This window comes from Bradyrhizobium sp. MI1.7 (genome assembly GCF_055811795.1).
In genome coordinates this window covers 1-46,966 of sequence record NZ_JBVVPO010000015.1, presented here as the reverse complement: position 1 = coordinate 46,966, position 46,966 = coordinate 1, and the positions used below count along the sequence as shown (strand labels likewise).

The window sequence follows — 46,966 nt, the reverse complement described above, 5'->3', positions numbered from 1 at the left end:
GTCCTCTACCCCCCCTCCCCCCACCCGCAGGTTTTGGTGGTTTTGTATGCCCCCGCCCCCCTCCCCCGCCCCCCCCCCCCCCCAAACACCCCCCCCCCCCCCCCGGCCCCCCCCCCCGACCCAGTATTCCAGAGGCGGTTATTGTTAAGCCGAGAAGCCGCAGCGTACTGGATTCCCCGCTTTCGCGGGGAATGACAGCGGAGGACGGGGCGACATCAGTGCGTCTCGTGCCACGCTTTCCGATTTCCCCGAACGACCGACCCATCGGACTATCTAAGGCGAGCAGCTCTCGTCGCGCGACATCGCGGACGCTGAACGCCGGCGATAGCTGCTCGTTGTTCGGCGTCAGCCGGGATGATCTTGCTTGATGTGCTTTGACTCGTCGCCCGGATGCCGGGCGTCCTCAGACCATCTCTCAGGTCAGGCGCTGATATCTGCGCTTGTCCCCGGCTGCGCGCGCGAGGCGAGATAGGACGATTGCAGTTGCACGGCGGCCTTCGGGCCCTCGGCCAGCATCGCCTGGAAGGCCGCGTCGAGCTGATCGCGACTATAGGTGGCAGAATTGCTTTGACGCGGTGTCCATTGCGATTGCGTGATCGCGGTGGACGCTTTTTCGACGGTGCCGCCAAGCAGCTTGGCGTAATTGTCGGCTCGCCATTGCGCCAGATCAGGTCCACTCAGGCCGGGAGGATCCTCGAGCTTGCCGATCTTTGCGGCCGCCGCGTTGGTCATCGTCGAGGACCCGCCATTGTACAGAGTGGCCACCACCTTGCCGTCAACCTTCACCTGGGCATAGGTGTTCTCAGGTGCATCGTCCGAGGCGGCCGGTTGAGTCGCGTTCGCGCCGTGGGTCATCAGCCAATTCGTTGCCATCAGGTCGCGCAGGACCGGGTTATCAGCCACCGAGATCGGCTTGGCGCCTTGCAGCGGCTTGAGTTGCGACACGCTGATTCCGGGGCTGCTGGTCGCAGCGTCAGTTGCAGTCGACGCCTCCGGCTGGAGATCTGATGTCGTTGTCACATTGGAACCGGACGTTGATGCAGGACGCAGATGGGGCAACGCCGCGCTGGATAGACCTGTAATCATGGAACGCTCCTTCCCACTAAACCCGAGTCTTCGGAACTCAACCTAAGAGAGCAATTCCTGGGCCGATGTCGGAGCCTTGAAGAGACTGGTGTTTTGGCGTTCAGGGATATTTCGGCATCGGTAAATCTTGCCGTCTTGGGCAGGACTTGTTGGGCAGGACTTGTTGGGCAGGACTTGCCGAAGCCGTGGCGCGATGTCAGCCGGAGCAAAACGCTGCTGGCCGCATCCAGTACGCCGCGGCAGCTGTTTTGAATCTCGACGTCTCGGAATACTGGATTCCCCGCTGGAGCCCGTCATTGGGCTAGCCGAAGGCGAGACCCGGTGGCGGGGAATGACAGTTGAGAGTGGGGCGACGTCAGCGCGCTTTGCGCGATCCCCGCCATACTTCGCGACGATTGCGCGGCACGCTCGATTTGTCCCGCCGGATCAAACGTTTCCTACAATCCACCGCGCGGCGCGCCTGAAGTCACCGGCTACTGTGCATGGGGTAGTTTTCGCGTTTTTTGTCTTGAGGCCCTGGGGACCTCAGCTCGAAGCTACCGATTTCCGCCGAACAGCCGGTCCATCAGCCAGCCGTCGAGGCCTGCTGCGGCTTCCGGCCGCACATTGGCGCGCGTCGGAGGCGGGCGATAGCCGCCACTGCTCGCCGGTGCCGGTCCAGGCGCCACCGCCGTCGGCGGCGACACCTGCGATGCCGCCTGCGCGAGGTTCGAGAGGCCCCAGGTCGCTTGCGAGTTCGGCAAGGCGGCCACCGGCACGCCCTCGTGCGCCGTGCGCATGAAGCGCGACCAGACTTCGACGGGCAGGCCGCCGCCGGTCGCCTTCTTGGTCGGCGAGTTGTCGTCATTGCCGAGCCAGACGCCGGTGACGAGGTTGGCGGTGTAGCCGATGAACCAGGCGTCGCGATAATCCTGGCTGGTACCGGTCTTGCCGGCCGCCGGCCAGCCGGGGATCTCCGCCTTCTTGGCGGTGCCTGATATCAGCGTCTCCCGCATCATCGTGTTCATCATGCCGACATAGCGCGGGTCGATCACCTGATTGCGCTCTTCCGCTTGCCGCATGTAGAGCAGCTTGCCACTGAGCGTCCTGATCCGTGTGACGACATGCGGCGCCACGGCGAAGCCGCCATTGGCGAAGGGGGCGTAGGCGCCGACCAGCTCGACGACCGAGACTTCGGAGGTGCCGAGCGCGATCGAGGCATTGGGCTCGAGCTTCGAGGAGATGCCGAGCCGGTGCGCGGTGCGCACAACGTTCTTCGGCCCGACCTCGAGACCGAGGCGGATGGCGACGGTGTTGAGCGACATCGCCAGCGCCTGCGTCAGCGTCACCGCGCCGAAATATTCATGGGTGTAGTTCTCGGGCTTCCAGCCCTTGACCTCGATCGGCGCGTCCTGGCGCACCGTGTCCGGCGTCAGCCCCTGCTCGAGCGCGGTCAGGTACACGAACGGCTTGAACGAGGAGCCCGGCTGGCGCTTCGCAGTGACCGCGCGGTTGTACTGGCTGTCGGAATAGTTCCGTCCGCCGACCAAGGCGCGCACCGCGCCGTCGGGCGTCATCGCCACCAGCGCGCCCTGGCTGACATTGAACTTGACGCTCTTGGCCGCGAGCTCGTCGATGATGGCGGCTTCCGCCACGCTCTGCAGCTTCGGATCGATCGTGGTCTCGACCTTGATGCTCTCGTCGATCTGGCCGACCAGATCGTCCAGCACCTCGCCGATCCAGTCGGCGACGTAGTTGAGCGTGCCGGCGCCGGCCGGCTTCACGTTGTAGGAGGGGTGGCCGATCGAGGCCTGCGCCTGTGCTTCGGTGATGAACTTGGCATCCGCCATCGCCGCGAGCACGATCTGCGCGCGCGCTTCCGCGCCTTCCGGATTGCGGTTCGGCGCCAGCCGCGACGGCGATTTGACGAGGCCCGCCAGCATCGCGGCCTCGGCGACGGTGACGTCCTTCGCCGACTTGCCGAAATATTTCTGCGCCGCGGCCTCGACGCCATAGGCGCCCGAGCCGAAATAGACGCGGTTGAGATAGAGCTCCAGAATCTCGTTCTTGGAATGCTTGCGCTCCAGCCAGATCGCGAGCTCCGCCTCCTGCAGCTTGCGCGCCATGGTCCGCTCCTGGGTCAGGAACAGGTTTTTCGCGAGCTGCTGCGTCAAGGTCGAGCCGCCCTGCGAGACGCCGCGATGGAGTACGTTGGTGACGAGGGCCCGCAGGATGCCAATCGGGTCGATGCCGAAATGCGAGTAGAAGCGGCGATCCTCGATGGCGATGAAGGCCTTCGGCAGATAGGGGGGCAGGTCCTTCAGCGAGACGTTGGCGCCCGCCATCTCGCCGCGCTGCGCCAGCATACTGCCGTCGATGCCGACGATCTGGATCGTCGGCGGGCGCTTGGGAATCTCCAGCGACTGGATCGGCGGCAGATGGGCGCCGACATAGATCACGACGCCGATCACGGCGATCATGCCCCACAGGCCGAGCACCGCACCCCAATAGACGAGGCGGCCGAGGCTGAAGCCTCCGCCCGATTTCGACCGGCGCTTGGCGCCGCTGCGGCCGGCTTGTGCCTTCCGCTCGCGCGGCGGCTCGTCGCCGGCATCCTCGCTCTTGCGCTTGGCGGATGATTTCGTTGATTTCTTCGGCTTGTCCTCGCCGCCGGGGACGCGGTCGGCCGCGGTCAGGCGCAGATCGGCGAGCGCAGCAGGCAAGCCGAACAACGGCTCCTTCCGCCCACCCTTTTTCTTTCCCCACGCCATACGCAAAACGCCCGGTCAGCCCGCCCCGCCGCACGCTACCGGTCGCTGTTTAAGGCCCGGTTACCCAGAGCTTAACGCGCGATTAGGAGGTGCGGCATTCGCCTGCCGCAGTTCCGCTCGCCGGGCGGCAGGGCTAGGATCGCCCGCATAAAACAAGAGGGAACCGGCATGGGCCATATCGATCCGAGCAAGGAGATTTTCGCGCAGTTCCGGGACAACGACCGCCCCGGCCCGATCCACATGCTCAATCTGGTGCGTTTGCGCAAAGAGGCGGCCTATCCTGACGGCCGCAAGGCGAGCGGCGCGGAAGCCTACGCTGCCTATGGCCGCAACAGCGGCCCGGTGTTCGAGCGCCTCGGCGGCCGCATCGTCTGGCAGGGCAAATTCGAGCTGATGCTGATTGGCCCGCAAGAGGAGCGCTGGGACCATTGCTTCATCGCCGAATATCCAAGCGTTGCCGCCTTCGTCGAGATGATCCGCGATCCCGTCTATCGCGAAGCGGTGAAGCATCGGCAGGCCGCGGTGGAGGATTCACGGCTGATACGGCACGCGGTGCTGCCGGTGGGGAAGAATTTTGGGGAGATACCGGAGTAGATGTCTCTGCGCGCATCTCCCTCCGCCGTCATGGCCGGGCTTGACCCGGCCATCCACGCCCTTGCCTTGCCGCTCCAAGAACGTGGATGCCCGGGCCTTCGCCGCGCCGAAGCGGCTTCGGCCGCGCAGGCGGGACAAGCCCGGGCATGACGTCGTTGAGGCAGTTGTTTCCGAGAACTAATCGATCGGGCCGGCATCCTCCAGGATCGGGCCGAACAGCTCCCAGCGCTCACCGTTGAACTTCATCATCTGAAGCTGCTTGTTGACGCGGTAGTCGGTCGGCGAGGTGTTGGCCTTGATGCCGGGCAGCGCGGTGTCACTGACGACGTCCTTCAGCGACGCGGCCTGCTTCATGACGTTCTCGCGCGTCAGGTCGTCGCCGCACTGCTTCAGCACATGGACCAGCAGCTGCGCCGTGCTGTAGCCGTAGGTGTTGAAGTTCGAGTCCTTGTCGCCGTCCGGATAGTACTTCGCCATGAAGTCGAAATACCTCTTCAGGCCGGCATCGTCCTTCCAGGTCGGATCGAGCGGTTCCTTGCCGTAGTTGACGCTGATCAAACCCTTGGCGGCATCGAGGCCGGCCGGCTTCAGCACCGCGCCGACCGAGGTGGCGTTGATGTCGACGATCTGCACCGGATGCCAGCCCATCTCGGCGATCTTCTTGATCGCTTGTGCGGCCTGCTTCGGCGTGGTGGCGCTGAAGAACAGATCGGCGCCGGCGTCCTTGATCTTGAGGACCTGCGAATCGACGGTCGGATCGGAGACTTCGTAGGAGGCTTCGGTCACGATCATCTTGGCGGCCTTGTCGCCGAGGCCGGCCTTGATGCCGTTCAGATAGTCCTTGCCGAGGTCGTCGTTCTGATAGAGCACGCCGATCTTGGCGTTGGGATGCTCCTTCAGAATGTACTGGCCGTAGATGCGGCCTTCGACGAAGTAGTTGGGATTGAAGCCCATGGTCCACGGGAAGTTCTTCGGATCGGTGAACCTCGATGCGCCGGTGGCCGCGAACAACTGCGGCACCTTCTTGGAGTTGAGATATTTCTGCACCGCCGCGTTCACGGGCGTGCCGATGATCTGGAAGGTCAGCAACACCTCGTCGCTCTCGACGAGCTTGCGGATCTGCTCCACGGCCTTCGGCGGCGAATAGGCGTCGTCATACTGGATCAGGTTGATTTTGCGACCGTTGACGCCGCCCTGGTCGTTGATCATCTTGAAATAGGCGGCCTGGGTCTTGCCGATCGACGAATAGACCGATGCAGGTCCCGAGAACGGCATGGTCTGTCCGACCTTGATCTCGGTGTCGCTGGCGCCCGGATCATATTTTTTCTGGGCACTGGCCGTGGTGACCGACAGCGCCAGGGTCAGCGCCGTTGTCGCGGCCAGATGCAGCATTCCATTCCTCATTCGCAATTTCCTCAGTTTGTTATTGCCGATGATCTGCCCGGATGCTCTTGCGCACAGGACGTCACCGCTGAGGGCGATTGTGGATGAGGCGTTGCTGCAACGCAAGGTGGGTGGAGACGCGCAGTTCGTAGGGTGGGTCAGCCTTGCGGCTGCGCGAAGCGCAGTCCGCCAGGCGTAACCCACCACTTCTGTTGCCGCGGATGTCGAAGAGGTGGATTACGCCGAGCAGATGCGCTTTGCGCATCTGCAGGGCTAATCCACCCTGCGCAGTTACTAACCCGCCGGGCCGTTGTCCTCGATGATCGGGCCGAACAGCTCCCAACGCTCGCCGTTGAACTTCATCATCTGCATCTGCTTGTTGACGCGATAATCGTTCGGTCCGGTGTTGATCTTGATGCCGGGCAGCGCGAAGCTCGGGGTGAAGTCCTTGATGTTGGCGACCTGCTTCATCACGTTCTCACGCGACAGGTCGTCGCCGCACTGTTTCAGCACCTGCGTCAGCAACTCGGCGACCGAATAAGCATAGGTGTTGACCGTGTTGAGCTTGTCGCCTTCGGGGAAATACTTGTCCATGAAGGCGAAGAACGCTTTCACGCCCGGATCGTCCTTCCACTGCGGGTCACTCGGCTCCTTGCCGTATTGGGTCGAGATGATGCCCTTGGAGATGTCGAGGCCGGCCGGCTTTAGCGTCGCCGAGATCGGGCTCGCGTTGATGTCGAGGATGTGCACCGGCGTCCAGCCGAGCTCGGCCACCTTCTTGATGGCCTGCGCCGCGAACTTCGGCGTCGAGGCATCGTAGAAAAGATCGGCACCGAGCGACTTCAGCTTGACCACCTGCGAGTCGACGGTCGGGTCGGTGACCTCGTAGGACACTTCGCCGACGATCATCTTGGCGGCCTTGTCGCCGAGGCCGCTCTTGAGGCCGGCGAGATAGTCGCGGCCCATGTCGTCGTTCTGGTAGAGCACGCCGATCTTGGCATTGGGGTGATTGGCGAGAATGTACTTGGCGTAGATGCGTCCCTCGGACACGTAGTTGGGATTGTAGGCGATGGTCCAGGGATAGTTCTGCGGATCGTTGAAGCGTGCGGCGCCGGTGGAGGCCAGCAGCTGCGGGATCTTCTTGCCGTTGAGATATTTCTGCACGGCGGCGTTCGCGGCCGTGCCGATGATCTGGAAGGTGAACAGCACCTCGTCGCCTTCGACGAGCTTGCGCACCTGCTCGACCGTCTTCGGCGGCGAATAGGCATCGTCATACTGGATCAGATTGATCTTGCGGCCGTTGATGCCGCCCTGATCGTTGATCATCTTGAAGTAGGCGGCCTGGGTCTTGCCGATATTGGCGTAGACGGAATAGGCACCGGAGAACGGCACGGTCTGGCCGATCTTGATCTCGGTGTCGCTCGCGCCGGTGTCGTATTTCTTCTGGGCGAGGGCTTGGCTGGCGGAGAACGCGAAGGCGAGCGCCGCCGTGGCAGCTATGAAGGCTCTGCGATTGTTCATCTTGGTTGTTCCTCCTGACGGAATTTCCGGTCGACGGTCTTTTCCCGTTGATTGCAACGGTCGCCATCGCTGCCGGAGAGTGTGGAGGAAGGTCCGGCGCCGCGCAAGGATCGCGACGCTGCGCCGTAGCGTCTCAGGTCACGAGAATCAGGTCAGAAACAGCGCAACCAGCGCGATCGCCGCCGGCAGCGCCTGCACGAGCAGGATGCGGGTGCTAACGGTCGCCGCACCATAGGCGCCGGCCACGATCACGCAGAGCAGGAAGAATGCCTTGATCTGGAATGCGAAGGCCGGGTTGCCGTGGACGAGGCCCCAGATCAGGCCGGCGGCGAGGAAGCCGTTATAGAGCCCTTGGTTGGCCGCCAGCACCTTCGTGATCTCGGCCTTTTCAGGCGTATTGCGGAATGTCTTCAAGCCAAGCGGCTTGTCCCAGAGAAACATCTCCAGGATCAGGAAGTAGGCGTGCAGTGCGGCGACCAGCGCCACCAGGACATTGGTGATCAGAATCAAGTTGAGCCCCCCAAAGCGTCAGCTTTCGGGTGGACGTTAGCACGGCCGGCATGGCAAGTGCGATGGCGTGTTTCGATGCAATGGTGCCGCAATGCCCGCTCGATCAACCAAACCGCCTGAACGATTCGGCCTCGATCGCCTGACGACGCCGATCGGGATCGCGCTGCTCGTCACCGATGCCGAGGGTGCGCTGCGCGCGCTCGACTGGGAAGACTACGAGCCCCGCATGCGCGAGCTGTTGCGCCTGCACTACGGCGCCGTGGATCTGAGCGATCAGCCTGCGCCGACGGAGATGCGGACGGCGCTGTCGGGCTATTTCGAAGGCGATCTCGGCCAGCTCTCGGGCGTCGCATGGCGCATCGCCGGCACGCCGTTCCAGCAGAAGGTCTGGACCGCGTTGGCAAAGATCCCTGCCGGCACCACGATGAGCTATGGCGCGCTGGCCGCAAGGATCGATATGCCCAAAGCCATTCGTGCCGTCGGCCATGCCAACGGCTCAAACCCGATCAGCGTGGTGCTGCCCTGTCACCGCCTGATCGGCGCGGATGGCTCGCTGGTGAAATATGGCGGCGGGCTCGAGCGGAAGCGCTGGCTGCTGCGGCATGAGGGGGTAGAGATTTAGCTCTCTCCTCACGCCGCCGGCTGCACCGCCTTGTCGCCGGCCATCACGTGGGTCAGCGCGCTCTTGATTGCGGACTGGCGCGTCGGCGCGTTGATCTGCGCGCCCAGGAGGTCGGTGACGTAGAACACGTCGCGGGCACGCTCGCCGAAGGTCGCGACATGGGCCGAGGCGATGTTCAGATTGAGCTTCGAGATCGCGGTGGTCAGCTCGTAGAGCAGGCCGGGGCGGTCGAGGCCGGACATCTCGATCACGGTGTAGCGGTCGGACCATTGGTTGTTGATGGTCACTTCCGGCTCGATCGTGAAAGGCCGCGCCTTGCTGCGCACGGTGCGCCGCGCCACCACTTCGGGCAGCCGCAGCTTGCCTTCCAGCACGTCCTCGATCATCTCGCCGATGCGCGTGGCGCGCCGGCCCTCGTCCTCGTCGCGGTCGTATTCCCTGGAGATCGAGATCGTGTCGAGCGCGCGGCCGTCGGTCGTGGTGTAGATCTGCGCGTCGACGATGTTGGCGCCGGCCGAGGCGCAGGCGCCGGCGATGATCGAGAGCAGCCAGGGATGGTCGGCGGCGAAGATCGTCAGCTCGGTGACGCCGCGCACCTCGTCGAAGCCGACATTGATCGCGAGCTTGTGGCCGGCCTGCTCGCTGGAGCGGACGAAGCGGGCATGGCGGATCTTCCGCGGCAGCTCGACCTTGAGCCAATAGGCGGGATAGTGCCGGCCGATATAGGCATCGAGCTCGTCCGCCGGCCACTCGGCGAAGGCCATGCGGAATTCGGCGTAGGCGGCCGTGAGGCGCTTGCCGCGGTCGACTTCCGAGAAGCCGCCGGTCAGCACCGGTTCGGTTTCATAATAGAGCGAGCGCAGCAGCTGCGCCTTCCAGCCGTTCCACACGCCCGGGCCGACGCCGCGGATGTCGGCGGTGGTCAGGATCGTGAGCAATTTCATCTGCTCGACCGATTGCACCACGGCGGCGAAATTCTCGATGGTCTTGCGGTCGGAGAGGTCGCGCGACTGCGCGACCGTGGACATCGTCAGATGCTCCTCGATCAGCCAGGCCACGAGCTCGGTGTCGGCCGCGCTGAAGCCGAGCCGCGGGCACAGCCGGCGCGCCACCTTGGCGCCCGCGATCGAGTGATCCTCCGGCCGTCCCTTGGCGATGTCGTGCAGCAGCGTCGTGATGTAGATCACCGCACGGTGCTCGGGCCGGATCTTGCGGAAGAGATCGCTGGCGACCGTGAACTCCTCGATGCCGCCGCGCTCGATGTCCTGCAGGAAGCCGACGCAGCGGATCAGATGCTCGTCGACGGTGTAGTGATGATACATGTTGAACTGCATCATCGAGACGATCTTGCCGAAGGCGCGGATGAAATGGCCGAGCACGCCGGTCTCGTTCATCCGACGCAGCACGATCTCGGCGTTGTCGGAGGTCAGGATCTCCATGAACAGCCGGTTGGCTTCCGGGTTCTCGCGCAGCTGCGCGTTGATCAGTCCGAGCGAGCGCGTCACGTCGCGCATCGCGTCCGGATGGAAGGCGAGGTTGTTCTTCTGCGCCAGGCGGAAGATCCGGATCAAATTGACCGGATCGTGCTTGAACACGTCGGGCGCGGCGACGTTGATGCGGTTGTTGTCGACGAGGAAGTCGTCGCTGTCGGGGACGCGGCGCTTCGCGGGGGCGGGGCGCAGCCGCGCCATCATCCGGCTCAGCACCGGCGCGGGCTTGGCCTGCTGGTCCTCGAGCTTGGCGCAGAGGATGGCGGTGAGGTTGCCCACTTCCTTGGCGACCAGGAAGTAGTGCTTCATGAAGCGCTCGACGTCCTGCATGCCGGGATGCGAGGTGTAGCCGAGCCGGACCGCGATCTCGCGCTGGAGATCGAAGGAGAGGCGCTCCTCCGCGCGGCCGGAGTAGAAGTGCAGATTGCAGCGCACCGACCAGAGGAAGTCGGCGCAGCGGCGAAACGTGCGGTATTCCTGCGCGTCAAACACGCCGCGCTCGACCAGCTCGTCGGTATCACGGACGCGGTAGACGTATTTGGCGATCCAGAACAGCGTGTGCAGGTCGCGCAGGGCGCCCTTGCCGTCCTTGACGTTGGGCTCGACCAGGTAGCGCGACTGCCCGCCGCGGCGGTGGCGCTCCTCGCGCTCGGCGAGCTTTGCGGTGACGAATTCGGACGCCGTGCCCTGCACCACGTCCTTGTCGAAGCGCGCGACCAGTTCGTCATAGAGCGGCTGGTCGCCGGTCAGGAAGCGCGTTTCCAGGATTGCGGTGCGGATGGTCATGTCGCCGCGCGCCTGCCGGATCGATTCATCGACCGAGCGCGTGGCGTGTCCGACCTTCAGTCCCATGTCCCAGAGACAGTAGAGAATGGCCTCAGCCACCTGCTCACCCCAGGCGGTCTGCTTGTAGGGCAGGATGAACAGGAGATCGATGTCGGATTCCGGGGCCATCAGGCCGCGGCCATACCCGCCGGTCGCGACCACCGCCATGCGCTCCGCGCCGCTCGGGATCGGCGAGCGGTAGAGATGCCGGGTCGCTGCCGAATACAGGATGCGGATGATCTCGTCCTGCACGTGGCACAGCCGCTCGGCGCAGCGCCTTCCGTGACGGTCCTTCAGCAGGATCGCCTGCGCCGCAGCGCGCGCCGCGATCAGCTCGGCCTTGAGCAATTGCGCCATGGCCGTGCGGAACGTGTCCTCACGTCCCTGATGCTTCTCGGCAAGCGCATCGACCGCGGCGGTGATCCGCGCGGTGTCGAAGCGATCGTCCACCTCGGCCTTGTGCTCAGTCGCGACGCTGTCCATGTCTCACCGGATATAAGAGGTGACAGGCGCTGTCACCCGCCATTCTCTGGCAATAGTCGTTCCATGCTGGAAAAGCCCCGCTTTGAGCAAATCTGTTCTCAGCAGACGGGCTTTCGGGATAGCGATTTTCTCGTTGACCTCTAGAAATAACTCATTGAAAAACAATGAAGTTTTTGAGGAGGCTGGGCATGACCGGGATTACACGACGCATTCTGTTGGCGGGGGCTGTTGCGCTCGCCATGACCCCTGCGGCACGGGCGGCGGATCCGCTCAAGGAAATCCGCATCGACTGGGCGACCTACAATCCGGTGTCGATGGTCCTGAAGCAGAAGGGCCTGCTGGAGAAGGAATTCGCCAAGGACGGCATCAGCATCATTTGGGTGCAGTCGGCCGGCTCCAACAAGGCGCTCGAATTCCTCAACGCCGGCTCGATCGATTTCGGCTCGACCGCGGGCTCGGCGGCGCTGGTGGCGAAGATCAACGGAAACCCCATCAAGTCGATCTATGTCTATTCGCGTCCCGAATGGACGGCGCTGGTGACATCAAAGGATTCCAAGATCGCGAGCGTTGCTGATCTCAAGGGCAAGCGCGTCGCGGTGACGCGCGGCACCGATCCGCACATCTTCCTTGTGCGCGCGCTGCTCGGTGCAGGCCTCACCGAAAAGGACATCACGCCGGTGCTGCTCCAGCACGCCGACGGCAAGACCGCGCTGATCCGCGGCGATGTCGATGCCTGGGCTGGCCTCGATCCGATGATGGCGCAGGCCGAGGTCGAGGAAGGTGCAAAACTGTTCTATCGCAAGGCGGATGCCAACACCTGGGGCATCCTCAATGTGCGCGAGCAGTTCTTGAAGGACTATCCGGACGCCGCCCGCCGCGTACTCGCGGTGTATGAAGAGGCCCGCAAATATTCGCTGGCGAATTACGATGACCTGAAGAAGACCTTCATCGCCGTGACCAAGCTGCCGGAGGCCGTCGTCGACAAGCAGCTCAAGGAGCGCACCGAGCTCACCCACAGCCGCATCGGCGCACCCCAGCGCGAGTCGATCCTCGCTGCCGGCCTTGCCCTGCAGCAGGCCGGCGTCGTCGACGCCAAGGTCGACGTGAAGGCGACGCTGGATGCCCTGATCGACGACCAGGTCCCGCTGCCGACGAACTAGTTCTGCGCAAGAGGCAGGCGCGCGCAACAAACTCCGCTGTCGTCCCGGGGCGCGAAGCGAGCCCGGGACCCATAACCCCAGGGAGTAGTTTGACGCGAAGGCGGTCACTCCGAGTCCCCGTAGCCATGTCTGCCTGTGGCTATGGGTCCCGGGCTCGCGCTTCGCGCGCCCCGGGACGACGGGCTGAGGGCGCGGCAAGAGTCATGTTGCATTCCGGCGTGAGACGCGCTTCCTACCGGCCATGATCACCGACGCGCCAGTCCTGCAACAGACCTCGGAACCGGCCGAAAGTGCCGCCGCGCCCTCGCGGCTGTCGCGTTATGCGCGGCCGTTGCTTGGAATCTTGCTGCCGCTCATCCTCGCGCTCGGCTGGGAGCTGGTGGTCTGGTCCGGCTGGTCCAACGGCCGTCTGGTGCCGTCGCCCTCGCGCGTCTTTGCGACCATCACCGAACTCGCCCGCTCCGGCGAGCTGGTCCGCCACATCGCCGCGACGCTGTGGCGGGTCGGTCTCGGCTTCGCCTTCGGCGTGATCGCGGGCACCGTGCTCGGTGCCATCTCCGGCTATTGGTCGCTGGCGCGGCGGCTGCTCGATCCGACCGTGCAGGCGCTGCGTGCGATCCCTTCGCTGGCCTGGGTGCCGTTATTCATCCTCTGGCTCGGCATCTTCGAGACCTCCAAGATCGCGCTGATCGCGGTCGGCGTGTTCTTCCCGGTCTATCTCGGCGTGATGGGCGCGATCCTTTCCGTCGATCGCAAGATCGTCGAGGTCGGTCGCACCTTCCGCCTCTCCGGGTTCGCCATGATCCGCCGCATCCTGCTGCCCGCGGTGCTGCCGGCCTATGTGGTGTCCTTGCGTGTCGGCCTTGGTCTGGGCTGGATGTTCGTGGTGGCGGCCGAGCTGATCGGCGCTTCCGAAGGCCTCGGCTATCTCCTGCTCGACGGCCAGCAGCTCGGCAAGCCTGCGCAGATTTTGGCCGCGATCGTGATCTTCGCCATCCTCGGCAAGCTTACCGACTGGCTGATCGAGGTCGGGGCTGCGCCGTTCCTGCGCTGGCAGGACGCCTTCGGGCGCGCGAAGGGAACGTAACACGATGCTGGCGCTCGACCGGGTCAGCAAGACCTATCCCAACGGCGTGCAGGCGCTGGCGCGTTTTTCCGCCGAGATCAAACAGGGCGAGATCGTCGCCATCATCGGCGGCTCCGGCTGCGGCAAGTCCACGCTGCTGCGCGCCATCGCAGGCCTCGATCGCGCGAGCGCAGGCACGGTGACGCTCGACAGCGAGGCGATCAATTCGCCGCACGCAAAAATCGGCATCATCTTCCAGGAGCCGCGGCTTCTGCCCTGGCTCAGCGTCGCCGACAATATCGGCTTCGGCCTTGCCGACCTGCCCGCGACCGAGCGGCGCGAGAAGGTGGCGCGCGCGCTCGCCCGCGTCGGGCTCACTGATAAGGCGCAGGCCTGGCCGCGCGAGCTCTCGGGCGGGCAGGCGCAGCGCGTCGCGATCGCGCGTGCGCTGGTGCCGCAACCGGAAGTGCTGCTGCTCGACGAGCCGTTCTCCGCGCTCGACGCCTTCACCCGCAGGGATCTCCAGGATCATCTGCTCGACCTCTGGGCCGACACCCGGCCGACGCTCATCCTCGTCACACATGACGTCGACGAGGCCGTGGTGCTGGCTGATCGCGTTTTGGTGATGCGGCCGCGGCCGGGCCGGCTGTTCGACCAGATCGAGATCAATCTGGGCCGGCCGCGCGATCGCAATTCGCCGCTGTTCGAGAATTTCAAGCGAAGTGTGCTGACGTCACTCGACCGTTCGCTCGACCGCAACGTGCCCGACCGTGACGCAACCCAGGGTCCCGGTCAGGCCATGTGGTGGTGACATTTTCTCTCTGAGCCGGTACATCGAGGGACGATTTTTCCGGGAGAGAACAAGATGGACGCCGCAGCACTGCGCCAGATGCAGGCCCCGATCAAGGAACGCTACAAGACCGATCCCAAGACCGCGATGATCACGCTGAAGGCCAAGGGCTCGACCGACAGCGAAGGCATCGCCTGCAAGGTCGAGACCGGTCGCGCCATCGCGATGGCTGGCCTGCATCCCGCGACCGGCGGCTCCGGCCTCGAGCTGTGCTCCGGCGACATGCTGCTTGAAGCGCTGGTTGCCTGCGCCGGCGTCACGCTGAAATCGGTCGCGACCGCCATCGAGATCCCGCTCAAGACCGGCAACGTCTATGCCGAGGGCGATCTCGATTTCCGCGGCACGCTCGGCGTCGACAAGGAGACCCCGGTCGGCTTCGCCGAGATCCGCCTGCGCTTCGAGGTCGACACCGACGCGCCGCAGGACAAGCTTGATCTGCTCCTGAAACTCACCGAGCGCTATTGCGTGGTCTACCAGACCATCAAGAACGGCCCGAAGGTTTCGGTGTCGATGCAGCGGATGTGACTTCCTGACCCTCCCCTTGAGGGGGAGGGTCGATCGCGCGCAGCGCGAGCGGGGCGGGTGATCTCTCCACTCGGGCGCCGTATCCGTCGAGAGACTGTCACCCCACCCCGTCTCATATTTCGCTACGCTCCATATGAGCCGACCCTCCCCTTCAGGGCAGGGTAAGAAGCAAAAAATGCCCCCCGAGCTCCACTTCATCATCTTCCTCGTCCTGCGCATGGCGATCGCCGCGGCGTTCGTCGTGTCCGCGTCGTTCATTGCCGAGCGCACCGGTCCGGTGATCGGCGGACTGGTGGCGACCTTGCCGATCTCGGCCGGTCCTTCCTACGTCTTCCTCGCGCTCGACCATGATGCCGCCTTCATCGCGCAGGGCGCGCTGTCGAGCCTTCCGGTCAACGCGGCGACGATCGTCCTTGGGCTCACCTATGTCGTGCTGGCGCAGCGGAACAATCTGCTGGTGAGCGCCGGCAGCGCGGTCGCGGTGTGGATCGTGCTGGCCTCCATCATCCGCCTGTTCGACTGGACCCTGACCGCCGGGCTCGCTGTCAACCTGGTCGCCTTCGGCATCTGCATTCCGCTGCTCGCACGATACCGCCATGTGAAGATGCCGCTGGTGACGCGTCGCTGGTACGACATTCCATTCCGCGCCTCGCTGGTCGCGACGCTGGTTGCGATCGTGGTCTCGACCTCGGGCTGGGTCGGCCCGCGGGTGAGCGGCGTCATCGCGCTCTACCCGATCGTGTTCACCAGCATGATGGTGATCCTGCATCCGCGCATCGGCGGCCCGCCGACCGCCGCCGTGCTCGCCAACTCCGCCTGGGGCCTGCTCGGCTTCGGTCTGGCAATTGCGGTGCTGCACGTCGCCGTCACGCAGTTCGGCTCGGCGATCGGCTTGAGTTGCGCACTCGCCACCTGCATCGGCTGGAACCTGACGCTGTGGTGGATGGGACGACGGAAGAGGCCGATGCATCAGCCGCGCCGCGCTTCGTAAGGCGAGTTACGCTGCGCTTGGGACCTCAACCCTGCGTCAGGATAGTTAGTTACCCGGGCTGGCAGACCCGCTAAACTGGCAACAGAGCAAGATCGGGGCGTGCGGTGGAGGGATTGTACAAGGTCGAATACGATATCAACGACGGCTCCGGCCGCAGCGTGCTGTACGCCCATGCCGGGAAAATGCTTGGCGGCAACACGGCCTTCGCGCACTTCGGCACCTACGAGATTGTGGACGGCGAAATCGTCGCCAGGCTCCGGACGAAGCGCCACAGCCGGTCGCCGCAGCACAGGTCGCTGGTCAGTTCCGACGCCGTCACAATCAGCATTCGCGGTCGACCGCAGGGCAAGCTCTACCGCTTCGAGGGAGAAGTGGTCGAGGACGCCTCGGTGTTTCGCGCCGTGATGACGCCGCTCGGCGACGATGACGTTCCCCCGCCCGGTGCGGTCGGCGAGGGCGGCATCGTCAGCGGACTCTATTCGATCGATATCCGGATGCTGGATGGAATTACCGGTGGCCATACCGGCGTGATGTTGCTGCGCGACGGCCGCATCCTCGGCGGCGATGCCTTCTTCTATTATCTCGGCGCCTATTCTTCGGCGAACGGTCGCTGGAAAGGCGAATTCGTCAATCAGGAACACACGCTGGCAAAGAGCGAGCATCCCTTGTTCGGTGGCTATGAGGTGGGCATCGGCTTCTCCGGCCACTGCGATGACAAGGGCGCCGACATGGAAGCGATCGCGCTCGCCGGCAAGCGCAGCATCCGCCTCGCCGCCACCTTGAAGCTGATCGAGCCGTTTGCCAGGGTGGGCCGCTGACGGCCGCCGGAAGGCGTTGCGTTAATGGGGCAGCATCCTGGACGGTAGTCGCGCGGAAAAGCGCGCGCGGGGCCGCAATCCGTTCATGTCGCGACGTCGCTAAGTATCGATTTGATCGTTGCTAATTCGCGTTTCGGCCGTTTCTTCCGCCGGCCATTTTCGGTTCCATCACTCCGTATTTCTTCGGAGATGGGCTGCCCGATTCCGATAGGTGCATTAATCTAAATTTGGTGCATTCCCCGTAAAGCTACTCGTCGGTTGTCGTTTCCGCGTTTGGGCGGACATGGGCATCAAGGCGGGTCCTCTGTACGCGTGAACGGACCCACATAGTTCACAGCTAGTCATATTCCAACGCTCGGTCTGTCCGAGGGCGTCCGCTCGCCTGTCTTTGAGGCGCGTTGCGCTGCGGCACCATGCGATCCATTCTGGAGATGTTTTGATGTTTGGTCGTAATCCCAATGGAAATGCCCAGGCACAGCTCGACGCCATCGGCCGTTCGCAGGCGACGATCGAATTTGCACTGGATGGCACCATCCTCACCGCGAACGAGAATTTCCTGAAGGCCCTGGGCTATGGGCTGGAGGAGATCAAGGGAAAGCATCACTCCATGTTCGTGCCCGCCGATCAGCGAGGCGGCGCGGCGTACAAGGCGTTCTGGTCCGCGTTGAAGAGCGGCGAGTTCCAGGCCGCGGAGTTCAAGCGGATTGCAAAGGGCGGTCGCGAGATCTGGATCGAGGCGTCGTATAATCCCGTGCTTGACGGCGACGGCAAGCCGATCAAGGTCGTGAAGATCGCGACCGATATCACCGCGAAGAAGATCAATGCCATGACGGAAGCCTCCAAGGTGTCCGCCATCGGCCGCGCCCAGGCCGTCATCGAGTTCAAGCTCGACGGCACTATCGTGACTGCGAACCAGAATTTCTGCCAGGCGCTCGGCTATTCGCTGGCCGAGATCGAGGGCAAGCATCACAGCCTGTTCGTGGCCCCCGCTGAGCGCGACAGCGCGGCCTATCGCGAATTCTGGGCCAGGCTTAACCGCGGTGAATACCAGGCGGGCGAATACAAACGTATCGGCAAGGGCGGCCGCGAGGTCTGGATCCTCGCCTCTTATAACCCGCTGCTCGACGAGAACGGCAAGCCGTTCGGCGTTGCCAAATTTGCGACCGACGTCACCGCGGAGAAGCTGAAGAACGCCGACCTCGCTGGTCAGATCTCGGCGATCGACAAGGCGCAGGCCGTGATCGATTTCAACATGGACGGCACGATCATCACCGCCAATGCCAATTTTCTCGGCACGCTCGGCTATTCGCTGGCCGAGATCAAGGGCAAGCATCACAGCATGTTCGTCGAGCCATCGGAGCGCGACGGCGCTGCCTATCGCGAGTTCTGGGCCACGCTCAATCGCGGCCAGTACCAGGCGGCTGAATACAAGCGCATCGGCAAGGGCGGCAAGGAGGTCTACATCCAGGCCTCCTACAACCCGATCCTCGATCTCAACGGCAAGCCGTTCAAGGTCGTGAAATACGCCACTGACACCACGCGGCAGGTGCTGGTCCGCATGGGCAATGAGCGCGTCCGCGGCATGATGGAATCGGTCGCCGCAGGCTCGGAGGAGCTGAACGCGTCGGTGCGCGAGATCTCCGAAGCGATGACCAAGTCCCGCGAGACCGCGATGAGCGCGGTGGAGCAGGTTGCCTCTGCCGACGCGCAGGCGCAGCGGCTGACCGAAGCGGCGAAGGCGATGAGCGGCATCATCGAGATGATCAACAGCATTACCAGTCAGATCAACCTGCTCGCGCTCAACGCCACGATCGAATCGGCGCGCGCCGGCGAGGCTGGCCGCGGCTTCGCGGTGGTCGCTTCCGAGGTGAAGAGCCTCGCCAATCAGGCGAGACAGGCGACCGACAAGATCGGCCAGGAGATCGGCAGCCTCAACGGCATCTCCGGCGACGTCGTCAGCGCGCTCGGCTCGATCAAGCAGGCCATCAACAACGTCAGCGAATACGTCACCTCGACAGCCGCCGCCGTCGAGGAGCAGAGCACGGTCACGAACGAGATGTCGACCAGCATGCAGCGCGCCGCCGCGGAAGCTGCTGCGATGGCGGCAAGGGCGTAAGCCAAGCGCGCAGAAGTCGTAGGGTGGGCAAAGGCGCGCTCTTCGCGCGCCGTGCCCACCATCTTTCCGCGAATTGGTCGTTGAATGGTGGGCACGCTGCGCTTTGCCCACCCTACGGCACCGTCACGGCTTCGGCAGCTTGGCCTTCAACGCATAGAGCGCATCCAGCGCCTCGCGCGGGGACATCTCGTCCGGGTGGAGGGCCTTCACGGCGTCCATCAATAGCTCGGCCTCGGTCGGCGGTGCGGCTTCGGCGGCGGCGCGCGAGGGCACCGCGAACAGCGGGAGGTCGTCGGCAAGCGCGCGGGCGGTCTGGCCGCGGTCCTGGGCTTCGAGTTTCGCCAGCACGGATTTCGCACGCGTGATCACGGCCGGCGGCAGGCCGGCGAGCTTGGCGACCTGGATGCCGTAGGAGCGGTCGGCCGAGCCCGGCAGCACCTCGTGCAGGAACACGACATTGCCCTGCCATTCCTTCACCCGCACCGTCGCGTTGAACATGCGCGGCAGTTTTGCCGAGAGCGCCGTCAGCTCGTGATAATGCGTCGCGAACAGCGTGCGGCAGCGGTTGCTCTCGTGCAGATGCTCGATCGCGGCCCAGGCGATGGAGAGGCCGTCGAACGTCGCGGTGCCGCGGCCGATCTCGTCGAGGATCACGAGCGCGCGCTCGCCGGCCTGGTTCAGGATCGCTGCGGTCTCGACCATCTCCACCATGAAGGTGGAGCGGCCGCGCGCGAGATCGTCGGCGGCGCCGACGCGCGAGAACAGGCGGTCGATGATGCCGATCCGCGCGCGCGTCGCCGGCACGAAGCTGCCGATCTGCGCCAGCAGCGCGATCAGCGCGTTCTGGCGCAGGAAGGTCGATTTACCGGCCATGTTGGGACCGGTCAGCAGCCAGAGCTGGCCGGATTTTTGCGCCGGTGTTGGCGAGAGATCGCAGGCATTGGCAATGAATGGCTCGCCATTGCGCTTCAAGGCCTGCTCGACCACGGGATGGCGGCCCGCCTCGATCGCGAAGCCGAGGGAGTCATCCACGTCCGGCCGCACATAATTGTCGTCGACCGCGAGCTTGGCCAGCGAGGTCGCAACGTCGAGCAGCGCAAAGGCATGGGCGGCGGCGCGCAGATCGTCGCTGATATCAAGCGCCTTCGCGGACAGCCGCTCGAAGATCTCGAGCTCGAGGCCGAGCGCGCGGTCGCCGGCATTGGCGATCTTGGCCTCGATCTCGCCGAGCTCCGAGGTGGTGAAGCGCACCTGTCCGGCCAGCGTCTGGCGATGGATGAAGGTCGCATTCAGCGGCGCCGACATCAGCTTGTCGCCGTGCTGCGCGGTGACCTCGACGAAATAGCCGAGCACGTTGTTGTGCCGGATCTTGAGGCCCTTCACACCGGTATGATCGGCGTAGCGCGCCTGCATCGAGGCCACGACGAGGCGCGAAGCATCACGCAGGCTTCGCGTTTCGTCGAGCGCGGGCTCGTAGCCCTGACGCACGAAGCCGCCGTCGCGCTTGATCAGCGGCAGCGGGTCATCGAGGGCACTTGCGAATTCAGCGGCGAGCTCGCGCGACGGACGCTGCAGGGCCGCCATCACCACCGCGATTTCCTGCGGCGGCTGGTCGAGCTCGGAAAGGCGCGTCAGCACCTGGTCGGCGGCAATGATGCCGTCGCGCAGGCCGGCGAGGTCGCGCGGTCCGCCGCGGCCGACCGAAAGACGGGCCAGCGCCCGCGACATGTCGGGCGCGCCGCGCAGGATGCTGCGGATGTCTTCGCGCGCAGCGGAGTCCGCAACGAAGGCGCTGACGGCATCGAGCCGCCGCGCGATTGCGGGCGCGTCCGTCAGCGGCGCCGCGAGCCGCTGCGCCAGCAGGCGCGAGCCGGCCGAGGTCACCGTGCAGTCGATCGCGTCGAGCAGCGAGCCGCGGCGTTCGCCCGCGAGCGTTCGCGTCAATTCGAGATTGGCGCGGGTGGCCGGATCGATCGCCATGGTCGCGCCCGAGGCCTCGCGCGCGGGTGGCGACAACGGCGGATGCTTGCCGACCTGGGTGCGGTCGACATAGGTGACGGCGGCGGCTGCGGCGGTCGCTTCGAGCCGCGTGAGCTGCGCGAGCCCGTCCATGGTCGCGACGGCGAAATAATCGCACAGGCGTTTTTCCGCGGTGGCGCCGTCGAAGACGTCGCGGGTCAGCGGCGTCACCGCCGGCAGCTCGCGCAAGGTCTGTCCGAGCTCGCTGTCATTGTAGAGCGCGTCGGTGACGATCGCCTCGTTCGGATTGATGCGCGCCAGCGTCGCGGCGAGCTCGCCGCTAGAGCATTCCATCACCGTGAATTCGGCGGTCGAGATGTCGATCCAGGCGAGCCCAAAACGGTCGCCGCCACCGGAGGCGCGGGCACGCGCGATCGCCAGCAGATAATTGTTGGCGCGCGCGTCTAACAGCGTGTCCTCGGTCAGCGTACCCGGCGTGACCAGCCGCACCACGCCACGGCGCACCACGCTCTTGTTGCCGCGCGCTTTGGCGGCGGCGGGATCCTCGGTCTGCTCGCACACGGCGACCCGGTGGCCGGCGCTGATCAGGCGATGCAGATAGTCCTCGGAACGCTCGACCGGCACGCCGCACATCGGGATGTCGGCGCCCTGATGCTTGCCGCGCTTGGTCAAGACGATGCCGAGCGTCTTCGAGGCGATCTCGGCGTCCTCGAAGAACAGCTCGTAGAAGTCGCCCATCCGGTAGAACAGCAGCAGGCCCTGATGAGCCGCCTTGATTTCAAGGTACTGTTCCATCATCGGCGTGACGCGCGCGATGGCTTCCGCCGGCGGCGTGGGCGCTTCGTCAGGGGGCGGCACAGGTATCGGCTGTTGCATTGTCATGGGCGGCGCAACCTACAAAATTTCGCCTCCTGCTCCTACCGGTTTGGCCGGCGAGGGGAGGTTTTCCACGTTGTCCGCACCACGGCATGCATTGGCAGCGTGCGCCCCCCTCGGAACAAGCAAGAAACCGTCAATTGACCTGCCGCGGGCGCCCTCCTAAAACTCCGCGGACATTGAAGAATTTGGGCCGGACCGCGGCATTCAGGGAGAACAACGATGCGTGACGTCTTTATCTGCGATGCCGTGCGGACCCCGATCGGCCGTTTCGGCGGCTCGCTCGCCAAGGTGCGCGCCGACGACCTCGCGGCGGCCCCGATCAAGGCGCTGATGGCCAAGCATCCCAATCTCGATTGGGCACAGGTCGACGAAGTCTTCTTCGGCTGCGCCAACCAGGCCGGCGAGGACAACCGCAACGTCGCGCGCATGGCGCTGCTGCTTGCGGGCCTGCCGGATTCGGTTCCCGGCCAGACCCTGAACCGGCTCTGCGCCTCCGGCCTCGACGCGGTCGGTGCGGCCGGCCGCGCCATCCGTTCCGGCGAGATCGAGCTTGCGATCGCGGGCGGCGTCGAATCCATGACCCGCGCGCCCTTCGTGATGGGCAAGGCGCAGGAAGCCTTCTCGCGCTCCGCCGAGATTTTTGACACCACCATCGGCTGGCGTTTCATCAATCCGCTGTTGAAGGCGCAATATGGCGTCGACGCCATGCCGGAGACCGGCGAGAACGTCGCCGAGGAATTCCAGGTCTCGCGCGCCGACCAGGACGCCTTCGCGATCCGCTCGCAGCAGCGCGCAGGCGCGGCGATCGCGGCGGGTTATTTCGCCGAGGAAATCACGCCGATCACCATTCCCGGCGGCAAGGCCGGCCCGATTACGGTCGACAAGGACGAGCATCCGCGCCCGGAGGCGACGCTGGAAGGCCTGGCAAAACTGAAGCCGATCGTGCGCAATCCCGGTACCGTGACCGCCGGCAACGCCTCCGGCGTCAATGACGGCGCGGCCGCGATGATCCTGGCTTCTGAAGCCGCCGTGAAGAAGCATGGCCTCACCCCGCGCGCACGCATCCTCGGCCTCGCCTCGGCCGGCGTGCCGCCGCGCATCATGGGCATCGGCCCGGTGCCGGCGACCCGCAAGCTGATGGAACGCCTCGGCAAGAAGATCAGCGATTTCGACCTGATCGAGCTCAATGAGGCCTTCGCCTCGCAAGGCATTGCCTGCATGCGCCAGCTCGGCGTTGCCGACGATGCCGATTTTGTCAATCCGCATGGCGGCGCCATCGCGCTCGGCCATCCCCTCGGCATGAGCGGCGCGCGCCTCGCGCTCACCGCCGTCCACGGCATGGAAAAGCGCGGCGGCAAGCTGGCGCTGGCCACCATGTGCGTCGGCGTCGGCCAGGGTGTTGCGGTCGCGATCGAGAAGCTGAACTGAGCTTTCTCCTCTCCCTCTCCCCGCAAGCGGGGAGAGGCGAAGATTCCGGGCTCGTTCGTTTCACTCGCGCCCGGAATGACGGGTAATCCGGAGACGAGCATGATCATCGAGCGCGAGCAGGACGTCACGGCCGCGGCACTGGCGGTGATGGAGCGGACGTCCGATCCGCGGCTGCGTCAGATCATGGTCTCCCTGGTCAAGCATCTGCACGCCTTCGTCCGCGATGTCCGCCTGACCGAGAAGGAGTTCCGGGACGCGACCGCGATCGTGGCCGAGCTCGGCAAGCTCACGACCGACACGCACAACGAAGTCGTGCTGATGGCGGGCTCGCTCGGCGTCTCGCCGCTGCTGTGCCTGCTCAACAACGGCGATCAGGGCAATACCGAAACCGATCAGTCGCTGCTCGGCCCGTTCTGGCGGCTGAACTCGCCGCGGGTCGAGAATGGCGGCTCGATCGTCCGCTCGGAGACGCCCGGCGCGCCGCTGTTCGTCAGCGCCCGCGTCGTCGACAAAGACGGCCGTCCCGTCGCCGATGCGGAGGTCGATGTCTGGCACGCCTCGCCGGTCGGTCTCTACGAGAACCAGGACCCTGATCAAGCCGACATGAACCTGCGCGGCAAGTTCACGACCGACCAGGACGGACGTTTCGCCTTCCGCTCGGTGATGATGGTGGGCTATCCCATCCCGACCGACGGCGTGGTCGGGCGCCTCCTCGAGGCGCAGAGCCGGCATCCCTATCGGCCCGCGCATCTGCACGCGCTGATCTTCAAGCCCGGATTCAAGGTGCTGATCTCGCAGGTCTACGACCCCGCCGACCCGCATATCGACAGCGACGTGCAGTTCGGGGTGACGCAGGCACTGATCGGCAAGTTCCAGCGCCACGACACGCCGCATCCGACCGCACGAGACGTCCCGACCCCCTGGTATTCGCTCGACCACACCTATCGGCTGGAGGCCGGTGAGGCCGTGTTACCGCGTCCGCCGATCAAATAGCGTGGCCCTGCCGGGCGCAGAACGCCCGCCAAACCCGCTTCCCTAGATTAGTTATGTTCTATAATGATCGGGGGAAGCGTTGACCGGCTGGAGCAAAATGGCCGGGGAGGAGTTCGCCAATGACATTCATCTATCCCGTCGACAGCAACAAGGCGCATCCGCTGCCGCTGTCGCCCGAATACAAGAGCTCGATCAAGCGCGCGCCGAACAAGCCCTTGATCCCGATGCGCCACACGCTGTCGGAATTGACCGGCCCGGTCTACGGCCACGAGACCGTGCGCGAGGGCGATGCCGATCTCACCACCCAGCATACCGGCGAGCCGATCGGCGAGCGCATCATCGTGCACGGCCATGTGCGCGACGAGGACGGACGCGGCGTGCCGAACTCGCTGGTCGAGATCTGGCAGGCCAATTCCTGCGGCCGCTACGTCCATGTCCGCGACCAGCACCCGGCGCCGCTCGATCCGAACTTCACCGGCGCGGGCCGCACCGTGAGCGATGCCGCCGGCTACTACCGTTTCGTCACCATCAAGCCTGGCGCCTATCCCTGGGGCAATCACCACAACGCCTGGCGTCCCGCGCATATCCATCTGTCGGTGTTCGGCCATTCCTTCGTCACGCGGCTCGTGACGCAGATGTATTTCCCGAACGACCCGCTGTTCCCGTTCGACCCGATCTTCAATTCGGTGCCGGACGAGAAGGCGCGGGCGCGGATGGTGTCGTCTTTCGACCTCGAGAACACGCAGCCCGAATGGGCGCTGTGCTACCGCTTTGACATCGTGCTGCGCGGCAAGAACGCCACGCCAATGGAGAACACTTAAGTGCAGGACAACGGTATTACCCCATCGCAGACCGTCGGTCCGTTCTTCAAATACGGCCTGACGCCGACCGGCGAATACGCCTGGAACGACGCGTTCACCAACTCGACGCTGACGCCCGACGTCACCGGGGATCGCGTCCGCATCGAAGGCCGCGTGTTCGACGGCGACGGCGTCGTGGTGCCCGACGTCATGCTGGAGATCTGGCAGGCGGATGCGCAGGGCCGCTTCGCCGACCCCCAGGACAAGCGCGCTCTGCCCAATGCCAGCTTCCGCGGCTTTGCCCGCTGCGGCACCGACAAGGACGGCAATTATTCCTTCGACACCGTCAAGCCGGGCGCGGTGCCCGATCCCGACGGCAAGCCGCAGGCGCCGCACATCGTGCTTGCGGTGTTCGGTCGCGGCATGCTGCGGCATCTCTACACCCGCATCTATTTCAGCGACGAGGCCGGCAATGCCACCGATCCCGTGCTGGGACTGGTGCCGGCCGATCGCCGCGCGACGCTGATCGCGACGCGCGAGGCGGGGAAGGCGGTCTATCGGCTCGACCTGCGGCTTCAGGGCGACGACGAGACGGTCTTCTTCGACATGTGAGGCAGCAACGCGTGGCGGCGATATCGACAGCCGCCACGCGTTTCTCATCCAGCGCAACTGAGCTGGTTGCTGCGTTTCATCGGGCCTGAGACGTTTCTGTTCGTGCCCCGAGTCGATCTCGCTGACTCAAAAACGACCGACTGACGTCCTCTTTTCGTAATTTTCCGGTGCCCGCGGGATACAATTTCCGCGCGAAGCAATCCCGTGTTTACCGCAGTTGTTTAGGGTCCGTTCGGATTTCGACCTGCGCCATTGGATTGTTTCATGAAAATTCGTCTCTCGCTTTCTTCTGCGGTCATTGCATTCGGGATCGTTCTCGCCATCGGCTTTACTGCCGTCGTCTCGACCAGCCTTTACGCCCTGCGCGAGCTCAAGGTCGGCGGTCCGCTTTATTCCGACATCAAGCTCGGCAACGACCTCATCGCGGACATCCTGCCGCCGCCCGAATATGTGATCGAAGCCTATCTCGAGGCCACGCTCGCCATGCGCGAGCCGGACCAGCTGTCGGCCCATGGCGAACGCCTGGTCCAGCTCCGCAAGGATTACGATGAGCGCAAGGCATTCTGGACCACCTCCAGCCTCTCCACCGATCTGAAGACGGCGCTGGTGTCGAAATCTGACGCCGAGGTGCAGAAGTTCTGGAAGCTTCTGTCTGATCAGCTCCTGCCGGCCCTCAAAGCCAAGGACGTGGCCGGCGCCGAACGCGCCTATGCGCAGCTCAAGGACGCCTACACCGCGCACCGCGCCGTCATCGACAGCATCGTCGAGAGCGCAAACAAGCAGAATGCCGACATGGAGAAGCTGGCGGCCGAGCGCGACAGCTCGGTCCTCTACATTCTCCTCGGCGTCTCCGCAGCCGTCCTGGCCCTTATTGCCGCAGGCCTGCTCGGCGTCGCGCTTGGCGTGGTGCGCCCGATCGTGCGCATGACGGACACGATGCAGAAGCTCGCGACCGGCGATCTCGCCGCCGACATCCCCTTCGCGCACCGCCAGGACGAGGTCGGCTCGATGGCGGGTGCGCTCCAGGTGTTCAAGCAGGGGGCGATCGAGAATTCGCGCCTGCGCGAGGAGCAGTTGCGGAAGGAGCAGGAGGCCGCGACGGCCAAGCGCGGCGCCCTGCACCAGATGGCCGAGACCGTCGAGCGCGAGACCGGCCGCTCGGTCGATTCCGCGAGCGTGGCAAGCCAGGGCGTCGAACGGGCCGCCTCCAGCCTGTCCGAGATCGCCCGGTCGCTGTCCGCGGAGTCGCAGGCGGTGGCCTCGGCCTCCACCCAGGCGCTGGGTAGCTCGCAGACCGTCTCGGCCGCCGCCGAACAACTGAGCGCCTCGATCCGGGACATCGCAACCCAGGTGGCACGGACCAGCACTGTCACGAAATCGGCGGTCGCGGGCCGCGAGCAGGCGCGTTCGACCATCCAGGCGCTGGCGGGCGCAGTGAAGAAGATTGCGGAGGTCTCCGACCTCATTGGCGGCATCGCCGGCCAGACCAACCTCCTGGCGCTCAATGCCACGATCGAGGCCGCGCGGGCCGGCGAGGCCGGCCGCGGCTTTGCGGTGGTTGCGGCCGAAGTGAAATCCCTGTCCGACCAGACCGCCAAATCCACCGAAGAGATCGGGCGCCTGATCGCCGAGGTTCAGGCCTCGACCCAGGCCGCAGTCGATGCCGTCGAGACGATGGGAGGCCACATCGTCGAGATCGACGGCGTGGCGACGTCGGTCGCGGCGGCGATGGAAGAGCAGGACTCCGCGACGCGGGAGATCGCGCGGTCGATTTCCGAATCGGCATCCGCTGCGAAGGAGGTCTCGGCCAAGATCGCCAATGTCAGCCGCGACGCCGCCTCGGTGGACGCGCGCGCCACGGAGGTGAGGCAGGCGATCGCGGGCATGGCGGCCAACCTGGAATCGCTGCGGTCGGTCGTCGTCCGGACCGTGCGCGACTCGACCGCAGCGGCTTGAGCCGGGCGCCGGGTCTGCGGCTGGTGCGTGGGGTCGTGATCGTGCAGTATTGCGCGGGACAGGGGCATCGTGGTCATGACACCTCCACAACTGCCGGCGGTCGTTGAGCCCGCCCAACTGACGGCTGCGCTGCGCAGGGGTGGCGTGCTGGACGCTGGCGCCGTGCGCGAGGTGAAGGTGCTGCATCAGCGTGACACCGTCGTGTCACACATCGTCCGCCTCGGCCTGCGCTATGTCGGGGAATCCGCCGGTGCGCCGCAATCGCTGATCCTGAAGACCGCCAATTCCGCGTTTGCGCAGACGCTCGCCAATGCCGGCCGGCACGAGGTGGCGTACTACACGCAGCCTGCGCCGAAGATGCCGCTGGGATTGGTGCCGCGCTGCTTCGACGCGCATTTCGACGAAGAAAGCCTCGCCTGGCACCTGCTGCTCGAGGATCTCACCGACAGCCACGAGGTCGCAACGCAATGGCCGCTGCCGCCGTCACGCGAGCAGGCGATCGCGATCGTCACGACGCTGGCGCGCTGGCATGCGGCCTGGTGGGACCATCCCGATCTCGGCGAGACCGTCGGCAGCTGGGCGAGCACCGAAGACAGCACGCAGCACATGGAGGCGTTCGCGGGTCATTACGACCGCTTTGCCGATTTGCTCGGTGACCGTCTCAGCGAGGAGCGACGCCTCATCTACCGTCGCCTCATCGATCAGTCGGCCCGGCTATCCGAGCGCTATCATTCGCGCCGTCATCTCAGCATCACCCATGGTGATGCCCATAGCTGGAATTTCCTGCTGCCCCGCACCGGTGTCGCCGATACCGCGCGCATCTTCGACTTCGACCTGTGGGGCATCGACGTCCCGACCAACGATCTCGCCTACATGATGGCGATGCAATGGTACCCGGAGCGACGGCAGGCGCTCGAACGCTCGCTGCTCAATTTCTATCATAACACGCTGATCGAAAGCGGCATCACGGGCTACACGCGAGGTGCGCTCGATCGCGACTACCGTTGGTCCGTGCTCTGGCACATCACCAAGCCGGTCTGGCAGTGGAGCATCCAGATCCCGCCGTTGATCTGGTGGAATAATCTGGAGCGGGTGATGATGGCGGTGGACGATTTGGGCTGCGAGGAGTTGTTGTAGAAGCTCGTGCCACCTGTTCGCTGTCGTTGCCCGGCTTGACCGGGCGACCCAGTATTCCAGAGACGGTTGTGGGATTCGGAGAAGCTGCGGCGTACTGAATGCCCCGGTCAAGCCGGGGCATGACACCTGTGGTTACTCCATCACCGCATGTTCCGGCCCCGCGGCCTGCTTGCGCAGCGTGGCCTTGGTCGAGCCGATCAGCAAGGCGAGCGGGATGGTGCAGAGGATGAAGATCATCACCAGCATATAGTCGTGTGCGAAGGCGATGATCTGCGCCTGCACGCTGACCATCCTGTCGGCCATGGCGCGGCCGGCGTCGGTGGAGAGATTGATCATGCCGCTGACGCTGGGCATCTGGAGCGCGTGGTTGAACGGGTTGATGTACTCGGACAGGATCGCGTAGGTCCTCCGCGTTCCCTGCGTCAGTTCGGCGATGACGACGGAGATGCCGACCGAGCTCGCGACGTTGCGCATCAGGGTCAGCATCGCGGTGCCGTCGGTGCGCAGCTCGTTCGACAGGGTCAGGAACGCCACCGTCGAGAGCGGCACGAAGACGAGGCCGAAGCCGAAGCCCTGGATGACGCTGACGGTGACGATCTCCGGCACCTGGGTCAGGTCGGTCCACCCGGTCATCTGGAACAGCGAGCCCGCGGTCAGCGTCAGGCCGGTGATGATCAGTGTGCGTGCCTCGAAATAACGCATCATGCGGCCAACCAGCATCATGGCGAAGAAGGTACCGAAGCCGCGGCTCGCCAGCAGCAGGCCGGCGGTGATGATGGGATAGCCGATCACGTTCTGCATGTAGGGCGAGGCCAGCGCCATGGTCGAGAACAGCACGAGCCCCATCACGACCATGAACATGCAGCCGGTGACGAAGTTGCGATCCTTGAACAGCGCGAAGCGGATGAACGGCGTCGACGTCGTGAAGGAGTGCGCGAGGAAGAAGTAGAAGGCGACGGCCGACACAATGAATTCTGCGATGATCTCGCCGGATTCGAGCCAGCCCAATTGCTCGCCGCGGTCAAGCGCGAGCTGAAGCGAGCCGATCGCGATCGCCAGCGCGGCAAAGCCGAACCAGTCGAACTTGAGGCTGATGTCCTTTTTGGTCTCGTCCATGAAGACGATCAGCCCGAGCACGGTGATGGCGCCGAACGGCAGATTGACGAAGAACACCCAGTGCCAGGAATAGGTCTCGGTCAGCCAGGCGCCGAGCGAGGGGCCCATGATCGGGCCCATCATCACGCCCATGCCCCAGATCGACATCGCCTTGGCGCGTTCCTGGAGCGTGTAATAGTCGAGCATGACCGATTGCGACAGCGGCACCAGGGCCGCGCCGAACACGCCTTGCAGCAGACGGAACAGCACCATCTGGTTGATGTCCTGCGCCAAGCCGCACAGCACGGATGCGAAGGTGAAGCCGGCGGCGCAGATGATGAAGATGCGCTTGCGGCCGAAGCGGTTGGCGATCCAGCCGACCGGCGCCGTCATGATCGCGGCGGCGACGATGTAGGAGGTCAAGACCCAGTTGATCTGGTCCTGCGAGGCCGACAGTGAGCCCTGCATGTAGGGCAAGGCGACGTTGGCGATGGTGGTGTCCAGCGCCTGCATGATGGTCGCGGTCATGGCGCAGATCGTCACCATGTTCCTGCGCAGGCCGGGGACCATCAGGCTGGCATTGGGGCCGGACATCGGATCAGTCCTTGTCCTGGTCTTTGTCCTGGTTCGCCGTCGCCGACAATCCGAACAGGCCGGCGAGCGAGCGCTTGTGGCCAGTGTCGATGGTGGCGTAGACGCTCATGCCGGCCTTCAGCTTCCGCACGTATTTGTCGGTCTCGTCGAAATAGATCCTGACAGGCACGCGCTGTACCACCTTGACGAAATTGCCGGTGGCGTTCTGCGGCGGCAGGATCGCGAATTGCGCGCCGGTGCCGGGCGAGAGCGAACCGATCTTGCCCTTGAAGACGTGGTTCGGGAACGCGTCGACCTCGAGGGTCACAGGCTGTCCCTCGGTGACGTGGGTGAGGTCGCTCTCCTTCGGATTGGCGTCGACCCAGGGGTGGGCGACGTCGATGATGGAGAACACCGGCGTGCCGGCGGTGACGTAGCGGCCGAGCTGAATCTGCTCGACCTGCGTCGCAACGCCGCCCATCGATGCCCGCACCACGGCGTGGTCGAGATTGCGCTCGGCATTGTCGAGCTTGGACTTGGCCTGCGCGTAGGGGGGGAATTTCTCCAGCGGAAGGTCGGTGTCGCCGAGCAGCTGCGTCTTGGCCGTCGAGATCTGCTGCTTGACGTATTGCGCGATCGAACCTGATGTGACCAGCGCGTTCGCGGAGTTGTCGAGGTCGAGTTGCGAGCCGTAGCTGTTCTTCACCAGCGCCTGCTTGCGCTCGACGTCGCGCTGCTTGAGGTCGACGCCCTGTTGCGCGAGGTTGAGCATGTCGCCGTAGATCTTGATATTGGCGCGGAGGTTGTCATAGGTCGACTGCGCCTGCATCAGCTGCGCCCTGGCCTCGTCCACCGCGAGGCGGAACGGCACGGGATCGATCTCGAACAGCTCGTCGCCTTGCTTGACGATCTGGCCTTCCCTCACGACGACCTTCTGGATCTTGCCGGAGATGTCGGGCGTCACCAGGACCTTCTGCGCGCCGACATAGGCATCGTCAGTGCCGACGTAGCGGCCGCCGTTCAGATAGAAGGTGAGGCCGCCGACGGCGACGACGAGCGGCAGCACGACCAGGAGCAGGAAGCGGCGATAGCGGCGCAGGCCCGCCACCAGGCGGCGGCGCGGATCGGTGCCGGCTTTCTTGGTGGGCTTGCCGCTGTCGCTCTTCTGCTCGGGCTGGAACTTGAGGACCTGATCAGCCATAGCGCTGCTCCTTACGCGCTTGTTCCGCGCCGGATGTCTGGATCGCGTTACGCACGTTTTCCTTGATGGATTCGAGTTGGGTGAGGAGACGGTGGGCGTCCGCCGGGCTGATGCCGTCGAGTGCGTTCGCCGTGAGTTCCGATTTCAGGCCGCTCATCTTGCCGAGCAGCGCACGGCCGGCCTTCTTGAGATAGAGGCGCTTGACGCGGCGGTCCGAGGCGTCGCTGCGGCGCTCGATCCAGTCGCTGTCGCAGAGCTTGTCGATCAGGCGCGTCAGCGTGATCGGCTGCATCTCCAGCAACTCGGCGAGTTCCGACTGCTTCATGCCCTCGCTGCGCTCGACCTTGGCCAGGACCGCCCATTGCGCGCGGGTGATGCCGAAGCGCGATGCCTCCTTGTCGGCATAGACCCGCAAGAGGCGGTAGAGTTCACCGAGCGTAAACAGGAAGTTCTGGTCGACGGACCCGCGGGTCATAACGTTATCTCCAATGAGCTTGACTATAATAAGCAAGCTTATGATTATTTCGTGGCGGATTAGCGGGACGCTGTCCCGCAGCAAGAGCATGGCTGACAGGCGCATTCCCGGTCGCGCTTTGGGTTCCACGGCCGAAATGCTAGAAGGCAGGCCACATGACCCTCGCAAAGCCGGCATTTCCGACGCCTGACCACGATCACGGCCGCTGCACCGCGGACGCGCTGGCGCACGCCGAGACGGTTTGCGAGGCTCGCGCGCAGAAATTCACGCCGATCCGCCGCCAGGTGCTGGGGGCGCTGCTCTCCAGCCACCGGCCGCTCGGCGCCTATGAGATCATCGACGAATTGGCAAAGTCGATGCCGCGGCCGGCGCCGATCACGGTCTACCGTGCGCTCGATTTCCTGATGGCCAACGGCCTCGTGCACCGCATCGAAAGCCGCAACGCCTACCTCGCCTGCGCCGCCCACGACCACGACGCGACCTCGGCGGTGGCGTTCCTGATCTGCGAGCGCTGCGGCCTGGTCGGCGAGATCCCGTCGGCGTCCTTCGCCAAGGATCTCAATGCCGCCGCGCGAAGCTCAGGCTTCGCACCAAAACTGTCCGTGGTGGAGATTACGGGCGTCTGCGCCCATTGTCAGAAAGCTGCATAAAGCAACAAAGGCGCAAGCCGGTATTCGGGAAGAAATGTCCGCACCACAAGCCATACCGTCCGCCGGTCGCCCCCTCAGTGCCGGCGCCATCGCCGTGATGCTCATGCTGTGCCTGACCTGGGGCTTCAATCAGATCGCGGTGAAGCTGGTGCTGCCGGAGGTGCCGCCGATGCTCCAGGCGATGATCCGCTCGATGGGTGCGTTGCCCGTGCTGTTCATCGTCGGCAGCTTGCGCGGCGTCAAATTCTTCGAGCGCGACGGCACGTGGAAGGCCGGCCTGGTCGCCGGGCTGATGTTCGGCGTCGAGTTCGTGCTGATTTTCCAGGGCCTGCGCCTGACCTCGGCCTCGCGCGCGGTGGTGTTCCTCTACACGGCGCCGTTCTTCGTCGCGCTCGGGTCCTACCAGGTGCTCGGCGAGCGGCTCGGGGGCACCCAATGGCTGGGGCTGGCTGTGAGCTTTGCCGGAGTTGCGCTCGCGATCGGCGTGCCGCAGCCCAATGTGGATTCGCACATCCTGCTCGGCGACCTCCTGATCGTGGCCGGCGCAGGGCTTTGGGCGGCGACCACACTGGTCGCCAAGGGCACCCGGCTGCGCTTCGCGGCGCCGGAAAAGGCACTCGGCTATCAGGTCGCGACCTCGATCCCGATCCTGGGCACCGCCGCCTGGCTGTTTGGGGAGACCATCACCCGGACCCCGTCGCCGCTGTCGCTCAGCCTGATGGCCTTCCAGGCGATCTGGGTGGTTGGAACCACGTTCACGCTTTGGTTCGCGCTGGTGAAGACCTATTCGGCCAGCAAATTGTCGGCTTTTACCTTCATCACCCCTTTGTTTGGCGTGGTGGGTAGCTATTTCATCATGCACGACACCTTGAGCCTGACATTCGGGGCCGCTGCGATCCTTGTAATTGCTGGGCTTTTTCTGGTTAACCGTCCCAGCTCAACGGCTGCGGCGCCGCGCGATGCATTGCTCAACGTCACCAAAACCTGATATTTGGACCCCATGAACAAGCTCGAAAACCCCATTGATTCCGACATCGCGGGCCCGGCGCCCCGGCACCGGACCACCCAGGTCAAGGTCGGCGACGTCGCCGTTGGCGGCGGTGCGCCGATCGTCGTGCAGTCGATGACCAATACCGACACCGCCGACATCGACGGCACCATCGCCCAGGTCGCAGCGCTTGCGCGCGCCGGCTCCGAAATGGTCCGCATCACCGTGGACCGCGAGGAGGCCGCTGCTGCCGTTCCGCATATCCGCGACGGCCTCGCCAAGCGCGGCATCACCACGCCGCTGATCGGCGACTTCCATTATATCGGTCACAAGCTGCTCGCGGCCTATCCGGCCTGCGCCGAGGCGCTCGCGAAATATCGCATCAATCCCGGCAATGTCGGCTTCAAGGACAAGCGCGACACCCAGTTCGCCGACATCATCGAGATCGCGAACAAGAACGGCAAGCCGGTCCGCATCGGCGCCAATTGGGGTTCGCTCGACCAAGAGTTGCTGACCAAGCTGATGGACGAGAACGCCGCGTCCGCCAATCCGCGCGACGTGCGCGCGGTGACGCGCGAGGCCATGGTGCAGTCGGCGCTGCTCTCGGCCGCGCGCGCCGAAGAGCTCGGCATGCCCAAGGATCGCATCATCCTGTCCGCAAAGGTGTCGGCGGTGCAGGATCTGATCGCGGTCTATCAGGATCTCGCGGCGCGTTCCGATTACGCCATCCATCTCGGTCTCACCGAGGCCGGCATGGGCACTAAGGGCATCGTGGCCTCGTCGGCCGCGCTCGGCATCCTGCTTCAGCAGGGCATCGGCGACACCATCCGCATCTCGCTGACGCCGGAGCCCGGCGGCGACCGCACCCGCGAAGTGCAGGTCGGCCAGGAATTGCTGCAGACCATGGGCTTCCGCACCTTCGTGCCGCTGGTTGCGGCGTGCCCCGGCTGCGGCCGCACCACATCGACCACGTTCCAGGAGCTGGCGAGCTCGATCCAGGCGTTCATCCGCGACGAGATGCCGGGCTGGAAGACGAAATATCCGGGCGTCGAAGAGCTCAACGTCGCGGTGATGGGCTGCATCGTCAACGGCCCCGGCGAATCCAAGCACGCCAATATCGGCATCTCGCTGCCGGGCACCGGCGAAGCCCCGGCCGCGCCCGTCTTCGTCGACGGCAAGAAATTCCGCACGCTGCGCGGCCCGACCATCTCCGCCGACTTCAAGGCGCTGGTGATCGACTATATCGACCAGCGCTACGGCCAGGGCGCCAAGGTGCCGGTGACCGCAGCGGAGTAAGCGCCCACTCAACATTGAAATTGTAAGGCGGGTTAGCGCAAGCGTAACCCGCCTTATTTTTTGCGCGACCGTGAAATCCGGGGCGCTGCCCACCGCGGAACGACCGTTCCCGGATTGCGCTTCGCTGCGTCCGGGCTACGATGTCCCCAATCAACAATGATTGGGAGTAACACCCATGAGCTCGCTATCCGGCAAGCAGGGTCCGCGCTATCGCCACACGGCCGAAGACGGCGCGGCTTACGAGACCATCGCGGTCGAAAAGCTCACCCCCATCATCGGCGCGGAAATATCCGGCGTCGACCTCGGCAGCCTCGTCGATGGCGATGCCCGCTCCAACCGGCAGATGGACGAGATCCACCGCGCGCTCGCCGAAAACCTCGTCATCTTCTTCCGCGATCAAAACATCACGCCAAAACAGCATCTCGCGTTCGGCCGCAAGTTCGGCGATCTGCATTTCCATCCCGCAGCACCTCACGAGGACGAAGATCCGGCGCTGATGAAGATCTACGCCGACAAGAACTCGCCGCGGGCGAACGGCGAGGGCTGGCATTCGGACGTGTCCTGCGATCTCGAGCCGCCGATGGGCTCGATCCTCTACATCAAGCAGTGCCCGCCGCGCGGCGGCGACACGCTGTTCGCCAACATGTACGCGGCCTATGAGGCGCTGTCGGATCGGATGAAGGCGTATCTCGACGGGCTGACCGCGCTGCATGACGGCGAGCCGATCTATCGCGGGCTTTACGCCAATTACGGCGTCGCCGATCGTCCGTCCTATCCGAGCGCCGAGCATCCGGTGGTGCGCACGCACCCGGTGACGGGGAGGAAGGCGCTCTACGTCAACCGCGGCTTCACCCGCCACATCAACGGCATCCCGCGCGACGAGAGCGATGCGATGCTCGCCTATCTCTACCAGCACGCCGAGAACCCGCTGTTTCAGTGCCGCTTCCGCTGGACCGAGAACGCCATCGCGTTCTGGGACAACCGCTGCACCCAGCACCGCGCGATGTGGGACTACTGGCCGCACACGCGCTCGGGCACGCGGGTCACGGTGAAGGGGGAGCGGCCGATTTAAACGGCCACCGTCGCCAATCGCTCAGTGACCTGAATCACGGACTTGGGATCGCCCCCGTCGAATGATGTGGGCTCGCGGTGCTGCTTGCAGGGGCTACAACCAGCGATATACTCGCAAAGGGCGCTTTGGGGGGAATTATGCGCTGGGTGGCGGCTACCATTCTTGCGCTCGTTTTTTACGGGTTCGCGGGTCAGGCGCTGGCCGAGAAGCGCGTCGCCCTGGTGATTGGCAATTCGTCGTACCGGAATGTCCCGAGCCTTCCGAATCCCCGGAATGACGCCGCCGAGATTGCCTCCCTGTTCAGATCTGCAGGATTCTCCGCGGTCGATGCTCGCCGTGATCTTGGTATTTCAGACATGCGGCGCGCGATCAGCGATTTCGCCGAGATGGCAAGCGATGCCGACGTGGCCGTCGTCTATTTCGCCGGCCATGGCATCGAGGTCGATGGTGCAAACTACGTCATCCCCGTCGACGCGAAGTTGTCCCGCGATTTCGACATTGAGGATGAAGCCATTTCCCTCGATCGCATTCTGAAATCAATCGAGCCCACCAGGCGGCTTCGCCTCGTCATCCTGGATGCGTGCCGGGACAACCCGTTCTTGAAGACCATGAAGCGAACCATAGCGTCCCGATCGATCGGTCGCGGGTTGGCCAAGGTCGAGCCGGCGATATCCGATACGCTGATTGCCTTCGCGGCCAAGGCCGGATCGGTTGCGCTGGACGGCGATGCCAAAAACAGTCCTTTCACGGCCGCGCTGCTGCACAACATCGCCGCTCCCGGCTTGGACTTGAGGATTGCGTTCGGCCGAGTTCGCGACGAAGTGCTGAAGGTCACCAATCGTCACCAGGAGCCGTTCGTCTACGGATCATTGGGCGGCTCTGTCATCTCGATCGTCGATGCACCGAAACTGCCGCCACCGCCAACGACGGATGACATCGTCTGGAACGCCGTGAAGGATTCGGCTTATCCGGGCGTGTTCGAGGATTTCATCGCGAAGTTTCCGACGACGCCACATCTGAAGGCGGCCGAATCACGGCGTGATGAGCTCAAGCAGGCGCAAGCTGCGGCTGCCGCGCGCATACCCCCGCCGCCGACCGCCGACGAAATCGTCTGGACGGCGATCAGGGATTCGAACTATCCCGCAATCTTCGATGATTTCCTCAGCAAGTTTCCGGCCAGCAAGCATCGCGCCGAGGCGCAATCGCGCGCCGACGAGCTGCAAAAGCAGATCGCCGCCGCTGCCGCCCGCGTTCCACCGCCTCCGACCGCCGACGAGGTCGTCTGGGATGCCATCAAAGGCTCGACGTATCCGGCAATCTTCGATGATTTCGCCAGCAAGTTTCCGGCAAGCCCGCATCTGGCGGACGCCCAGAGGCGCAGGGATGAGCTGAAAAAGCAGATTGCCGCCGCGCAAGCTCCGCCACCTCCCGCCGCCGAGGACATCGTCTGGGCCGCGATCAAGGGATCGCGCGATCCCGCGATCTTCGATGAGTTCGTGAGTAAATACGCGGCGAGCCCGCACATCGCGGCCGCACGACAGCGAGGGGATGACCTGCGGAAGGAGATCGCTGCTGCTCAAGCGCCGCCACCTCCGCCTGCAGATGAGATCGTCTGGAGCGCGATCAAGGAGTCGCACGACCCCGCGATCTTCGAGGAGTATTCCGTCAAATATTCGAACAGTTCGCACCTCTCCGCCGCACTGTCGCGTCGTGACGAGCTGAAGAAGGAACGCGCGGCGACAACGGCACCTCCTCCGCCCCCGCCCGCAACCGACGAGATCGTCTGGAACGCGATAAAGGATGGGCGCTCGCCGGCGATGTTCGAAGAGTTTCTGAGCAAATTTCCCGAAAGCGCGCGCTCCGCAGAGGCGCGCGAACGGTTCAAGGCGTTACAGGCGGTGCAGATGGCCTCCACCAACGCCACGCTTCCGGCTCCAGACACGACCCCGCAGCGCGAAGGACTGACTGCGATCGGCATCAAGGTGTTGTCCGATTCGGAAGAGGCGGCTCTGAAGCAGAAGGCCAGCTTCAAGGAATGTGAAAAGTGTCCGGAGATGGTTGTGGTCCCGCCGGGCGCGTTCATGATGGGGACGTCGGAGAGTGCATCGAAACGCACCGCGGAATCGTCTCGCCACAAGGTGACGTTCGCCCATTCATTCGCGGTTGGCCGTTACGCTGTCACGTTTGCGGAATGGGACGCCTGCGTCGCCGATGGGGGATGCAATGGGTACAAGCCCTGGGACAACGGTTGGGGCCGCGGGAGACGACCGGCGATCAACATTTCCTGGTCGGATGCCAAGAGCTATGCAGCCTGGTTGTCGGCCCGCACCGGCAAGACGTACCGCCTCCTGAGCGAAGCCGAGCGGGAATATGTGACGCGCGCGGGAACGACGTCATCGTTCTGGTGGGGAGTCTCCGTGTCTCGGGGCCAGGCCAACTACGATGACAGGGCCAGCCAGGACAAGAATGCAAAGGGTGCCTCCGGGCAAAAGACGGCTCCTGTCGATTCCTTCCAGCCGAATCCGTGGGGCCTCTATCAGGTGCACGGCAATATCTGGGAATGGGTCGAGGATTGCGTCAACGACACTTATGAGGGCGCGCCTGTGGACGGGAGTCCTTGGCTGAAAGGCCGATGCGAGCAGCGTGTCCTCAGGGGAGGCTCCTGGGTCAGCAAGGCGGATGCAGTCGAAGCGGGGAGCCGTTACGGCGTGCAGTCCGAAGGACGCGTGAGCAACGTTGGATTTCGAGTCGCGAGAACCTTGAGATAGCCGGGCACGAGTGCATCGGCCTCGCCAGCCGGAACAATCCCATACAATAACTCTAAGATTTTTTCATTGGAGACTTATGAAATGACAACCTACCCGGTACGCCTACCGTCGGCCCTCTTGATCAAAATCACCGCGGGGCTCGTCCTGTTCTTCGGAATCCTCTGTGGCGCACATGCGGGCGGGGGGAACACGTCGCTCGTCGTGAAATCGGGCGAGGCAAAGGAAATCTGCAAATGCGGCGGACACTGGCGCGTCGACAGCAGTGGCAAGGTCTGGCCCGTCAGCATTGAAGTCGTGACTCCGCCGAAGAGCGGTGCCGTGACGACGCGAGCGAGCACCGGGCAACGCAAATTGAGAAGCGGAGAGGCCAAGACCGTGCGGCTGACCAGCGTGGTGTACCAATCCAAGAAGGGTTATGTCGGTGAAGACTCCTTCACGTATCGGCGCGTGACGGCGGACCCTACCGACCCGGATAATGGCAAGGTATACACAGTCGCCGTCACCGTCAGGTAATTGCGATGGGGGCGGATAGGAGCCCTAAGATCTGCCCCCTTCGGCCTGCGATAAAGGCGGCGATTACGCTGCGCCAACCCACTTCACGAAGCCGTGCTTGCGTTGACGTCTTCCCGCGTCCGCGCCAATCTTCCCGAAAATCAAATCGGGAGGATCCGCCATGCTCCGCGCCGAGGACAACAAGTTCCTGACCGAGTCCGGCTTGGGGACGGGAATGGGCGAGTTGTTGCGATCGTCGTGCAGCGCTTCGGCGACGTCGCCGACTTCGTCGGGAGGCCGCGGATCGCGGCAGCGGAGTAGGACTTGTCGTTAGGACGAGGCATCGTCACAATTCTCCTCGTGTCGCTGGTCGCAATGTTGCTTCCGTCGATCGACGCGGGCCGTGCTGCCCCGGCCCGAAAGGTTGCGAAAGCCAGACCTAAGCCGTCGCCCGCACCGGAGAAATGCGAGCCGCGAAAATTTCGGATCGTCGTCGACGTCGGGCACACCCCGGACTCCTACGGCGCGTTGAGCGCGCGCAATGATCCGGAGTTCGGCTTCAACTTCCGGCTCGCAAGGCTGGTCACGGCAAAACTCAAATCCGAAGGCTTTACCGCAACCCGGCTGCTCGTCACGGACGGCAAGGCGCGGCCGAGCCTGTTCAAGCGCGTCAGTGCCGCGAATGACGGCCGGGCCGATCTCGTGCTGTCGATCCATCACGACTCAGTGCCGGACAAGCTGCTCGAGACCTGGGAATTCGACGGCGCAAAGAGCTATTTTAGCGACCGTTTTTCGGGTCACTCGCTGTTCGTGTCCGAGCGCAATCCACACTTCACCAGCAGCCTGAAGCTGGCCCGGATGATCGGCAGGCAGTTGAAGGAGCAGGGGCTGCACTATGCCAGCCAATACACCCTGCCGGTGATGGGCCGCTACCGACGCCAGCTGCTCGACAAGGATGTCGGCGTCTACCGCTATGACGGGCTCGTCGTGCTGTCGCGAGCGAGAAGCGCGGCCGTGCTGCTCGAGGCCGGCTCGATCATCAACCGCGACGAGGAGATGGAGATGAACTCGTCGGAGCGGCAGGAGATGATTGCGGGCGCCGTTGCGGCGGGGGTCGGGGAATTTTGCGAGAGGCGATAGTTGGTGCTGCCGTCATTGCGAGCGAAGCGAAGCAATCCAGAGTCTTTCCACGGCAGCAGTCCGGATTGCTTCGCTTCGCTCGCAATGACGAAAAGGCTACAACGGCACCCCCCGATACTCCCTGTTCGCAAGGCTTGCCTCTTCCAGGTCCAGGTCGCGCTCGATCCGGCGCCGCGTCTCGTCGGTGATCTGGCCGTCGCGCAGGAGGTCGTGGATGAACTTTCGCTCGGCGACGATCAGGTCGCGGGTCAGGGCGGTGCCGGCGGCGGAGACGTCGTGATGGTTGGGGTCGAGTGAATCCGGAAGCTGGTTGACACGAATCTCGTGACGCGCGCGCAGGAGCCGCATCACCTCGTCCGACACATCCTTTTCCTCGGTCATTGCGTCGAGCGACTTCAGCGCCGCCTCGAGCGCCTGGCGGCGTGCCGAGATCTCGGCCTCGTGCTCGGCGACATGCTCGTTGCGGCCGGCCTCGGCGACACCGAGCCAGCGCACCACCGGCGGCAGCGTCAGGCCGACGCCGATCAGCGTCACGAAGATGACTCCGAAGGCGACGAACAGGATCAGGTCGCGATACGGGAAGGCCTCGCCGCCCGGCAACGTGAACGGCAGCGCCAGCGCGGCCGCCAGCGACACCGCGCCGCGCACGCCGGTGAAGGCGAGCACGAACGGCCATTGCCATGGCGGCGATGGGTCGCGCTTGCGCAGGCTCTTGCTCAATATCCGCGGCAGATAGATCGCAGGATACAGCCAGACGAAGCGTGCGATGACGATGACCGTCAAAACCACCGCGGTCGCGATCATGATATCGTCGAGCGGAAACGCCTTCGACTTCTCGTAGAGTGCCCGCATCTGGAATCCGGTGAGCAGGAACAGCAGGCCCTCGATCAGATAGATGATGAGATCCCAGAAGAAGATGCCTTGCAGGCGGGTCGACGCCGAGATCAGCAGCGGCCCGTTCCAGCTCACATAGAGGCCGCAGGCCACGGTCGCGATCACGCCGGAGCCGCCGAGATGCTCGGGCAGCCAGTAGGACACGTAGGGCGTGATCAGCGACAGCGTCAGCTCGACCTGCGGATCCCTGGACCATTTGCGGAAGCGAAGGGAGAGCCAGCCAATGCCGATGCCAAAGGCGATCTCGCTGGCGACGATGAGGACAAACTCGCCGGCCGCCAGCGGCAGTGAGAAATGGCCGACCATGATGGCCGCAAGCGCGAAGCGGTAGAGGATCAGGGCGGTCGCGTCGTTCGCGAGTCCCTCGCCCTCGAGGATGACCAGGAGCCGGCGCGGTATGTTCAGACGGCGCGCGATCGCGAGCGGCGCCACCACGTCGGGCGGCGCGACGATGGCGCCCAGCAGGAATCCGATGGTCCAGGGCAGGCCGATCACATAATGCGTGGCAGTAGCTACCAGCGCCGCGGTGAAGATCACCGCGCCGACCGCGAGCAGCACGATCGGCCGCAGATTGTTCCTGAACTCGCGCCAGCTCATGGCGACGCTCGCCGAGTAGATCAGCGGCGGCAGCACCATCAGCAGCACCAGTTCCGGTGGCAGTTCCACCGGCGGCATGCCCGGCACGAAGGCGAGGCCGACGCCTGAGAGCATCAGGAGAATGGCGGGCGCGATGTTGAAGCGGCGGGCGACCAGCGCGGTGCCGGCCAGCACCGTGAGCAGGATGAGAAAGGTCTGAAATTTCGCTGCGATCATGGCCTGTCTTGGCCCGGAAGCGGCCAAAAGGTCAATGCGTCGCGGCTCACGCCAGCCGTTCGGCCACCATGCGTCCGACGCGCGCGAACACGGCTTCGATCTGCGCGGCGTTGGGCCTGCCGCCCTGGGTGTAGGCCGCGATCAGGATTGGTACATCTGGCTTACTGTCGAGCTTGGGCCAGACGACCGCGATATCGCCCGACGCATCCTTGCCGTTGTTGCCGGTCTTGTCGCCGATCTTCCAGCCTGCCGGCAGGCCGCCGCGCAGCCGGTTGGCGCCGGTCTTGCAGCCCACAATCCATTCGGTGAGCTGGGTCCGCGAGGCCGGCGACAATGCTTCGCCGACCACCAGCCGCTTCAGATTGCCGGCCATCGCCGCCGGCGTCGTGGTGTCCCGGGGATCGCCGGGCGGTGAGCGGTTGAGCTCGGGCTCGTTGTGGTCGAGCCGCGAGGTGGTGTCGCCGAGCGATCGCCAGAAGGCCGTGAGCGCGGCGGGGCCGCCGATCCGCGCCAAGAGCAGGTTGGCGCAGGTGTTGTCGCTGAGCTCGACAATCGCCTTGCACATGTCGGTGACCGACATCGCGCCGGCGGCGAGATTTTGTTTGGCGACAGGTGCGTAGTCGAGCAGGTCGGCCTTGCCGTAGGGGATCATGGCCGCAAGCTGCTCCTCGCCGCGATCGGCCCGCGCCAGCACGCAGGCCGCGAGCGAAGCCTTGAACGTCGAGCACATGACGAAGCGCTCGTCGGCGCGCCATGCGAGCTTCGCACCAGTCGCGAGGTTCTCGGCATAGACCCCGATCCGCCCGCCGGTTTCGCGCTCGTAGGATTCGAGCTCGGGTGGCGCGTCTGTGGCGAGCGCGGGAGAGGCGGCGATCCAGGCGAGCGAGGCGAGCAGGGAGCGGCGGTCGAGAGGCATAAGGGACTTTCAGACATCGTCATTGCGAGCGCAGCGAAGCAATCCAGAATCTTTCCGCGGAGACAGACTGGATTGCTTCGCTGCGCTCGCAATGACGGAGAATGCGGGGCGAGTGTGCCGGATTTCGGGCAGTGCGAGGGTGCCCTCACTCCCTCAGGTCATACCGGTACGATTTCGACACGATCTGCCAGCCGTCGGCGAGCTTCATCGCCACCAGGTAGTCCGTGAAAAAGCGCGGCGGCAGCTGGCACCTGACCTTGATGAAGGCGGTCTTGTCATCCGAGCGGTCCATGGTGACGATGAAATCCTCGCGCGGCTTGCCTTCGGCCTTGCCGGAAGGGCGCTTGCGGACGCGGTCGAGCCAGTCGGGGACGGTCAGCACCTGAAGCTCGCCCTTCTCGACCCAGCGCAAATCGGCGGAGGGATGGAAGATGGCGCCGAGTTTTTCGGCATCGCCTTCGTAAAGTCCGTCGAAATAGGATTGCACGACGGCTTCGACGCTCGAACGGTTCTGGCTCATGGGTCACCCCTTTGAATGATGGCTCGGGGCGAACTTAGTCGTACGCATCAAAATGCGCTATGGGTGTCTGCGTCAATTGCGCGAGGACGCTGGAATGACCGGATCAGAAAATTCGAACGCTCGTATCCTCACCGGCGAATGCTATTGCCGTGCGGTGCGCTACGAGGTCGCGGACGCGTTCTCTTACGCGCTGAACTGCCACTGTTCGAACTGCCGCCGCACCACCGGCTCCGCCTTCAAGCCGTTCGCCGGGATCGTGCAGGACAAGCTCCGCATCGTCCGTGGCGAGGACCAGCGCCTGATCTATGGCGACGACACAACCCACGACGCGCACTGCGCCCGCTGCGGCTCGTTGCTTTATTCCCGGGTGCGCGAGGGAAAATGGGTCCATGTCGCCATGGGAACCCTGGTTGACGCCCCCTCGATTCGGCCGAGCGCCCACATCTTCGTGGGCTCGAAAGCGCCCTGGCATGAGATCACGGACGAGCTGCCGCAATACCGGGGACACATCGGGGGTGACTGAGCGCATACTTGGCCTGCGCCAGCGAACCGCTATCGCTCCGGCGAGACTAAAGAGTTCCTTGGCAGTTTGCCGGCATCGTCTTCGTGATCTCCATCACAAATGCGATGGCGGATTCTGCTAAGGCAATCCCCAAAGGGCGACCGAATTGCTCCCGATCTCTGGAAGTTCTGTCATGCGTAGCCTGCTCGGACTTTGTCCGCTTTTTCTGGCTCTCTTGTTCGGCGCTGCGCCCGCTCTCGCCGGAAAGCGCGTGGCGCTGGTCCTTGCCAACTCGTCGTATCAGTACGCGCCGTCGCTCGCGAACCCCGTCAATGACGGTGCAGTGATGGCCAAGACGCTGAAGGACGCCAGCTTCGAAATTGTGGAGTCCCGGCATGATCTGTCCGCGTTGGAGACGCGGCGCGTGCTGCGCGATTTTGCCGATGCGACGCGCGATGCCGACATCGCCGTGATCTACTATGCCGGCCACGGCATCGAGGTCGAAGGCTCGAACTATCTGATCCCTGTTGACGCCAAGCTCGAACGCGACACCGATGTCTACGACCAGGGGCTGTCGCTCGACCGCGTCCTGGTCACGGTCGAGCCCGCCAAGCAGCTTCGCCTGGTGATCCTCGACGCCTGCCGCGATAATCCGTTCGGCAAGACCATGAAGCGCACGGTTGTCTCGCGCGGCATCGGCCGCGGCTTGGCCCAGGTCGAGCCGAACAGCCCCAACACGCTGATCGCGTATTCGGCCAAGGCCGGCTTCACGGCGCAGGACGGCGACGGCGCCAACAGCCCCTTTACTATGGCACTGTCGAAGCATCTGACGACGCCGGGCCTCGACGTCCGCCGCGCCTTCGGCTTCGTGCGCGACGACGTGCTCAAATCGACCGGCAACAAGCAGGAGCCGTTCGTGTACGGCTCGCTCGGCGGCGAGGACGTGCCGCTGGTGCCGGTTAAGGTGGTCGCGGCCGCTCCGGTGGCGCCGGTGGCGAACCCGCAGGCGGCCGATATCCGCCGCGACTACGAGCTCGCGCTCCAGGTTGGCAACAGGCCGGCCTGGGAGGCATTCCTGGCCCAGCATCCTGACGGCTTCTATGCGAATCTCGCCAAGCTTCAGGTCGACAAAATCGGTGCCGAGCAGGCCCATGCGGCGGCCACCGAGAAGGCGAAGCAGGCCGAGGCCGAACGCGATCGTCTTGCCGCCCTCGGCGCGCAGAAGGATGCGCAGGCCAAGGCCGCGGCTGATGCGAAGGCCGCCGAGCAGGCGCAGCTCGCCGCGCAGAAGGCCAAGGAGCAGGTGCAGCAGCAGGCAGCCGCGGCCGAGCAGCAGCGCGTCAACCTCGCCGCCGCGGCGCCAGGTGCTGCACCCGCCAGCACGGCGAGCCCCGCCGGCACCAGCGTCGCTTCACTGACGTCGACGACCACGCCGGTCGACCTCAGCCGCTTGGTGCAGACCGAGCTCGGCCGCGTCGGCTGTTTCTCCGGGCAGGCCGATGGCAACTGGAATACAACTTCGCGGCGCTCGCTGTCGCAGTTCAACCGTTACGCCGGCACCAGGCTCGACGTGAAAGTGGCGAGCACCGATGCGCTCGATACCGTCAAGTCAAAGCCGTCGCGCGTCTGCCCGCTGGTCTGCGAGCACGGCTTCAAGGCCGACGGCGACACGTGCACGAAGATCGTTTGCCGTGAGGGCTATGCGATCAACGACGACAATGCGTGCGAGAAGCAGCACATCGCCAAGCCTGCGACGGCCAAGCGCGCAACCGCCAAGCGCGACGACGGCGATGAGCGTCCCGCACGGCAGCGCCGTCAGGCCGGTGGCGCGGCGGGCGGCGATGGTGCCGCAGCGGGCATTGCGGCTGCCGCGAGCGCCGGCCGCGCCTCGGGTGGCGGGCAGATTTTCTGCAATGGCGGCAGCTGCCGTCCGGTCAACCGCGGCTGTCATCTCGAATATCGCGGCGGCGGCGGCCCCGGCAACGACGCCAATGCCGAGGTGTGCAACTAGGACCGCGCCATCGACGCCGTCGTCTCGGCACTTGCCGGGATGACGTCAGTTCGAGATCGCGCTTGCCGCGATGTTCACTGTCAGCGCCAGCAGCGCCGTGTTGTAGATGAACGACACGATGCCATGCGCGGTCGCGGTGCGGCGGATGGTCTTGTCGGTGATGCCGACGTCGGAGACCTGCGCGGTCATGCCGATCACGAACGAGAAATAGACGAAGTCCCAATAATCGGCGTGATCTTCCTTATCGCCGCTCGGAAATTGCAATCCGCCCGGCGGGTGCCGGTAATAATCATGGGCGTAATGCAGCGCGAAGGTCGTGTGCACGGCGGCCCATGACAGCGCGATGGTGGCGATCGCGATGGTCAACTCCCACGCCCCGCGATGCGGCGTGCCGAGCTCAGACATGATCGCTGCGATGCTGGCGAAGGCGCCGATCGCCGTCACCAGCAGGATCACGAAGCGGCCGTCGTCCTGCATTGCGGCACTGCGGCGGATGTGCTGCTGGTCGTTGCACAGCATCATCGCGTAGACCAGCACGAGATAAACCGCGATCAACGCATCCCAGCCGAACAGCAGCCGCGTCACCAGCCGGTGCGATCCCGGCAGCAGCAAGCAGACCAGGATGCCGGCAGCGAGTGCGATAAAGGTGCGCGGCCGCGCGTAAATCAGCCGCATCGGCCGCGACATCTTGCGGAAGCGGACGAGGACGGGATCGTCTTTGTCGGTGGCCATGATGGCTCCAGCCCTCTCGCTCAACTCTCGTTGTCGCCGCAGCGGCGGCCTGCTCCCTCGCCCCGCTTGTGGGGAAAGGGTCGGGGTGAGGGGGCGCCTCCGCAAGGACGGTGAGAGCTGGATTCGCGGAGGCTCCCCCTCACCCGATATTCAAGCTGCGCCTGAATATCGACCTCTCCCCGCAAGCGGGGCGAGGTGAAGATCGTGCACTACATCAGTTCTTCCGCTCGGCGACGAAGCGCGCGGCGGCTTG

38 protein-coding genes are annotated in these 46,966 nt (G+C 64.6%); 24 read left to right on the top strand and 14 right to left on the bottom strand.

Translation table 11 applies throughout. The annotated features are described in order from the left end of the window. Positions 1-420: 420 nt before the first annotated feature. Both AC0L3X_RS16325 and AC0L3X_RS16320 read right to left on the bottom strand, forming a co-directional pair. A complete protein-coding gene (locus tag AC0L3X_RS16325) occupies positions 421-1,086 on the bottom strand; it encodes a hypothetical protein (RefSeq protein ID WP_063980050.1) in 666 nt (221 codons plus the stop codon). Between the two features lie 536 nt (positions 1,087-1,622). Then, positions 1,623-3,836: a transglycosylase domain-containing protein gene (locus tag AC0L3X_RS16320; protein ID WP_063980049.1), complete on the bottom strand. Its 2,214-nt coding sequence runs from the start codon at positions 3,834-3,836 to the stop codon at positions 1,623-1,625. A gap of 168 nt (positions 3,837-4,004) precedes the next feature. Between AC0L3X_RS16320 and AC0L3X_RS16315 the strand changes: the two genes are divergently transcribed. Beyond that, positions 4,005-4,430 carry a DUF1330 domain-containing protein gene (locus tag AC0L3X_RS16315; RefSeq protein WP_063980048.1) on the top strand — a complete coding sequence of 142 codons (426 nt, stop codon included), beginning with the start codon at positions 4,005-4,007 and terminating at the stop codon, positions 4,428-4,430. Between the two features lie 177 nt (positions 4,431-4,607). On the opposite strand, the gene AC0L3X_RS16310 is transcribed toward AC0L3X_RS16315, so the two are convergent. The 3 genes from AC0L3X_RS16310 to AC0L3X_RS16300 all read right to left on the bottom strand — a co-directional run bounded on the left by AC0L3X_RS16310 (position 4,608) and on the right by AC0L3X_RS16300 (position 7,838). Continuing rightward, entirely contained in the window at positions 4,608-5,834 is a 1,227-nt protein-coding gene (locus tag AC0L3X_RS16310; RefSeq protein WP_063980047.1) for an ABC transporter substrate-binding protein, read from the bottom strand. A 273-nt stretch (positions 5,835-6,107) separates the two neighbouring features. Next, positions 6,108-7,334, bottom strand: coding sequence for an ABC transporter substrate-binding protein (locus tag AC0L3X_RS16305; RefSeq protein ID WP_063980046.1), 1,227 nt, complete (start codon positions 7,332-7,334; stop codon positions 6,108-6,110). A gap of 147 nt (positions 7,335-7,481) precedes the next feature. After that, positions 7,482-7,838: a DUF1304 domain-containing protein gene (locus AC0L3X_RS16300; protein WP_187388035.1), complete on the bottom strand. Its 357-nt coding sequence runs from the start codon at positions 7,836-7,838 to the stop codon at positions 7,482-7,484. A gap of 97 nt (positions 7,839-7,935) precedes the next feature. On the opposite strand from AC0L3X_RS16300, the gene AC0L3X_RS16295 reads away from it, so the two are divergent. Further along, complete coding sequence (locus AC0L3X_RS16295; RefSeq protein ID WP_063980044.1) at positions 7,936-8,466, top strand: methylated-DNA--[protein]-cysteine S-methyltransferase; 531 nt, start codon at positions 7,936-7,938, stop codon at positions 8,464-8,466. A gap of 8 nt (positions 8,467-8,474) precedes the next feature. Here AC0L3X_RS16295 and AC0L3X_RS16290 read toward each other — a convergent pair whose 3' ends face one another. After that, entirely contained in the window at positions 8,475-11,264 is a 2,790-nt protein-coding gene (locus tag AC0L3X_RS16290) for a [protein-PII] uridylyltransferase (RefSeq protein WP_063980043.1), read from the bottom strand. Between the two features lie 188 nt (positions 11,265-11,452). Between AC0L3X_RS16290 and AC0L3X_RS16285 the strand changes: the two genes are divergently transcribed. The 7 genes from AC0L3X_RS16285 (at position 11,453) to AC0L3X_RS16255 (ending at position 18,790) form a co-directional block, all read left to right on the top strand. Further along, complete coding sequence (locus tag AC0L3X_RS16285) at positions 11,453-12,424, top strand: aliphatic sulfonate ABC transporter substrate-binding protein (protein WP_038943838.1); 972 nt, start codon at positions 11,453-11,455, stop codon at positions 12,422-12,424. Positions 12,425-12,665: 241 nt separating this feature from the next. After that, positions 12,666-13,511: an ABC transporter permease gene (locus tag AC0L3X_RS16280; protein WP_063980042.1), complete on the top strand. Its 846-nt coding sequence runs from the start codon at positions 12,666-12,668 to the stop codon at positions 13,509-13,511. Between the two features lie 4 nt (positions 13,512-13,515). Further along, positions 13,516-14,301: an ABC transporter ATP-binding protein gene (locus AC0L3X_RS16275; protein ID WP_063980041.1), complete on the top strand. Its 786-nt coding sequence runs from the start codon at positions 13,516-13,518 to the stop codon at positions 14,299-14,301. Between the two features lie 54 nt (positions 14,302-14,355). After that, a complete protein-coding gene (locus AC0L3X_RS16270) occupies positions 14,356-14,865 on the top strand; it encodes an OsmC family protein (RefSeq protein WP_028149375.1) in 510 nt (169 codons plus the stop codon). A gap of 175 nt (positions 14,866-15,040) precedes the next feature. Then, positions 15,041-15,856: a hypothetical protein gene (locus AC0L3X_RS16265; protein ID WP_063980040.1), complete on the top strand. Its 816-nt coding sequence runs from the start codon at positions 15,041-15,043 to the stop codon at positions 15,854-15,856. 104 nt (positions 15,857-15,960) lie between these two features. Continuing rightward, positions 15,961-16,674 carry a hypothetical protein gene (locus tag AC0L3X_RS16260; protein ID WP_063980039.1) on the top strand — a complete coding sequence of 238 codons (714 nt, stop codon included), beginning with the start codon at positions 15,961-15,963 and terminating at the stop codon, positions 16,672-16,674. A 439-nt stretch (positions 16,675-17,113) separates the two neighbouring features. Then, a complete protein-coding gene (locus tag AC0L3X_RS16255; RefSeq protein ID WP_187387844.1) occupies positions 17,114-18,790 on the top strand; it encodes a methyl-accepting chemotaxis protein in 1,677 nt (558 codons plus the stop codon). A gap of 123 nt (positions 18,791-18,913) precedes the next feature. Here the strand turns inward: AC0L3X_RS16255 and mutS are convergent, their stop codons facing one another. After that, positions 18,914-21,652 carry a DNA mismatch repair protein MutS gene (mutS, locus tag AC0L3X_RS16250; RefSeq protein ID WP_063980037.1) on the bottom strand — a complete coding sequence of 913 codons (2,739 nt, stop codon included), beginning with the start codon at positions 21,650-21,652 and terminating at the stop codon, positions 18,914-18,916. A gap of 216 nt (positions 21,653-21,868) precedes the next feature. Here mutS and pcaF point away from each other — a divergent pair, with 216 nt between their 5' ends. The 6 genes from pcaF (at position 21,869) to AC0L3X_RS16220 (ending at position 28,575) form a co-directional block, all read left to right on the top strand. After that, positions 21,869-23,077 carry a 3-oxoadipyl-CoA thiolase gene (gene pcaF / locus AC0L3X_RS16245; protein ID WP_063980036.1) on the top strand — a complete coding sequence of 403 codons (1,209 nt, stop codon included), beginning with the start codon at positions 21,869-21,871 and terminating at the stop codon, positions 23,075-23,077. A gap of 99 nt (positions 23,078-23,176) precedes the next feature. Next, entirely contained in the window at positions 23,177-24,070 is an 894-nt protein-coding gene (locus AC0L3X_RS16240) for a dioxygenase family protein (protein WP_063985948.1), read from the top strand. 119 nt (positions 24,071-24,189) lie between these two features. Next, positions 24,190-24,891, top strand: a complete 702-nt coding sequence (gene pcaH / locus AC0L3X_RS16235; protein WP_028155300.1) for a protocatechuate 3,4-dioxygenase subunit beta — start codon at positions 24,190-24,192, stop codon at positions 24,889-24,891. After that, entirely contained in the window at positions 24,892-25,482 is a 591-nt protein-coding gene (gene pcaG / locus AC0L3X_RS16230; RefSeq protein WP_063980035.1) for a protocatechuate 3,4-dioxygenase subunit alpha, read from the top strand. 264 nt (positions 25,483-25,746) lie between these two features. Continuing rightward, entirely contained in the window at positions 25,747-27,438 is a 1,692-nt protein-coding gene (locus tag AC0L3X_RS16225) for a methyl-accepting chemotaxis protein (RefSeq protein ID WP_473316526.1), read from the top strand. 48 nt (positions 27,439-27,486) lie between these two features. Then, complete coding sequence (locus AC0L3X_RS16220) at positions 27,487-28,575, top strand: ecdysteroid 22-kinase family protein (protein WP_231145444.1); 1,089 nt, start codon at positions 27,487-27,489, stop codon at positions 28,573-28,575. Between the two features lie 132 nt (positions 28,576-28,707). On the opposite strand, the gene AC0L3X_RS16215 is transcribed toward AC0L3X_RS16220, so the two are convergent. The 3 genes from AC0L3X_RS16215 to AC0L3X_RS16205 are packed head-to-tail and all read right to left on the bottom strand — an operon-like array spanning position 28,708 to position 31,919. Continuing rightward, positions 28,708-30,264, bottom strand: coding sequence for an MDR family MFS transporter (locus AC0L3X_RS16215; protein ID WP_063980032.1), 1,557 nt, complete (start codon positions 30,262-30,264; stop codon positions 28,708-28,710). A 4-nt stretch (positions 30,265-30,268) separates the two neighbouring features. Further along, positions 30,269-31,444, bottom strand: a complete 1,176-nt coding sequence (locus tag AC0L3X_RS16210) for an HlyD family secretion protein (protein WP_063980031.1) — start codon at positions 31,442-31,444, stop codon at positions 30,269-30,271. Further along, positions 31,437-31,919, bottom strand: coding sequence for a MarR family winged helix-turn-helix transcriptional regulator (locus tag AC0L3X_RS16205; protein ID WP_014491125.1), 483 nt, complete (start codon positions 31,917-31,919; stop codon positions 31,437-31,439). The genes AC0L3X_RS16210 and AC0L3X_RS16205 overlap by 8 nt, the downstream gene beginning before the upstream one ends. A 155-nt stretch (positions 31,920-32,074) precedes the next feature. Between AC0L3X_RS16205 and AC0L3X_RS16200 the strand changes: the two genes are divergently transcribed. The 7 genes from AC0L3X_RS16200 to AC0L3X_RS16170 all read left to right on the top strand — a co-directional run bounded on the left by AC0L3X_RS16200 (position 32,075) and on the right by AC0L3X_RS16170 (position 40,325). Next, positions 32,075-32,569 carry a Fur family transcriptional regulator gene (locus tag AC0L3X_RS16200; protein WP_038943833.1) on the top strand — a complete coding sequence of 165 codons (495 nt, stop codon included), beginning with the start codon at positions 32,075-32,077 and terminating at the stop codon, positions 32,567-32,569. A 34-nt stretch (positions 32,570-32,603) separates the two neighbouring features. Next, a complete protein-coding gene (locus tag AC0L3X_RS16195) occupies positions 32,604-33,557 on the top strand; it encodes a DMT family transporter (RefSeq protein WP_063980030.1) in 954 nt (317 codons plus the stop codon). Between the two features lie 12 nt (positions 33,558-33,569). Continuing rightward, positions 33,570-34,853: a flavodoxin-dependent (E)-4-hydroxy-3-methylbut-2-enyl-diphosphate synthase gene (ispG, locus tag AC0L3X_RS16190; RefSeq protein ID WP_063980029.1), complete on the top strand. Its 1,284-nt coding sequence runs from the start codon at positions 33,570-33,572 to the stop codon at positions 34,851-34,853. Positions 34,854-35,028: 175 nt separating this feature from the next. After that, entirely contained in the window at positions 35,029-35,925 is an 897-nt protein-coding gene (locus AC0L3X_RS16185) for a TauD/TfdA dioxygenase family protein (RefSeq protein ID WP_063980028.1), read from the top strand. A gap of 137 nt (positions 35,926-36,062) precedes the next feature. Next, positions 36,063-38,693 carry an SUMF1/EgtB/PvdO family nonheme iron enzyme gene (locus tag AC0L3X_RS16180; RefSeq protein ID WP_354131706.1) on the top strand — a complete coding sequence of 877 codons (2,631 nt, stop codon included), beginning with the start codon at positions 36,063-36,065 and terminating at the stop codon, positions 38,691-38,693. Positions 38,694-38,774: 81 nt separating this feature from the next. After that, positions 38,775-39,206: a hypothetical protein gene (locus tag AC0L3X_RS16175; protein WP_063980026.1), complete on the top strand. Its 432-nt coding sequence runs from the start codon at positions 38,775-38,777 to the stop codon at positions 39,204-39,206. Between the two features lie 354 nt (positions 39,207-39,560). Next, the gene (locus AC0L3X_RS16170; protein WP_414643557.1) at positions 39,561-40,325 is read left to right on the top strand and encodes an N-acetylmuramoyl-L-alanine amidase; all 765 of its coding nucleotides are present in this window, start codon (positions 39,561-39,563) and stop codon (positions 40,323-40,325) included. 96 nt (positions 40,326-40,421) lie between these two features. Here AC0L3X_RS16170 and AC0L3X_RS16165 read toward each other — a convergent pair whose 3' ends face one another. The 3 genes from AC0L3X_RS16165 to AC0L3X_RS16155 all read right to left on the bottom strand — a co-directional run bounded on the left by AC0L3X_RS16165 (position 40,422) and on the right by AC0L3X_RS16155 (position 43,468). Beyond that, positions 40,422-42,032, bottom strand: a complete 1,611-nt coding sequence (locus AC0L3X_RS16165) for a Na+/H+ antiporter (RefSeq protein WP_231143716.1) — start codon at positions 42,030-42,032, stop codon at positions 40,422-40,424. A 46-nt stretch (positions 42,033-42,078) separates the two neighbouring features. Beyond that, entirely contained in the window at positions 42,079-42,948 is an 870-nt protein-coding gene (bla, locus tag AC0L3X_RS16160; protein WP_063980024.1) for a class A beta-lactamase, read from the bottom strand. Between the two features lie 145 nt (positions 42,949-43,093). Next, positions 43,094-43,468, bottom strand: coding sequence for a nuclear transport factor 2 family protein (locus AC0L3X_RS16155; RefSeq protein ID WP_231143715.1), 375 nt, complete (start codon positions 43,466-43,468; stop codon positions 43,094-43,096). A 94-nt stretch (positions 43,469-43,562) separates the two neighbouring features. Here AC0L3X_RS16155 and AC0L3X_RS16150 point away from each other — a divergent pair, with 94 nt between their 5' ends. Both AC0L3X_RS16150 and AC0L3X_RS16145 read left to right on the top strand, forming a co-directional pair. After that, positions 43,563-43,991, top strand: a complete 429-nt coding sequence (locus tag AC0L3X_RS16150; protein WP_063980022.1) for a GFA family protein — start codon at positions 43,563-43,565, stop codon at positions 43,989-43,991. A gap of 172 nt (positions 43,992-44,163) precedes the next feature. Beyond that, the gene (locus AC0L3X_RS16145) at positions 44,164-45,981 is read left to right on the top strand and encodes a caspase family protein (protein WP_063980021.1); all 1,818 of its coding nucleotides are present in this window, start codon (positions 44,164-44,166) and stop codon (positions 45,979-45,981) included. Between the two features lie 45 nt (positions 45,982-46,026). Here AC0L3X_RS16145 and AC0L3X_RS16140 read toward each other — a convergent pair whose 3' ends face one another. Next, entirely contained in the window at positions 46,027-46,713 is a 687-nt protein-coding gene (locus tag AC0L3X_RS16140) for a DUF1345 domain-containing protein (protein WP_063980020.1), read from the bottom strand. Positions 46,714-46,966: the final 253 nt, after the last annotated feature.

What these genes read in the sequence shown, in the direction of transcription:
- AC0L3X_RS16180 (WP_354131706.1), top strand. Translation starts at nt 36,063, where the DNA reads ATGCGCTGGGTGGCGGCTACCATTCTTGCGCTCGTTTTTTACGGGTTC.
- AC0L3X_RS16275 (WP_063980041.1), top strand. Translation starts at nt 13,516, where the DNA reads ATGCTGGCGCTCGACCGGGTCAGCAAGACCTATCCCAACGGCGTGCAG.
- AC0L3X_RS16175 (WP_063980026.1), top strand. Translation starts at nt 38,775, where the DNA reads ATGACAACCTACCCGGTACGCCTACCGTCGGCCCTCTTGATCAAAATC.
- AC0L3X_RS16265 (WP_063980040.1), top strand. Translation starts at nt 15,041, where the DNA reads ATGCCCCCCGAGCTCCACTTCATCATCTTCCTCGTCCTGCGCATGGCG.
- AC0L3X_RS16310 (WP_063980047.1), bottom strand. Translation starts at nt 5,834, where the DNA reads ATGAGGAATGGAATGCTGCATCTGGCCGCGACAACGGCGCTGACCCTG.
- AC0L3X_RS16170 (WP_414643557.1), top strand. Translation starts at nt 39,561, where the DNA reads ATGTTGCTTCCGTCGATCGACGCGGGCCGTGCTGCCCCGGCCCGAAAG.
- AC0L3X_RS16205 (WP_014491125.1), bottom strand. Translation starts at nt 31,919, where the DNA reads ATGACCCGCGGGTCCGTCGACCAGAACTTCCTGTTTACGCTCGGTGAA.
- AC0L3X_RS16140 (WP_063980020.1), bottom strand. Translation starts at nt 46,713, where the DNA reads ATGGCCACCGACAAAGACGATCCCGTCCTCGTCCGCTTCCGCAAGATG.
- pcaH (WP_028155300.1), top strand. Translation starts at nt 24,190, where the DNA reads ATGACATTCATCTATCCCGTCGACAGCAACAAGGCGCATCCGCTGCCG.
- AC0L3X_RS16295 (WP_063980044.1), top strand. Translation starts at nt 7,936, where the DNA reads ATGCCCGCTCGATCAACCAAACCGCCTGAACGATTCGGCCTCGATCGC.
- AC0L3X_RS16225 (WP_473316526.1), top strand. Translation starts at nt 25,747, where the DNA reads ATGAAAATTCGTCTCTCGCTTTCTTCTGCGGTCATTGCATTCGGGATC.
- AC0L3X_RS16305 (WP_063980046.1), bottom strand. Translation starts at nt 7,334, where the DNA reads ATGAACAATCGCAGAGCCTTCATAGCTGCCACGGCGGCGCTCGCCTTC.
- AC0L3X_RS16165 (WP_231143716.1), bottom strand. Translation starts at nt 42,032, where the DNA reads ATGATCGCAGCGAAATTTCAGACCTTTCTCATCCTGCTCACGGTGCTG.
- AC0L3X_RS16270 (WP_028149375.1), top strand. Translation starts at nt 14,356, where the DNA reads ATGGACGCCGCAGCACTGCGCCAGATGCAGGCCCCGATCAAGGAACGC.
- AC0L3X_RS16280 (WP_063980042.1), top strand. Translation starts at nt 12,666, where the DNA reads ATGATCACCGACGCGCCAGTCCTGCAACAGACCTCGGAACCGGCCGAA.
- AC0L3X_RS16320 (WP_063980049.1), bottom strand. Translation starts at nt 3,836, where the DNA reads ATGGCGTGGGGAAAGAAAAAGGGTGGGCGGAAGGAGCCGTTGTTCGGC.
- AC0L3X_RS16185 (WP_063980028.1), top strand. Translation starts at nt 35,029, where the DNA reads ATGAGCTCGCTATCCGGCAAGCAGGGTCCGCGCTATCGCCACACGGCC.
- AC0L3X_RS16285 (WP_038943838.1), top strand. Translation starts at nt 11,453, where the DNA reads ATGACCGGGATTACACGACGCATTCTGTTGGCGGGGGCTGTTGCGCTC.
- bla (WP_063980024.1), bottom strand. Translation starts at nt 42,948, where the DNA reads ATGCCTCTCGACCGCCGCTCCCTGCTCGCCTCGCTCGCCTGGATCGCC.
- ispG (WP_063980029.1), top strand. Translation starts at nt 33,570, where the DNA reads ATGAACAAGCTCGAAAACCCCATTGATTCCGACATCGCGGGCCCGGCG.
- mutS (WP_063980037.1), bottom strand. Translation starts at nt 21,652, where the DNA reads ATGACAATGCAACAGCCGATACCTGTGCCGCCCCCTGACGAAGCGCCC.
- AC0L3X_RS16240 (WP_063985948.1), top strand. Translation starts at nt 23,177, where the DNA reads ATGATCATCGAGCGCGAGCAGGACGTCACGGCCGCGGCACTGGCGGTG.
- AC0L3X_RS16210 (WP_063980031.1), bottom strand. Translation starts at nt 31,444, where the DNA reads ATGGCTGATCAGGTCCTCAAGTTCCAGCCCGAGCAGAAGAGCGACAGC.
- AC0L3X_RS16150 (WP_063980022.1), top strand. Translation starts at nt 43,563, where the DNA reads ATGACCGGATCAGAAAATTCGAACGCTCGTATCCTCACCGGCGAATGC.
- AC0L3X_RS16195 (WP_063980030.1), top strand. Translation starts at nt 32,604, where the DNA reads ATGTCCGCACCACAAGCCATACCGTCCGCCGGTCGCCCCCTCAGTGCC.
- pcaF (WP_063980036.1), top strand. Translation starts at nt 21,869, where the DNA reads ATGCGTGACGTCTTTATCTGCGATGCCGTGCGGACCCCGATCGGCCGT.
- AC0L3X_RS16200 (WP_038943833.1), top strand. Translation starts at nt 32,075, where the DNA reads ATGACCCTCGCAAAGCCGGCATTTCCGACGCCTGACCACGATCACGGC.
- AC0L3X_RS16215 (WP_063980032.1), bottom strand. Translation starts at nt 30,264, where the DNA reads ATGTCCGGCCCCAATGCCAGCCTGATGGTCCCCGGCCTGCGCAGGAAC.
- AC0L3X_RS16255 (WP_187387844.1), top strand. Translation starts at nt 17,114, where the DNA reads ATGTTTGGTCGTAATCCCAATGGAAATGCCCAGGCACAGCTCGACGCC.
- AC0L3X_RS16290 (WP_063980043.1), bottom strand. Translation starts at nt 11,264, where the DNA reads ATGGACAGCGTCGCGACTGAGCACAAGGCCGAGGTGGACGATCGCTTC.
- AC0L3X_RS16155 (WP_231143715.1), bottom strand. Translation starts at nt 43,468, where the DNA reads ATGAGCCAGAACCGTTCGAGCGTCGAAGCCGTCGTGCAATCCTATTTC.
- AC0L3X_RS16325 (WP_063980050.1), bottom strand. Translation starts at nt 1,086, where the DNA reads ATGATTACAGGTCTATCCAGCGCGGCGTTGCCCCATCTGCGTCCTGCA.
- AC0L3X_RS16315 (WP_063980048.1), top strand. Translation starts at nt 4,005, where the DNA reads ATGGGCCATATCGATCCGAGCAAGGAGATTTTCGCGCAGTTCCGGGAC.
- AC0L3X_RS16145 (WP_063980021.1), top strand. Translation starts at nt 44,164, where the DNA reads ATGCGTAGCCTGCTCGGACTTTGTCCGCTTTTTCTGGCTCTCTTGTTC.